This window comes from Streptomyces dysideae (assembly GCF_001514305.1).
Taxonomy (GTDB): Bacteria; Actinomycetota; Actinomycetes; order Streptomycetales; family Streptomycetaceae; genus Streptomyces; species Streptomyces dysideae.
Genome location: NZ_KQ949089.1, coordinates 114,318 through 169,986 on the forward strand (window position 1 = coordinate 114,318; position 55,669 = coordinate 169,986).

At 66.1% G+C, this 55,669-nt stretch carries 53 protein-coding genes, 1 tRNA gene and 5 pseudogenes (1 of these 59 running past the window's edge); 29 read left to right on the forward strand and 30 right to left on the reverse strand.

The annotated features are described in order from the left end of the window. The 4 genes from AQJ91_RS49865 to AQJ91_RS23415 form a co-directional block, all read right to left on the reverse strand. A protein-coding gene (locus tag AQJ91_RS49865; RefSeq protein ID WP_159054633.1) for a diadenylate cyclase crosses the window boundary here: on the reverse strand, window positions 1-806 show its start. Its footprint begins 943 nt before the window's first position; 806 of the gene's 1,749 nt are visible here — the first part of the coding sequence; the start codon lies at window positions 804-806; the stop codon falls past the left edge of the window. A gap of 10 nt (window positions 807-816) precedes the next feature. Continuing rightward, complete coding sequence (locus AQJ91_RS49870) at window positions 817-1,485, reverse strand: Cap15 family cyclic dinucleotide receptor domain-containing protein (protein WP_234382827.1); 669 nt, start codon at window positions 1,483-1,485, stop codon at window positions 817-819. Beyond that, window positions 1,461-2,372: a nucleotidyltransferase domain-containing protein gene (locus AQJ91_RS23410; RefSeq protein ID WP_067025136.1), complete on the reverse strand. Its 912-nt coding sequence runs from the start codon at window positions 2,370-2,372 to the stop codon at window positions 1,461-1,463. Before AQJ91_RS23410 ends, AQJ91_RS49870 begins: the two co-directional genes overlap by 25 nt. A gap of 180 nt (window positions 2,373-2,552) precedes the next feature. Further along, on the reverse strand, window positions 2,553-3,671 hold the full coding sequence (locus AQJ91_RS23415) for a Cas5 family CRISPR-associated protein (protein WP_067025139.1): 1,119 nt from the start codon (window positions 3,669-3,671) through the stop codon (window positions 2,553-2,555). Window positions 3,672-3,969: 298 nt separating this feature from the next. Here AQJ91_RS23415 and AQJ91_RS23420 point away from each other — a divergent pair, with 298 nt between their 5' ends. After that, complete coding sequence (locus tag AQJ91_RS23420) at window positions 3,970-4,230, forward strand: helix-turn-helix domain-containing protein (protein ID WP_067025141.1); 261 nt, start codon at window positions 3,970-3,972, stop codon at window positions 4,228-4,230. A gap of 7 nt (window positions 4,231-4,237) precedes the next feature. After that, entirely contained in the window at window positions 4,238-5,857 is a 1,620-nt protein-coding gene (locus tag AQJ91_RS23425; RefSeq protein ID WP_067025144.1) for a hypothetical protein, read from the forward strand. A gap of 48 nt (window positions 5,858-5,905) precedes the next feature. Here the strand turns inward: AQJ91_RS23425 and AQJ91_RS23430 are convergent, their stop codons facing one another. After that, the gene (locus AQJ91_RS23430; protein WP_159054634.1) at window positions 5,906-7,072 is read right to left on the reverse strand and encodes a class I SAM-dependent methyltransferase; all 1,167 of its coding nucleotides are present in this window, start codon (window positions 7,070-7,072) and stop codon (window positions 5,906-5,908) included. A gap of 723 nt (window positions 7,073-7,795) precedes the next feature. Between AQJ91_RS23430 and AQJ91_RS53720 the strand changes: the two genes are divergently transcribed. The 3 genes from AQJ91_RS53720 (at window position 7,796) to AQJ91_RS23440 (ending at window position 10,120) form a co-directional block, all read left to right on the forward strand. Continuing rightward, a complete protein-coding gene (locus tag AQJ91_RS53720; RefSeq protein ID WP_159054635.1) occupies window positions 7,796-8,068 on the forward strand; it encodes a hypothetical protein in 273 nt (90 codons plus the stop codon). A 441-nt stretch (window positions 8,069-8,509) separates the two neighbouring features. Then, the gene (locus AQJ91_RS23435; RefSeq protein ID WP_234382830.1) at window positions 8,510-9,403 is read left to right on the forward strand and encodes an alpha/beta hydrolase; all 894 of its coding nucleotides are present in this window, start codon (window positions 8,510-8,512) and stop codon (window positions 9,401-9,403) included. 21 nt (window positions 9,404-9,424) lie between these two features. Then, window positions 9,425-10,120: a hypothetical protein gene (locus AQJ91_RS23440; protein ID WP_159054636.1), complete on the forward strand. Its 696-nt coding sequence runs from the start codon at window positions 9,425-9,427 to the stop codon at window positions 10,118-10,120. 14 nt (window positions 10,121-10,134) lie between these two features. On the opposite strand, the gene AQJ91_RS23445 is transcribed toward AQJ91_RS23440, so the two are convergent. After that, window positions 10,135-11,589, reverse strand: a complete 1,455-nt coding sequence (locus AQJ91_RS23445; RefSeq protein ID WP_067025152.1) for a helix-turn-helix domain-containing protein — start codon at window positions 11,587-11,589, stop codon at window positions 10,135-10,137. A 347-nt stretch (window positions 11,590-11,936) separates the two neighbouring features. On the opposite strand from AQJ91_RS23445, the gene AQJ91_RS23450 reads away from it, so the two are divergent. The 3 genes from AQJ91_RS23450 (at window position 11,937) to AQJ91_RS23460 (ending at window position 13,110) form a co-directional block, all read left to right on the forward strand. Beyond that, the gene (locus tag AQJ91_RS23450; RefSeq protein WP_067025155.1) at window positions 11,937-12,302 is read left to right on the forward strand and encodes a hypothetical protein; all 366 of its coding nucleotides are present in this window, start codon (window positions 11,937-11,939) and stop codon (window positions 12,300-12,302) included. Beyond that, the gene (locus AQJ91_RS23455) at window positions 12,292-12,705 is read left to right on the forward strand and encodes an ATP-binding protein (protein WP_067025158.1); all 414 of its coding nucleotides are present in this window, start codon (window positions 12,292-12,294) and stop codon (window positions 12,703-12,705) included. Before AQJ91_RS23450 ends, AQJ91_RS23455 begins: the two co-directional genes overlap by 11 nt. A 63-nt stretch (window positions 12,706-12,768) precedes the next feature. After that, complete coding sequence (locus AQJ91_RS23460) at window positions 12,769-13,110, forward strand: hypothetical protein (RefSeq protein ID WP_067025160.1); 342 nt, start codon at window positions 12,769-12,771, stop codon at window positions 13,108-13,110. A 635-nt stretch (window positions 13,111-13,745) separates the two neighbouring features. On the opposite strand, the gene AQJ91_RS53725 is transcribed toward AQJ91_RS23460, so the two are convergent. After that, window positions 13,746-14,684 (reverse strand): hypothetical protein, encoded by a 939-nt coding sequence (locus AQJ91_RS53725; RefSeq protein ID WP_159054637.1) that lies wholly within the window; start codon window positions 14,682-14,684, stop codon window positions 13,746-13,748. A 202-nt stretch (window positions 14,685-14,886) separates the two neighbouring features. Between AQJ91_RS53725 and AQJ91_RS23470 the strand changes: the two genes are divergently transcribed. From AQJ91_RS23470 to AQJ91_RS23505, 9 genes are all read left to right on the forward strand, one after another. Next, the gene (locus AQJ91_RS23470; RefSeq protein ID WP_067025166.1) at window positions 14,887-15,180 is read left to right on the forward strand and encodes a hypothetical protein; all 294 of its coding nucleotides are present in this window, start codon (window positions 14,887-14,889) and stop codon (window positions 15,178-15,180) included. Window position 15,181: 1 nt separating this feature from the next. Beyond that, on the forward strand, window positions 15,182-15,370 hold the full coding sequence (locus AQJ91_RS23475; protein WP_067025169.1) for a hypothetical protein: 189 nt from the start codon (window positions 15,182-15,184) through the stop codon (window positions 15,368-15,370). After that, complete coding sequence (locus tag AQJ91_RS53730) at window positions 15,367-15,522, forward strand: hypothetical protein (RefSeq protein WP_159054639.1); 156 nt, start codon at window positions 15,367-15,369, stop codon at window positions 15,520-15,522. The genes AQJ91_RS23475 and AQJ91_RS53730 overlap by 4 nt, the downstream gene beginning before the upstream one ends. Continuing rightward, window positions 15,519-15,746 (forward strand): hypothetical protein, encoded by a 228-nt coding sequence (locus AQJ91_RS23480; RefSeq protein WP_067025172.1) that lies wholly within the window; start codon window positions 15,519-15,521, stop codon window positions 15,744-15,746. The genes AQJ91_RS53730 and AQJ91_RS23480 overlap by 4 nt, the downstream gene beginning before the upstream one ends. Window positions 15,747-16,156: 410 nt before the next feature. Beyond that, on the forward strand, window positions 16,157-16,762 hold the full coding sequence (locus AQJ91_RS49875; RefSeq protein ID WP_079085144.1) for an MT-A70 family methyltransferase: 606 nt from the start codon (window positions 16,157-16,159) through the stop codon (window positions 16,760-16,762). After that, complete coding sequence (locus tag AQJ91_RS53735) at window positions 16,759-16,929, forward strand: hypothetical protein (RefSeq protein ID WP_159054640.1); 171 nt, start codon at window positions 16,759-16,761, stop codon at window positions 16,927-16,929. The genes AQJ91_RS49875 and AQJ91_RS53735 overlap by 4 nt, the downstream gene beginning before the upstream one ends. Then, window positions 16,926-19,115, forward strand: coding sequence for a type IV secretory system conjugative DNA transfer family protein (locus tag AQJ91_RS23495; protein WP_234382839.1), 2,190 nt, complete (start codon window positions 16,926-16,928; stop codon window positions 19,113-19,115). The genes AQJ91_RS53735 and AQJ91_RS23495 overlap by 4 nt, the downstream gene beginning before the upstream one ends. 300 nt (window positions 19,116-19,415) lie before the next feature. After that, window positions 19,416-20,288 carry a replication-relaxation family protein gene (locus AQJ91_RS23500; protein WP_079085145.1) on the forward strand — a complete coding sequence of 291 codons (873 nt, stop codon included), beginning with the start codon at window positions 19,416-19,418 and terminating at the stop codon, window positions 20,286-20,288. A gap of 104 nt (window positions 20,289-20,392) precedes the next feature. Then, the gene (locus AQJ91_RS23505) at window positions 20,393-22,228 is read left to right on the forward strand and encodes a recombinase family protein (RefSeq protein ID WP_159054641.1); all 1,836 of its coding nucleotides are present in this window, start codon (window positions 20,393-20,395) and stop codon (window positions 22,226-22,228) included. A gap of 153 nt (window positions 22,229-22,381) precedes the next feature. On the opposite strand, the gene AQJ91_RS23510 is transcribed toward AQJ91_RS23505, so the two are convergent. The 4 genes from AQJ91_RS23510 to AQJ91_RS53740 all read right to left on the reverse strand — a co-directional run bounded on the left by AQJ91_RS23510 (window position 22,382) and on the right by AQJ91_RS53740 (window position 24,358). Next, complete coding sequence (locus tag AQJ91_RS23510; RefSeq protein ID WP_067025187.1) at window positions 22,382-22,828, reverse strand: hypothetical protein; 447 nt, start codon at window positions 22,826-22,828, stop codon at window positions 22,382-22,384. Beyond that, a complete protein-coding gene (locus AQJ91_RS23515; RefSeq protein WP_067025190.1) occupies window positions 22,825-23,091 on the reverse strand; it encodes a hypothetical protein in 267 nt (88 codons plus the stop codon). Before AQJ91_RS23515 ends, AQJ91_RS23510 begins: the two co-directional genes overlap by 4 nt. 213 nt (window positions 23,092-23,304) lie before the next feature. Continuing rightward, a tRNA-Arg gene (locus AQJ91_RS23520) sits at window positions 23,305-23,380 on the reverse strand. A gap of 297 nt (window positions 23,381-23,677) precedes the next feature. Next, entirely contained in the window at window positions 23,678-24,358 is a 681-nt protein-coding gene (locus AQJ91_RS53740; RefSeq protein ID WP_159054642.1) for a hypothetical protein, read from the reverse strand. A gap of 183 nt (window positions 24,359-24,541) precedes the next feature. On the opposite strand from AQJ91_RS53740, the gene AQJ91_RS23535 reads away from it, so the two are divergent. Both AQJ91_RS23535 and AQJ91_RS23540 read left to right on the forward strand, forming a co-directional pair. Continuing rightward, entirely contained in the window at window positions 24,542-25,678 is a 1,137-nt protein-coding gene (locus tag AQJ91_RS23535; protein WP_067025199.1) for an ATP-binding protein, read from the forward strand. A 75-nt stretch (window positions 25,679-25,753) separates the two neighbouring features. Then, window positions 25,754-26,638: a helix-turn-helix transcriptional regulator gene (locus AQJ91_RS23540; protein ID WP_067025203.1), complete on the forward strand. Its 885-nt coding sequence runs from the start codon at window positions 25,754-25,756 to the stop codon at window positions 26,636-26,638. Between the two features lie 248 nt (window positions 26,639-26,886). Here the strand turns inward: AQJ91_RS23540 and AQJ91_RS23545 are convergent, their stop codons facing one another. The 9 genes from AQJ91_RS23545 to AQJ91_RS23585 form a co-directional block, all read right to left on the reverse strand. Beyond that, on the reverse strand, window positions 26,887-27,963 hold the full coding sequence (locus tag AQJ91_RS23545; RefSeq protein ID WP_067025207.1) for an MSMEG_0565 family glycosyltransferase: 1,077 nt from the start codon (window positions 27,961-27,963) through the stop codon (window positions 26,887-26,889). Between the two features lie 19 nt (window positions 27,964-27,982). Beyond that, the gene (locus AQJ91_RS23550) at window positions 27,983-28,819 is read right to left on the reverse strand and encodes a carbon-nitrogen hydrolase family protein (protein WP_067025210.1); all 837 of its coding nucleotides are present in this window, start codon (window positions 28,817-28,819) and stop codon (window positions 27,983-27,985) included. Beyond that, complete coding sequence (locus AQJ91_RS23555) at window positions 28,816-29,667, reverse strand: carbon-nitrogen hydrolase family protein (RefSeq protein ID WP_067025213.1); 852 nt, start codon at window positions 29,665-29,667, stop codon at window positions 28,816-28,818. Before AQJ91_RS23555 ends, AQJ91_RS23550 begins: the two co-directional genes overlap by 4 nt. Further along, entirely contained in the window at window positions 29,664-31,109 is a 1,446-nt protein-coding gene (locus AQJ91_RS23560; RefSeq protein ID WP_067025216.1) for an MSMEG_0567/sll0787 family protein, read from the reverse strand. Before AQJ91_RS23560 ends, AQJ91_RS23555 begins: the two co-directional genes overlap by 4 nt. Window positions 31,110-31,111: 2 nt before the next feature. Next, window positions 31,112-32,203 carry an MSMEG_0568 family radical SAM protein gene (locus AQJ91_RS23565; protein ID WP_234382841.1) on the reverse strand — a complete coding sequence of 364 codons (1,092 nt, stop codon included), beginning with the start codon at window positions 32,201-32,203 and terminating at the stop codon, window positions 31,112-31,114. A 34-nt stretch (window positions 32,204-32,237) separates the two neighbouring features. Continuing rightward, window positions 32,238-32,768, reverse strand: a complete 531-nt coding sequence (locus tag AQJ91_RS23570; protein WP_067025220.1) for an MSMEG_0572/Sll0783 family nitrogen starvation response protein — start codon at window positions 32,766-32,768, stop codon at window positions 32,238-32,240. A 65-nt stretch (window positions 32,769-32,833) separates the two neighbouring features. Further along, window positions 32,834-33,649, reverse strand: coding sequence for an amidohydrolase family protein (locus tag AQJ91_RS23575; RefSeq protein ID WP_067025223.1), 816 nt, complete (start codon window positions 33,647-33,649; stop codon window positions 32,834-32,836). Window positions 33,650-33,663: 14 nt separating this feature from the next. After that, entirely contained in the window at window positions 33,664-34,962 is a 1,299-nt protein-coding gene (locus AQJ91_RS23580; protein WP_067025226.1) for an MSMEG_0569 family flavin-dependent oxidoreductase, read from the reverse strand. Window positions 34,963-35,009: 47 nt separating this feature from the next. Next, the gene (locus tag AQJ91_RS23585; protein WP_067025397.1) at window positions 35,010-35,315 is read right to left on the reverse strand and encodes an MSMEG_0570 family nitrogen starvation response protein; all 306 of its coding nucleotides are present in this window, start codon (window positions 35,313-35,315) and stop codon (window positions 35,010-35,012) included. 228 nt (window positions 35,316-35,543) lie between these two features. On the opposite strand from AQJ91_RS23585, the gene AQJ91_RS23590 reads away from it, so the two are divergent. From AQJ91_RS23590 to AQJ91_RS23600, 3 genes and pseudogenes are all read left to right on the forward strand, one after another. Further along, window positions 35,544-35,894 carry a sensor histidine kinase gene (locus tag AQJ91_RS23590; protein ID WP_067025228.1) on the forward strand — a complete coding sequence of 117 codons (351 nt, stop codon included), beginning with the start codon at window positions 35,544-35,546 and terminating at the stop codon, window positions 35,892-35,894. A gap of 404 nt (window positions 35,895-36,298) precedes the next feature. Then, window positions 36,299-38,593 (forward strand): annotated as a pseudogene (locus AQJ91_RS23595) (family 43 glycosylhydrolase); the annotation flags it as partial. 291 nt (window positions 38,594-38,884) lie between these two features. Further along, window positions 38,885-40,315 carry a glycoside hydrolase family 43 protein gene (locus tag AQJ91_RS23600; RefSeq protein ID WP_067025235.1) on the forward strand — a complete coding sequence of 477 codons (1,431 nt, stop codon included), beginning with the start codon at window positions 38,885-38,887 and terminating at the stop codon, window positions 40,313-40,315. Here AQJ91_RS23600 and AQJ91_RS55920 read toward each other — a convergent pair. Then, window positions 40,237-40,821 carry an isocitrate/isopropylmalate family dehydrogenase gene (locus AQJ91_RS55920; protein ID WP_067025238.1) on the reverse strand — a complete coding sequence of 195 codons (585 nt, stop codon included), beginning with the start codon at window positions 40,819-40,821 and terminating at the stop codon, window positions 40,237-40,239. The two genes, AQJ91_RS23600 and AQJ91_RS55920, sit on opposite strands and share 79 nt — an antisense overlap. 204 nt (window positions 40,822-41,025) lie before the next feature. Here AQJ91_RS55920 and AQJ91_RS23610 point away from each other — a divergent pair, with 204 nt between their 5' ends. Together AQJ91_RS23610 and AQJ91_RS23615 are read left to right on the forward strand one after the other, a co-directional pair. Beyond that, complete coding sequence (locus AQJ91_RS23610; protein WP_407696900.1) at window positions 41,026-42,027, forward strand: amidohydrolase family protein; 1,002 nt, start codon at window positions 41,026-41,028, stop codon at window positions 42,025-42,027. Window positions 42,028-42,568: 541 nt separating this feature from the next. Further along, complete coding sequence (locus AQJ91_RS23615; protein WP_079085150.1) at window positions 42,569-43,480, forward strand: aldo/keto reductase; 912 nt, start codon at window positions 42,569-42,571, stop codon at window positions 43,478-43,480. Between the two features lie 57 nt (window positions 43,481-43,537). Here the strand turns inward: AQJ91_RS23615 and AQJ91_RS57410 are convergent. The 3 pseudogenes from AQJ91_RS57410 to AQJ91_RS58340 all read right to left on the reverse strand — a co-directional run. Next, window positions 43,538-44,332: pseudogene (locus tag AQJ91_RS57410) on the reverse strand (ATP-binding cassette domain-containing protein); the annotation flags it as partial. After that, window positions 44,318-44,590 (reverse strand): annotated as a pseudogene (locus tag AQJ91_RS57415) (ATP-binding cassette domain-containing protein); the annotation flags it as partial. The pseudogenes AQJ91_RS57415 and AQJ91_RS57410, both read right to left, overlap by 15 nt. A 25-nt stretch (window positions 44,591-44,615) precedes the next feature. Continuing rightward, window positions 44,616-44,819: pseudogene (locus AQJ91_RS58340) on the reverse strand (ATP-binding cassette domain-containing protein); the annotation flags it as partial. Between AQJ91_RS58340 and AQJ91_RS55940 the strand changes: the two are divergent. Further along, window positions 44,775-44,927, forward strand: a complete 153-nt coding sequence (locus AQJ91_RS55940) for a hypothetical protein (RefSeq protein WP_234382844.1) — start codon at window positions 44,775-44,777, stop codon at window positions 44,925-44,927. The pseudogene AQJ91_RS58340 and the gene AQJ91_RS55940 overlap by 45 nt on opposite strands. Here AQJ91_RS55940 and AQJ91_RS23625 read toward each other — a convergent pair. The 4 genes and pseudogenes from AQJ91_RS23625 to AQJ91_RS23640 all read right to left on the reverse strand — a co-directional run bounded on the left by AQJ91_RS23625 (window position 44,914) and on the right by AQJ91_RS23640 (window position 49,592). Further along, on the reverse strand, window positions 44,914-45,330 hold the full coding sequence (locus AQJ91_RS23625) for an ABC transporter permease subunit (protein WP_199848008.1): 417 nt from the start codon (window positions 45,328-45,330) through the stop codon (window positions 44,914-44,916). The two genes, AQJ91_RS55940 and AQJ91_RS23625, sit on opposite strands and share 14 nt — an antisense overlap. Before the next feature lie 430 nt (window positions 45,331-45,760). Beyond that, window positions 45,761-46,023, reverse strand: a pseudogene (locus AQJ91_RS23630) (EamA family transporter); the annotation flags it as partial. Between the two features lie 47 nt (window positions 46,024-46,070). Then, window positions 46,071-47,750: an IclR family transcriptional regulator domain-containing protein gene (locus AQJ91_RS23635; RefSeq protein ID WP_067025244.1), complete on the reverse strand. Its 1,680-nt coding sequence runs from the start codon at window positions 47,748-47,750 to the stop codon at window positions 46,071-46,073. A 555-nt stretch (window positions 47,751-48,305) separates the two neighbouring features. Further along, entirely contained in the window at window positions 48,306-49,592 is a 1,287-nt protein-coding gene (locus AQJ91_RS23640; RefSeq protein ID WP_199848009.1) for a M6 family metalloprotease domain-containing protein, read from the reverse strand. A gap of 269 nt (window positions 49,593-49,861) precedes the next feature. Here AQJ91_RS23640 and AQJ91_RS23645 point away from each other — a divergent pair, with 269 nt between their 5' ends. Together AQJ91_RS23645 and AQJ91_RS23650 are read left to right on the forward strand one after the other, a co-directional pair. Continuing rightward, window positions 49,862-50,506, forward strand: coding sequence for a TetR/AcrR family transcriptional regulator (locus AQJ91_RS23645; protein WP_199848015.1), 645 nt, complete (start codon window positions 49,862-49,864; stop codon window positions 50,504-50,506). Window positions 50,507-50,604: 98 nt separating this feature from the next. After that, window positions 50,605-52,128, forward strand: a complete 1,524-nt coding sequence (locus AQJ91_RS23650) for an MFS transporter (protein WP_067025402.1) — start codon at window positions 50,605-50,607, stop codon at window positions 52,126-52,128. Window positions 52,129-52,226: 98 nt separating this feature from the next. On the opposite strand, the gene AQJ91_RS23655 is transcribed toward AQJ91_RS23650, so the two are convergent. Continuing rightward, a complete protein-coding gene (locus AQJ91_RS23655) occupies window positions 52,227-52,736 on the reverse strand; it encodes a MarR family winged helix-turn-helix transcriptional regulator (RefSeq protein ID WP_067025253.1) in 510 nt (169 codons plus the stop codon). Window positions 52,737-52,845: 109 nt separating this feature from the next. Between AQJ91_RS23655 and AQJ91_RS23660 the strand changes: the two genes are divergently transcribed. After that, complete coding sequence (locus AQJ91_RS23660) at window positions 52,846-53,637, forward strand: dioxygenase family protein (RefSeq protein ID WP_067025255.1); 792 nt, start codon at window positions 52,846-52,848, stop codon at window positions 53,635-53,637. Window positions 53,638-53,659: 22 nt separating this feature from the next. Here the strand turns inward: AQJ91_RS23660 and AQJ91_RS23665 are convergent, their stop codons facing one another. Next, complete coding sequence (locus tag AQJ91_RS23665; protein ID WP_067025258.1) at window positions 53,660-54,178, reverse strand: GNAT family N-acetyltransferase; 519 nt, start codon at window positions 54,176-54,178, stop codon at window positions 53,660-53,662. Window positions 54,179-54,347: 169 nt separating this feature from the next. Here AQJ91_RS23665 and AQJ91_RS23670 point away from each other — a divergent pair, with 169 nt between their 5' ends. Continuing rightward, the gene (locus AQJ91_RS23670) at window positions 54,348-55,355 is read left to right on the forward strand and encodes a sigma-70 family RNA polymerase sigma factor (RefSeq protein ID WP_067025262.1); all 1,008 of its coding nucleotides are present in this window, start codon (window positions 54,348-54,350) and stop codon (window positions 55,353-55,355) included. The last annotated feature ends 314 nt before the right edge of the window (window positions 55,356-55,669 follow it).

The window sequence follows — 55,669 nt, forward strand, 5'->3', positions numbered from 1 at the left end:
CTAGCCAACTTCACACTCACATCAATGGCCGGATTATCCGCTTTGGCCAAAACCAAGCGTCCGGCACCTTCACGTCCCTCGTACGGCAGTGCCGAAAGCTGGTTCATAAGCAAGTGAAGGTCACTCGCGAACCAATAGTTGATGCAGTACATCATCGTGCGCAACATATGTTCTGTGGCTGTTCGCACAATCTCACCCGTGCTCGCGCCCAAAACGTTAAGCCCAGAACCGGCCTCTGGTAGATACAAGGCTTTCTCTGCTCGCCCGAGAATCTCCCAGATAACTGCATGAACGAGCGACTGAAGCACGGGCATTCGATCACTCATAGTCGTGACAATCTGCGGTACGCGAGCAACCGTCTGCTTGTCAGTGCTGATAATGACGTGCACGTCATAGTCACCAACTCGCACAGAGTTACTAGCGAAAAAGATTCGATCCGATTGCCCATCCAATGACCCGAGCGTTTCTTCAATTGCCTCTGCGCGCATTCGGTTCATTAGAGACTCCTGGCGGAGTCGGCGAACCCTCGGATGGCTATGCAGAACGCTACTCTCGGGGTTATTTCTATATTTCTCAATTGCGAGTCGCCGCACGCCAGAGAGATCCTCCGATTTGTATAAACCCTCTCCCTGCTCCACGCAGATCGGAAATATATGTCCGTCGGTAACCTCGAAGCCGACGAGGATGCAGCGAGCATCTGCCTTGAACTCGATTTCCTTGAACGCACGCTCCACTTCAAATTCGACCGAAAAACGAAAATTATGTTGGAAGCCCCACATAAATTGTTCAATGATGCGCTCGCTCACGGTCCCTCCCTTATTTTTCACCCACGAACGGGCTCGCATGGTTGAAGCCGTCCGCAGCGAGAGCAGAATCAGCACTGCTGTAACGGACAGACGACCACTCAGGAAAACGCAACTCGCCATCCGTGCGCCGATCGGTGAAGTACGCTCCTTCGAGGCCTTCGCCGGGCTGTGACCCTATATACACCTCTGCCGCTCCCTTGTGTCGCTCACTGCGGTCACGAACCCCGGGGCGTGGCGTATTGACGTATTGCCAACTCAGCCGCCATCGGCCGTCAGGATCAGGGATGAGCTTGGCGTGCTCCGAGATTGACTTCGATTCTCCCGTAAATAGGGTAACAGTCCACTTAGACGCTGACTGTGAAACGTAAATGACCGTAGGAATTGGTGGCACATTCGAACCATCTGGGCGGACATAGGAAGAAACGAGTTCGCCACGCCACGTCCCGGCGATCAGCGGTACGCCCGTGAAGTATCTAACCGGTTTCCACTTCCAGATAAAGCGTTCCCAGAGAGCGAATACCAGGGCCGCAACTGTTCCAGCGATCGAATAGATGCGCAACGGCGTTTGAGAGAAGCCCTGGCCGGCGAGTAGTGCGAGCGCCAAGCCTACGAGCGCAGCAATACCGATTCCAACACGGATTTTGAGGCCTTCCATCAGCTCAGCCCCAGGTTCTGCCACGCTTTCAGCGCGAGTTCGTGAGCTTCTTCCATAGACCACTTCTGCCCAGGGCCGAACAGCGGCTTGATGCCATTCGGCTCGTTCCAGTCCTTAGCGGAGCCACCGGGTTTAGTCTGATTCCAGATGTAGGTAATGACCGCCGCGATGTCATCAGTCAACGGTGTAAGTCCACCGTGGTTAAAGCGGCCATCCGGCACGCGATACACGAGGCACTCCATGAAGTAGCTCGGCAGAGCCTCAATCTTGCCCGCGGCAACCAGGTCATTCTCAACACGCTTCAAAATGCGCACCATGCGCTTGTAGCGTCGGCCAGTGCCGCGTTCATTCTTCTCCACTCCGTTGTCGTACTGCTGCTCGGGGTAGTTCACTACCCAGTCGCCGTTCGTTCGTCGCGTTGTGGTGCCCTCGAAGTATCGAACTTCACCCATGGTGTCGTAGTAATATTTCCGGTGCTGGAATGAAGGCACAACGTCAGCCTTGACCCGACCGCCATTCTCAGCAATCTCGATAGCGGTAGAGCCTGACGTATCGCAGTCACTGCCATACGCGTGCTTCATAGCTTTCTCAAGCTCCGAGCGAAAGGCAGCCCCCTCGTATCGCCTGCCCGTCAAGGGACGCCGGACGATCTTTTCTTCTTGACGCAACGCATCGTCGTTGAAGTAGTTGAACCCCTTGTGGATTACAGCGATATCAACGTCGCTGTCAGCGCGGACGTTGGTGTTGTTCTTGTACGACCCCTTCGGCAACAACCTGATGCCTATGCCGTCGAAGCCACTCCAGCTTTCGACGGCCTTGCGCACCATGCGCTCAGCTCTGTCTTGCTTGTCTTGTTCGGTATCACTGGACGGCGCCGTGTAGCGCGTCAGCTTGTCTTCCAGTGCTGTCATAAATACTCCCCGTTCTTACTTTTGCTGTACGGCCTGAGCTACCTCATACGTCTCAGCCCCGTGATCTTCTTACCCGGTACGTCGACCTACGCTAGCCGGTGGCACTGACAATCACTCACGCTCCGTCAGGAGCAGGGCAGACAAAGGGAGTAGACCACCCTCACTCCTGACCGTTTGTGATCACTTCTGTCGACCGGTGACCGTCTGTATCTCCCGCTCCAACGCCCACACGAACGCCACGCCGCCCTTGGGGAACGTCCAGCCCTCGTAGGCAACTTCGACGCTCGGTGACGGGTCCGACGCACCAAGTTCGGTGTACCGCGGCTGACGTGGACCAGAGAGGTAGTCGATAACGTTCACGCGGCGGATACCGCAATCGCCGTACCAAAGTTCAGCCCTGAAGTCCTTGGTGGGTTGGGCGAGATCGAGGTGCAGGACGTGTCCGTGCTGCTGCACCAGCACGCGGTAGGTGTACGAGACGGTGACCGCTTCGTCGGTCTTCATGTCGCCGCCGAGGCTCACGGTGAAGACCTGGCCCTCCTTGCGGACGCTGCGCCGGATCTTCTGCGGCTTGCCGTTGACGGCAACCTCCACCAGCTCGAAGACCTCGGGTGACGTAGCGTCGAGTCCCTCTACAGGCGGGAAGTACCACTCCGCTGCGGAAGTTGGATCGGTCAGCAGCTCCCGGTACGCGTCCAAGTCGGAGACGCAGGAGAAGCGAAGCACGGGGCTTGACGGCACGAAGCGGTACTCCCACCGGACGGTGGCGACGAACATCGCGCCTCGGCCTTCCGCCGGCCCCTTGGTCCAGGGCGCGAGCGCTACCGCAGCGTGGGCGTCTTCCCAGCGCTGCCGCGCTCCGATGATCTGCTCTCGGAGGTCTTGGTAGGCGTCCGCGGCCAGCTCCTTGTCACCGAGCCGGATGGACAGGCAGTTCTCGACGATGCGGTCCAAGGTCTCCTCGGAAGCCACGTTGGTCAGGGCCTCCGGCGCGAAGGCGAAGCCGTCGACTACGGCGTCCCGGATGGCTGGTGCTTCTTCGGAGAGGACCTTGCGGAGACGCTGGTTGGCTCGGACTTCGGCGTCGGCCTGGTCGATGTACTCGAAGAAGATCGCGATGAGGCCGGTGGTGAAGAGGGCCGAGCCGACTTCCATTACGGGCAGTGCGTCAAACCAGGCGCCGGCGGGGCTGCCGCTCGCCCAGTGGGCGAGGAGCATCAGGGCGACACCAACCACCGTGACGACGGTGGCGAGCAAGGCAAGTTTGGTCTGGTAGAGGCGCTCTAACGGGCTCGACATATACAAGATCAATTGTAGCAAAAGCCCAGGTCAGAGCCAATGCCGGGCATAGGAAGACCCCGGGCCGCAGTGGTTACGACTCGGGGTCTTCTTCAGGCGCGAGAGCGCGCGGGCGCTTCTAGCGGACCGCGCCGCCACTGCCGCCGCTGCCGTTGACGAACAGCATGACCATCACCTCCTCCGTATGCCGGGGGCTGCCTACGAGAGGCAGCATAGGATACATGGTCATGGGATGCAGGGTGTTGGGACGCATCGTCTCTGGATCTTGAGGCTTGGGACATATGTAGTTGGGCGTGTTATGGCAAAACAGCCCATCTCAGACGCTGCCCAGACCTTTGGGGCGCGGGTACGCGCCCGCAGGAACGAGCTCGGCAAGAGCCAGGAACGCCTTGCCGACGACAGTGGTATGCACTGGACGTTCATTGGGCAGGTCGAACGAGGCCAGCGCAACGTGAGCCTGCACAACATCCTGAAGTTGGCTGAGGCGCTGGGAGTTGATCCGGCGGAGCTGGTGCGGGGGTTGAGGGCTCCGGGCGACGCCCGTAGTGATGAGAGCTGAGGGTGCCATGAAGAACAGGGTCGACTGGACCGATGAGCGGCTCGGCTCCAACGTCTATGAAGACATGGTTTCCGTCCTCATCAGCCGTCTCCACCCGCAAGCACAGCGCATTGACGGGGCTGGTGGCGATGACGGCCGTGACGTCCAGCTTCCTCTGCCCACTGGCTTGGAGATCTTCCAACTGAAGAGGTTCACCGGACGCCTCGACGAGAGATCTGGCAGAAGAAGGCAGGTCGAAAAATCCCTTAAGAAGGCTGCCAAGCACGACCCAGCAGCCTGGTACCTGGTCGTTCCTATCAACCACACGGATGGCGAACTCAAGTGGTTTAGTGATTTGACGGCCGAGTATCCCTTCCCGTGCGTGTGGCGGGGGAAGGATTGGCTCGACGACCAGATGGCCTCGCATCCTGAACTCCCTCGGTACTATCTTGAAGACAGCAATTCCGAGATCGTCAGAATGATGCGGGAGATCAATCAAGAGCAAGCTGCTCTGGCTCGGGGTGTACCAGATCTTGTAAAGCGTGTGCGCACGCTCAAAGACCGCCTCAACACCCTCGACCCGCATTACGGGTTCAGCTTCAGCATCCAACCTGGTGGCGCTATCAACGTCACAGCCCACCCCCGATACCCTGGCGCCGAGAAAGACCGCCCCATCATGATTGGTGGGGCCTTCCGCTTCCCAGACACCGAACATGGCAAGAGAGTAGCCAACGCTCTCCAGGACAGTTTCAACTACGGAACACCAACCGTCGTACCGAGCGAGTTCGTAAAAAGTCTATCGATCGATGCGCCTGCCAATTTTGGCGGCGTCTTCGAAGGTGGGGAACTCAAGGTAGGCGGCGCGATCGACAACACGCCTCTTGCCGACGCCAGGTTCGCTCTCCGAATCAAGGATGCGCAGGGAACTGTCAAGGCTCACCTGCCTCTCACAGCAACAGAACGCACGTCCGGGCAGCGCGGAATTGAGCTGAAGCTGGTGGATCTCGTGGGGACCATCAGCGTTACAGCCCGCTTCGACATGCAGACTCACCGCGTCAAAATCAACTACGCCTTTCACCAACCTGAGAACATTCTCCCTGGAACGCTTCTTCAAGCCGTCCGCTTCATGGCAGAGATGGGCGAAGGTCGTTCGGTGACCATGGTACTGAATGGGACCGAAATCGGCCCGCCTATCGACATGTCCGCTTCGTATCCGGATGCCGGCGAGTTGGCCAAGCTGCTCCGTGTATTGGATGACATCCAGCGAATCAGCGGTGTGTACTTCGTTGTTCCTCGTTCCCTCTCTGACGGGGAAATCGAATCCATCACAGAGGTTCATCGCTATCTGACCAGTCAGTCAGTCGTTTCTCAGTGGAACCGTCTCAGCTTCACAGCCACGAAGGCATGGCTTGGCACACCCGAAGCCCAGCAGCTCAAGGAAGGCTCAGTTTCTGACTTCACCACAGGGCAAGATCTACTGCTTCGACTTGGCGAAGACATTTTCAACCTCGGGCGCATCCAGATGACCTGTGCGTCCGCTAAGATCGCCTTCGTAACCGAGCTCCCTGATAGCGCGGATTCAAAAGCGGAAGTTGAAGTGACTCTTGTCCCGGGGGATGACTCCTCGATCTCGGTTTCCGTGGTCTAGCAGCCCTTACTCAGTCCCGAATCGGTTTCGGTTCATCCGCAATGAGCGTCAGTCGCGATTTACCTCGGCGACAGCGAGCAGATATTCACGGTTTGGTGTTTGCGATGCATGGAGAACGTAGAAGTCGTTGCGGTTCAGCTGATCTGTGACGTCCTGAGCGCTTAGCTGCAAGCCACGCCAGACCAAAATTGACTCACCTTTATCCAACGCTACTGGCCACTCGCCATCGTCAAAATCAAAGCGGATATTGATCGACTTCTTCAACCGGATGCGCTCGTAGCGCTGATGCTTTAGTTGGTCGTAGCCCATCTCTACTTGATAGAGCGAGGGATCTATATTCAGGAGGTCTATAACTGCACCGTGTATCGGCGGAAGCACCTCATCACCCGGATCAACCTTGAAATCAAAGTACCGCCGTGTTCCTTCACTATCCAGCTTCATCGTGTACACCATGAAGTCATTGAAGCTCATGCTCTCGTGGATGACCCTGAGGGCACTATCTGGCGAGCGCATGTTGCCTAATGTGCCGCCGAGCAAGAGGACGAGGTTCGCCGTCTCGGCAGAGTCCTTCTTGATGTAGTCCTCGGCCAAGAGATTACCGAAGCCCTCACGGTTGATATCGATCTCGTAGTCTTCGAAGTCCACACGGCCGCCGAACCACTCTTTAATGTTGTCCCGAGCAATCCTTAGCATCTCCGGACTGATATCGACTGCGATGTAGCGCCCGAGCTTTCCTTGCTCAAGAAGGTTCCCTAAGAGCTCCTTCACCGGCCAGGCGTTACCTACACCGACATCTATTATGTTGACCTTCTTGAACCGGCGCAGCAGTCCATCGAGGTAGCCTTGACTCATGCCCAGAAGTTCTATCGTGCTGTTCTCAAGGTTCGGCGCATCCTCCTCTATCAAGCGTTGAGCGTATTCGTCCCAGTGGTCGGCTCCATTACTGAAATAATTGTACTGACGTGGGATCTCGTGATGCATGACCAGGTTGGTCACTATGTCGTAAACCTGAGCCTGATTGAATATGCCGTAGAACTCAGGCTTAGGCTCTAACGACTCTACGGCGTGACGGGGCCTAAACTTCTTACCATTTGCTACCAGCTGCTTGATAGTCTCAATGTTTCTAGCTGTGTTTGAAACGTACGACCTATCGCCCTGGCGGTAGAGATCTAAATCCAACTTACCTTCTTTTGCGGATTCGATCCAGTTATGCACCGTCCTAACAGACACATGATATGTGTAAGCGATGTCAGAATTTTTAAAATAGAGCATGTATCGAGTCCAGTCCTCTTATTAAATTGTGGTTGACATGTTTCAACATTGAGCGCTAACATATTAATTGGACAGCTGATCCAATCGTCGGAAGATTCACGACCAATATCTTCAGTTACTTACCGTAACATTTCTCGTGATTTTCCTCAAGCTTAAGCCTTTCTTGAAAGAGGAAGGGAACGTTGCCGAACCTCGGCAACGCCGCCAAACTCTGTCTGGCTCCACTCGGAAAGCAATTCTTTCACCTTGCGCCGAGTTAGATGCGGGACCCCAGAACACCAAGTTGGCCCTATTTACTTGCGTAATACACCTGTGGCTGGCTTCATAAGTCATGCCTCGGGTTAGGAAGGATGCCATGCAGACAGTAAACTTGAAAGACCGATTTGGTCGAAATGAGCGAAGGATTCAGCAGAAGACCATAGCTCTTGATCCGGGTGCGGGTCGCTCCGTAAGCCTCGGCATTTGGGACGTCGATGAATCGGAGCCAGACTACGAGCTAGATATACCTCCAGACATGGAGGATCAGATTGGGATCTCTTACAACCATTTAGACATCCCCGACGAGCCTCGTTACATGTTGCTCATACAGTTCCAGAACTTTGGGAGCAAGCGATGTGAAATAACATTGCGCCGGACAGAATTAGGCCTCAAGGGCGAGGAACAGTAATGGCGATTACTCAACTACCGAAAGAGTCTCTAGTCAGGGGGCAGCAGATCTCTTGTGTCATATGTTCAACCGCACTCTCTCTCGATAAGGCGACCGCCGGATTGCAAGATGAGACCGGCTTACAAGCATTTGCCTGCAATGAACATCTGAAGGAGAGCGATAGCCTGATCCTGGGATGGGCAGAGTACATCGTTCGTTGCGAACACAAAATGATTGCTCGTCAGTTTGAGGAGGAGTATGGGGAGGGAGCTAATGCCTTCAATTTACGTTGAAGTACGCTCTCTTACGCAGGGAGCGACTCTATCCAAGGACTTAGCGCATCACCTCTTCACTCGCGTCTTGATACCTGGGCCGGTCATTGTTCTTACGGCTAATCCCATAGCATTCCACTCGGCCGCCGTTAAACAGTGGCGAAGAGTCATGCGGAGGGTTGAGCGAACCAGGGCGAGCACTCTGGACCACGAGCGTCTCATGGCTACTACGCGCCTGTATCGACACATGCAACAACTTCGGTTCAGTAGTAAGCCTCCAACAGTGCCAACAGCCCAAGGAGTCTTCATACTCACGATTGATGAGATCAGTACTAGCATGTCGCAAAACTGCCACACTGCTTATGTCACGGTGGATATCTGCGAGGTTCAGATGGCCAAACTTGAGGCAGCAATGCCAAAAGGCTCCCTCGTAGTTCAATACAAAACACCGGAGTAACGCCCGTGGCAACGCCCTTGGGCCTCTATCCGCTCCATGTTCTCGTCACTACGCTTGCCCTCATGCCAACTACAAACGTGAGCGTCCGCACCCTCGACGGTCTTCACCTGGCGGGCACGCTGGTGACGCCGGAGCAGCCAGCCACACACGCCGTTCTGCTCGTCCACGGCGGAGGCGTCACCCGCGAAGAGGGCGGTTTCTTCACGCGGTTGGCGACAGGGCTGGCAGAGGCCGGTGTGGCCTCCCTGCGCTTCGACCTCCGCGGCCACGGACAGAGCGAGGGTCGTCAGGAAGACCTCACGCTCTCCAGCATCCTCAACGACATCCGGGTCATGCTGGCCTACGTCCGAGAGGCAACCGGAGCCGCGGAGGTCACGCTTCTTGGAGCCAGCTTCGGCGGTGGGATCTGTGCCTACTACGCCGCCCAGCGTCCGGACGACGTTCAGCGGCTGGTGCTCTTCAACCCCCAGCTCGACTACAAGAAGCGCACCATCGACAGCCGGCCCTTCTGGGAGAACGACTACCTCCAGGAGGAGGCGGCACAGCAGTTGGCGTCAGAGGGCTTCCTCCAGTTCACGCCGACCCTCAAGCACGGGCGGCCCATCTTCAACGAGGTGTTCTGGCTTCGTCCCCATGAAGCCCTCGGCGACGTCAAGGCTCCGACCCTCATCGTGCACGGCACTGGGGACACCTTGGTGCCGTTCGAGTCGTCCAAGTTGGCCGTCTCCCAGTTCCGGGCCCCGTGCCAACTGGTCGCGATCGAGGGCGCACAGCACGGCTTCGCTGTCCACGACGACCCGCAGTACCGGGAAGCCCAAAGCCAGGAGTGGCAGGCGTTCGTGATTCGGACGGTGGCGGATTGGGTGACGCGGGATGCTAACGGGGTGGGATCTGTCTGACCCTCCTGGGATCATCAGGGCATGAAACCAGACACACTTGCCGCATTCGCTGCTGCGGGTGCGGCTATAGCCGCAGCCATCGTCTCTCTCGTCTCAACCTTCTACACCGGCAGGGCGGCCAACGCCGCCAAGGCCCAAACGGAGATCCAGAAGGAACAGACGAGGCTCCAGCGGCAGGCGGCTGATGCGGCGGTGGCTCAAACCGAGCTCCAGCGCAAGATCGCGGAGGAATCTGCCCAGCCCTACATCTGGGTGGACGTACGCGCCGATGAAGCACAGGGAACAGTCTTCAACTTGATCCTCGGCAACTCCGGGCCGACCTTTGCGCACAACATCCGCGCCACCATCGAACCGCCACTTCCGAGTGATCCCTCCTCGAAGGGAGATGCGGCCCAGCGTCGCCTTCGCAACGGCATCAAGTCACTCGGCCCCGGTCATAAGCTCGTCTGGTTCATCGGCATCGGCCACCAGATGGTCAAGGATGATATCCCCCAACTCCACACCATTACCGTGGAAGCGGAGGGTCCACACGGTCCGATTCCACAGATGACCTACGAGATCGACCTCTCCGACTTCCGGGAGACCCGTGACGCTCCCGAGGGCAACTTTCATTACGTCCGCAAGGCAATCGAGAAGATCGAGAAGAAGCTCCCGAAACCAGGCAGCCCGGTGCGCGTGATCGTCGAGAACCAGGACAGGCAGTCGCCGGAAGGCTAACGTCCCCGTACACCTCACGAAGCTCGCAGAGCCTCGCGGAAGTCTCGTACCGCTGGCCGGCCACTCCAGCGGTCAAGGGTGTGCAGCACCTCGGAGAGGACACGCAGGGTCCGCTCCGACTTCATCACGTGGGCTACCTCGGCGGATGCCCGGCCCAGCTGGGCGGCTTCGTCGGGTTCCCCGCAGAGCGCCACGGCAGCAGCGCGCCGCGCCGTGAAGAACCCCGTGTCGCGGCGCGACAGCGTCCCGGCCGAGATCGCCTCCCCGAACAGTTCCACCGCCATGCTCGGCTTCCCGGCCTCGGTGTAGGTAACAGCGTTGCGGACTAGCAGCGTGTCCTCGGTGAAGTACGCCCCCAGCGGGTTGGGGTCGTCACCGGGCACGTTGGTAAGGAGGCTGTGCGCTTCGTCGAGCTTCCCCTTGACGGCGTCCAGCGGTTCGCCGGTCATGGCCAGACCGAGGGCCTCTTGCTGGGTGACCTCAGCCTGAGCCCGAGCGGGCAACTGCCACCGCTCGTGACGAGCTGCTTGGGCCAAGGTGAGCACCCGCAACGCGTCGCGGTCGTCGTACGCCACTTGGGACTTCTTGAGCAGGACGTAGCCCTGCATGGCGGCGTCGTCGGCTTCTTGAGCCCACTCCATGGCGCGGTCGTACCAGAAGCCGGCCTGTCCGGGCTGGCGGATGTCGCGGTACAGCCACCCAGCGAATTCCGCGCCGTCGGCCCCGACCGACAGCAGCTCGCGGCGGGCCTTGGGCTTGACGTTCCTCGCATGCTGCTCAATCGCTCCGAGCAACCCAAGGACGACCGGCAGCGTCTTCTTGGGGCCGCGGGCTCCGTCGTCGCGCTTGGCGTGGTCGAGCTGCGTGCGGAAGTAGTCGATAACCGGACCGCCTTGGTAGCGGCGGGAATCTTCCAACGCGCTTGCGACGCGCTGGAGTTCCTCCAGGCCCAGACCAGGCAAGGCAGCAGCGGCAATGCCGCTGAGGAGGGTTCTACGGTGGAGCGGACTCATGGCCTCGTGCTCTGTGCTCGTGACGTCGCTGTCGGCTGGGATTGCCGTTCGCCTGCCGAGGCCGCTGGTCGCCAGTGCGGAGGCGTCGATGGGTACGAGGACGGTCTGTCCGGCGACCACGACGGGAAGCAGCGTCGAGCCCTGGGTCTGGGATGACTGCTCTGGCTTCTGGTGATCGCTCTCGTCCCGCGGCTTGGCGGGAGCGGTGACCTGGCTTTCGCTACCTCGGAGCTTGAACCACAGTAAGTCGGCCGGGATCTTCAGGCTATGCGCCCATTGCATGAGCTTGGACAGGTCCTGCGGGGCCGATCCGTTCTCGATGCGCGAGAGCTGCGCCTGGGTCAGGCCGAGCCAGTTGGCGACGGCTCCTTGCGACAGGGCCCGTCCGTGGTGCGGATGGGTACGGTAGGCGTAGAGCACCTGGCCGAAGTGCCAGCTCTCCAGAGCCTCGCGCATCCGGGGGTGCTGCCAGAAATCGGCAGGCAGATCGGGCGGTTGCCCTGCTGAACTTCGCTCCTGGCGGGTACATGCCCCGCAGCTATCTCCGGCATTGTCCCTGGCCAGGCGGGTACCGCACTGGCAGTAGCGGGCTGGTTGCTGTGGTGCCATGCCGCCGGTACTCCCGCCCTGTTGCCCCTGGCCTCTTGCCCCCTCCAGCGTATTGCCATACGGGGCCCGCAAAGGGCAATACGCCAGAGGTATACCCCTTATACGTGGCCGTAGTTGGCCTGCCTACCGGCGGCAAGCAAGCTCGGGTACCCCCATTTGCCCCCGCCCGACACGGGGCAAGGAACCGAGGCACCATGGCCACACCGCCCCGACTTGCTTACGGCTATCTCCGAGTGCTGCCCGGCATGGGCATACAAGACGTGCTGCGCGTACAGCGCGACCTCGTGGTGTTCGCCGAGGAGAACGGCCTCGTCCTGGCGGACGTGTTCGTCGAGGCCAAGTGGCAACAGCTCAAGGCGTGGCAGGAAGTTGTAACGCACTGCCATACGAAGAACGTTGCCAACGTCGTCATGCCCTCGCCGCAGCACCTCCACCAGATCCCGGTGCTGGCGGGGATCATGAGGGACGAGGTAGAGCGGGAGATCGGCGGAACGCTCTGGTTGGTCGAGCCGCTCGGACAGAACGCTCCTGCCGGGCAGGAGGCGGGCCGTGATCGCTGAACACCTCGTCAGCCGGCTGGAGCTGGCCGCACAGCTCGACGCTTCCCCATGGGCCAGGCGTCACACGAGGGATGTCCTCGGTGCGTGGGGCCTGGTAGTTGAACGGATCGACACGGTCGAGCTGTGCGTGTCGGAGCTGGTGACCAACGCCGTACGCGTCAATGAGGAAAATCCGGGCGTCTCGGTGTCACGCATCGCGCTGACGCTGCGCTACTTGCCCGGCGAGCTGGTGGTCGAGGTGGCAGATGGCTTCCACCGACCGCCAGTCCGCAGAACGAACGTCAGCCCCCAAGCCGAGAACGGCCGGGGGCTGTTCATCGTGGAGGCCCTCGCCAAGGAGTGGGGATATTTCCAACCTCCTACCGGCGGCAAGGTCGTGTGGTGCGTCATATCGCTGGCGTAGCGCATGTTTTCACCGAGCCCACAGCGGGTGATCCAACTTCCTTGTTACCCCTGGAGTTTCCCCATGCCTTCCTCGGAGAAAGAACCCGCCTACGGCTACCTGCGCCTCATTGACGTGCCAGACGACGAGGTCGAGGTGCTGGAGAAGCAGCTTCGCGAGTACGCGCACGCACACAACTTGAGGCTGCTGGACATTCACCACGACCGTGGCCGAGGGCTGAGCGTCGGGCAGGTGGTCGCCATGCTCCAGCGAGGTGGCATCCAGCATCTCGTTGTTCCGTCGCTGGAGCATGTCAGCTCGCATCCCATTGTGCGGATGGTGTTCTGTGAGGCTGTCTACCTGGATGCGGGGGCGGAGGTGCATGAGGTGTTGGGGGAGCAAGATCAATCGGAACATTCAGACTAAACAGCTCAGACTTATTCATCACTTCTGACTCGCATAGCCCTGAAAGTGCTCTAGTTTCAGGGTCGAACGAGCTTTAGGAGTTGACCTTTCAACTAAAATGTTCTATAAGTATAGATAATTATGAAAATGCCACGAAATGTTGAGACTGAAGGGAGTAATCCGCAAGGGCTCCTTCTGCACGGCAGTGTAGAGGCGATGCACGCCATGACGCCAGATCGCATTGAGATGCTCCGTGAAATGGTCGGTGGCCTCGGCCTAACACTTACCGTTCAGTACGAGGAGCCATCGCAGAACGCCGAAGAGGGACCCCAACAAGTTCTTGCCAGCAAAGAGGACCTCTTGTGCTTTGCCGAAGAGGCTGGCTTCACGCAACGTGCCGCCACAATGGCATGGACGATGTTATTCAAGTCAAGTGGGGGCGACCACCCCCGTGTAGATCCCTCACTGCCTCCGGTTATGGTCACACCCAAAGGCAGCCGGGAGGCATACGCAGACATGTGGGCCGTTAGAGAGCGGCTTAAGGCTGATGACCGCACAGCTGATGCTTGGCCTTATACGGGAATGTATGCCAGCAATGCCAAAATCCTGACAGCCTTCACGGAGCGGCTTTTAGGGCCTGATCCCGATACGAGTGACTAATTGCATGTGGGGATCTTTTTGACATTGTCGTCTCGCCAAAAATTCTTGGCTCGCGCGTACCACTTGTCATTCCATGGGTCGCTTGCAATCCGATACCAGAGATCTTCCTGGGAACGATCGCCATCTGCACTAACTGTGAGAATGCACGAGACGCGAACTGGTAGACCTGCGATGATTCTTTCACCTTCTTTTGACGGATGTCTGGGGTCATCAAATACAGCGCTTCCAGATTCTCCAGCAAGCTCCGTGTAGGTCCCGTCCGCGTGAGGACCGTTACTAATGCCCTGAGCGCCCTCGTGCCTTATATAGCCAACAATTGAACTGTAATAAACGATCGAAGATATGAAGCCGATTACGATGACGATCGTAATCCCCCCGCAGCCTTTCTTCCTCCTATTGCGGCGCTTGCGGCGCGCAGCCGAAAGTTCATACCTGGTAGGTGAACCCTCTGGCGGGTAGCCCTGCTGCGAATCTCCGTCAGAACAGTCATCTTGCCTGGCAGAGTTCTGCACATTCCAGGTGTCGAGAAAGTCAGAGAAGGTGCCGAATGCTGGCTTCTGGTAGTTCTCTCGAAAAGTAGTCTCAGAAACTCCTGCGCGCTCGCGAGCTTCTTTTAGCAAGACGCCCGGCCTCCTCTTGTGGCCTTTTTTACCGAAGAAGAGTTCTTGCACGACGGACGCCTTGAGTTTCTCTCCTTTCTTCTCAAACTCTTTCAGGGCTTCAGCGATGAGTCGTTCCAGAATCTCCGGTCGCGACCGGCCATTCATGCCAGCCTTGTCCCCGTAAATATTCGCCAGGGCAGTCAATTCGGCTAGCTTCAGCGGCAACTGATTATGTGTCTTTGTGTCTACGCTCGAGACTCCGCGTTGCCGCAGTTCCATCAGCTCTTGCTCAATACGGACTGCCCGCGGCGTCCGCTCACGCTCTCCTGACATGGGCTCAGTCTGCCAGCTCGTTCGCGCTCACGACGTCTTGATCACGAACTCCTTGATCGTCTTCGCATCTTCGCTGGTCTTCGAGCTATTCGCTGAGTTTCGCGGGCTTTCAGGTGTGGTCTTCGCGCTCGTCCTCTCGGAGTGTCAGTGCCGTCCGCCGCTCCACCAGGGAGTGGCAGCAGCATGAGAGAGGACAGCGACCGTGAGGTTTTCACAATCGGTCGGGCTGTACGGAGGCCGTGGCATCAGCCCGGCGGGCCGTACCGACCGCACCATTCAGGGTGTCGAGCACGTCACCTACGTGAACCGTGCCGTCATGCACGCCAAGGCCGTCACCGCCGAGCACGCGATCGGAGAGGTCTCGTACCTGCACGCCATCGGCGCGCAGTACAAGGCCGCCAATCCGGATGCTGCGGCAGCCATCGACCTCATCATCGGGACGACGGTTACGGGCATTGCCCGTTCGGTCTCGATCTTCAATGCGGAGATCGACTGACATGCGACTCGTGCTCGACCTGCTGGGCATGTTCGCCGGCATCTTTGCCGGACGCGCTTGGCAGTACTACCGCGACGTTCCGCAGATGCGGGTGAGCCGTCGCATACATGCGGCCCGCGAGGACATCGCAAGTCAGGTTCACCGCGCCGAGGAACAAATGCGCCGCACCGCCTACCGGGGGCGCATGTGAGCGGTCTGGAAACCCTGGCGGTCGTCGGAGCCGCATACCTCCTCGGCCACATCCGGCAGTGGCAGAAGAACCGCGACGCCATCAAGACGGCCGAGGCTCTCAAGCGCATCACCGACGCCATGCGCAATCAAGGGAAAGGAAACAAGGAGTGACCACCACTTCCCACACAGCGGTTGCCGTACCGCTGGAACTGCTCAAGTCCAAGACCATCACGGTGCTCGTGGACTCGTTCCAGGCGGCCTTCATGGCCACCTTCGACGAAGAGCGTGACCGCAAGCAGGCCGCCAAGCTCCGGCTGCTGGCCGAGCTGAATCGGGTCGACGCCTTGGGGATCGCCACCAGCTCGACGGCCCACGAGGAGTACCGGCCCGCATGATTCCCGGGCCAAGGTGGGAGACACGAGCGCTTCGTGCGCTCGTTCTTCTCCTGCTCTCTGCGTACTGCATTCGGTGGGCGTACGAGTTGGTACGCCCGGTCGTGCCGTTCCTGATCGCCGCGGCCGTCGTGGCTGCGGTGGTCGGTATTGCCAGGCTGGTGTATCGGCGGCGGTACTGGTAATGGGCGGCCTGATCACAGTCGCCGTGTACAAAACTACAACAACCTTCTCGTCTCCCAAATCCCGCACAAAAAGAGCCCATTAACAGGCTCAGCCGATCGTTAATTCGCTCGAACCTTCGGGCGAAAATTCGAGCGAATTAACGATTTTCAAGATCATCGCCATGTTCTAAATGTATACATAGCTCTGGGGCAACCTGCCAGCCGGAGCGAAAAAAGAAAGGAGAGCATGTGGAAGAAGAATCAACGCTGCGGAAGGCCCCCACCCGCTTCCGCACCATCCTGGCGGACCCGCCATGGGATCACCAGCAGTCCGGGAAAAAGGGAGCAGAGCGTCATTATCCGCTCATGAGCCTTGAGCGGATAAAAAGGCTCCCGGTCGGTGACCTCGCCGAGGACGATGCGCACCTTTATCTGTGGTGCACAAATTCCTCACTTCGGGATGGCTACGACGTAGCGGAAGCCTGGGGATTCCAAGCGCGTTCGGTGCTTACCTGGGTGAAGTTTCGTCTCGGTTTGGGCGCATATCTGCGCAACTCTACCGAGCACGTCCTGTTCTGTACACGGGGCGCGGCGCCAGTGAAGTTTCGGAGCCAGCCGACCTGGATCTGTGCGCCGGTAGCTGAGCACTCCAGGAAGCCCGACGAGCAGTACGCCCTCATTGAGCGATTGTCGGATGGTCCGTATTTGGAGCTCTTTGCCCGCCGCAGACCACCGAGCAATCGGGGGTGGTCGATTTGGGGCAACGAGGTCGATTCAGACATCGTGATTCCCGGCTTCCCCGTGCCGAGCGACCGGCCACGAGGAGACGCTCCGGACACCAGGAGGGAGGCATGACGCGGCGCAGACGCAGCCCTCGGCCGGAACGCCGGTTCTTCGTCGAGGGCGTCCGGCGCGAAACACCGGACATCCGCAAGCTCGGTAAGGCCCTGCTGGCGGTAGTCCTCGCTGAACAGCAGCGCACCGCAGATGCCGCCAATCCCGAGGAAGGTGCCCGCGAATGACGGCTGCCTCAGGTAACGGACTGCTGTTTGCTCGGCTGCACCTGCCCCGCCCGCTCGATGCCGATGCGGCGCTCGCCTTGGTGGGCCGGCTGGCGGCAGATCGTCAGGTCGCGCCGCTGGTATGGGAGCTGCGGGCCGAAGGTGGTCATGTGCGCTACCTGCTCGGTGGCCGTCCAGTAGACATAGCGCGGCTTGGTCGGCTGCTTGGGCACTTCCTGCCGGGCAGCTTCCTGGACGACTCGCCCGAGCACCGTCCGGCGCGCCCTCAGATGCGGTCGGCAGGTCGGTTGCGAGTTCGGCCCACGTACCTTCCGCTCAACATGGATGCTCCGGAAGCTACTTCCCGGGCGGTGCTCTCGGCCCTGGCCGTACCGCTGTCGGAGGACGAGGCGCTCGTCGTCCAGGTCGTGCTTGGGCCCCGCATCCTGCCCAGTGTGTTGCCCGCAGAGGTTCCCGACCCTAGTCTGCCGCTCGGCCGAGTACTGCTGACCGGCAGTCGCCCGGCGGGGACGGAGCTTCGTACCCGGCTCAAGAAGCGCGTGGAACACCCCGGCTTTATGGCCACGATCCGCGTCGGGGCGGCAGCCACCACGCGTCAGCGGCGAGCCAACCTACTCCTCGGCGTCTTGTCCGGCCTGACGGTCGCCCAGGGGCCGGGCACACGGATACGGCTGGTTCACGACAGTGCAGCTCGGATTAACGAGGCACGTCGGCCGTGGCTGTGGCCGCTCAAGCTGTCCGTGCCCGAGATCGCCGGACTCCTGAGTTGGCCCTTGGGTGACGAGGAGTTGCCCGGACTGCCGCCGTTGCATCCGAAGCCCCTGCGCGCCTCGGCACGAGTCCACCAGGGCGAACGGGTCTTCGCCCGTAGCGCAGCGCCCGGCGACGACAGGGTGGTAGGCATCGCGCCCGCTGACCAAACGTTCCACGGGGTCGCCTACGGGCCGAGCGGCTCCGGGAAGACAAATGTACTGCTTCGCCTTATTTTGGCGGACATTGCGGCGGGCCGTCCGGTAGTCGTCCTAGATCCAAAACGGCAGCTCATTGACGACATCTTGGCGCGTGTACCTGCGGACCAGGTAGAGAGAATCGTCGAGCTGAACGCCGCCGACGCTTCGCCAACCGGGTTCAATCCGCTGGACATTGGCCACCGAGACCCGGATGTGGTCGTTGACGGCATCCTGGCCGTCTTCGCGGCTGTGTTCAGCGACGGCTACGGTCCTCGTACGGCGGACATCTTCAGCTCCGGCTTGCGCACACTGGCCCGCGGCAGCCTTCCGAACGCCCCGGCCACCTTGACGGACCTGCCCCGGTTGTTCACCGACCCGGCCTTCCGTCGCCCGTATGTCGGCCGCATCCAGAACGACTTGGCGCTGGCTGGGTTCTGGTCGGCTTGGGAGGAGCAAGGCCCTGCCGCCCAAGCGGCTGTCCTGGCCGCGCCCATGAACAAACTACGACAATTCCTGCTGCGGCCGGCGGTGGTGCGGATGCTGGATCAGCGAGCCGGGAAGTTCCGGCTTCGGGACGTCTTCCGAACAAGCAGGGTCGTACTCGTAGGGCTCAACGAGGGCCTCGTCGGGCCTGGGGTGGCCTCGCTTTTGGGGAGCCTGATCATTGCCGAGTGCTGGCAGGCCGTGCAGGAGCGGGCCAGCGAGGCGAACGCACACCTGCGGCCAGGCACGGTGTACGTGGATGAAGCACCGCGGTTCGTTCACCTGTCGACCTCGCTCGCAGATGCCTTGGCCATTTCGCGGAGTTTGTCCGTAGGGTGGTTTTTGGCAGCGCAGTTCCGCAGCCAGTTCCCGTCAGAGCTGCGTACAGCGGTGGATATCAACGCGCGGAGCAAGATCGTCTTTGCGACCGAAGCCGATGATGCTCGCGACCTGGCGACCAAGCTGGCCCCAGAGCTGGAGCCGCAGGACTTCATGAGCCTGCCAAGATTCCATGCATACGCGAATCTTGTGGCGAATGGTGCGCCTTCCGGCTGGGGACTGGTGCGCACCCTCCCGCCGCCACCGGCCATCTCCGACGCCGAAGCAGTTCGCACGATAGCCCGCACCAATTACGCGCCCCTACAAACCGCTCCAGTGCCCACGGCAGCCAATAGCAGCAAACCGCCGGAAGTGCCCGGCACAGCTCCGCAGCAATTCGGCTACAAACGCCGGAGCCGATCTGACACCTCGTGAACTAGCCAGGCTCGCAAGGGGAATCGCGATGCACTGCCCATGCTGTCATCGCCCCTCTGTCCGCTCCTCTATCCACGTTGGAGTAGACAGCCGCATTCGCCCAGCTCCGCGCCTGTTCACCTGCACGCGCGGGAGGGGACTGAGTGCATCTCCAGCAGTCCAAACCGCAGCTCCCGACCCGCCCGTGCGCGGCCCGTGAAGCGCAGGTGCCCCCAAACAGATTCCACGCTGAAGTATCCACCGGCAGCACCCCGAGTGCCGCCACGTGGAAAATGCAAGTTTCAAAAGAAGGGAGAAAGAATGAAGTACAACGATATAGCGAGTTTGATCGAATCACTCTCCGAGCGCGATCTAGCTATCCTTGAATCATTGCGCATACACCGCGCACTGACCACCATCCTTATCCGACGGCTGCACTTCCCGATTGGCGGCGAGCCACGGGAAGCGGGCAGCGGCAAGAGCCATGCAACGGAAATGGCCGCCGCAGTTGCCACCATCCGCGTTCTGACCCGGATGGAATCCCGTCGCCTGATCACCAGGCTGCACCGCCGTATTGGCGGTGTGCGGGCTGGGAGTTCCGGGATCACCTGGCAGCTTGGTGCAAGCGGTGAGCGCTTACTGCGTGCCCGGCACGGCGACGCCGCCCGACGCCGCTACAGTGAGCCGTCTCCGAGCTTCATCGCCCACACGCTCGCTAGCGCTGACCTCGCCATCCGCCTCTATGAGCTGGCCCGCCGGGGCGCGGTCGAGCTGCTACGACTGGAAGCCGAACCGGAGTGCTGGCGCACGTTCCTGTCCGCGCACGGCGCACGAGCCTGGCTCAAGCCCGACCTGTTCGCCATTACGGCCGGCGGAGACTACGAGCACCACTGGTTCATTGAGGCCGACAACGCCACCGAACACGCGCCGGTCATCGTTCGCAAGGCTCTCCAATACCAGCAGTACGCCGCGACTGGCATCCATCAGCAGGAACACGGACTGTTTCCGGCTGTGGTCTGGGTCGTTCCCGACGCCAAACGGCGAACCGCCATCCGGGCAGCGCTGTTCACTGAACCACGGCTCCGTGAACAGGTGGCCGCCGGGGTGTTCCGGGTGGTGACGACCGGAGAATTCCCTTCCCTGATAGCCGGTGGTTTCGGCGAGCCGGAGGAAATCCCCGGAAACTCGCCGTAAACCCCCGGCGCACCCTGGTAGTAACCCCGGAATTACGCTTAGTAATTACCCAATTCGGAGGTAGAATGGGACTACCCCAAAAGGCAAACGCAAGGAGGAAATGCGTGAAAGAAGAAAAAGGAAAACCGGCACAAGTTTCGGCTGAAGCATTGGCCGTGACGTACCTGCGCGTCAGCACCAAGGAGCAGGCCCAGAAAGGCGGACAGGCGGAAGGGTTCTCCATCCCGGCGCAACGTGAGGCACTGCACCGGAAGGCGGAATCGCTCGATGCGGTCATCGTCGCCGAGTTCGTGGACGCCGGGGAGTCGGCCAAGTCTGCTGACCGCCCCGACCTGAAGCGGATGCTCTCCTACCTGGCGACGCACCGTGTCGACTACGTGCTCGTGCACAAGGTTGACCGGCTGGCACGCAACCGAGTGGATGACATCGAGATCACCATGGCCATCAAGAAGGCCGGGGCGACGTTGGTGTCGGCCACCGAGAACATCGACGAGACACCCTCGGGCATGTTGCTGCACGGCATCATGTCCTCGATCGCGGAGTTCTACTCGCGCAATCTAGCGACCGAAGTGCACAAGGGCATGTCGCAGAAAGCCATCGCGGGCGGAACGCCTGGCCGGGTGCCGCTCGGCTACCGCAACGTCGGACGCACCACGGACGAGGGTCGGGAGGAACGCACTGTCGAGATCGACCCCGAGCGTGCCGACCTGATCGCCTGGGCATACGCCGCCTACGCCACCGGTGAATGGACACTGCGCTCCATGGCCGACGAACTGGAGCTGCGCGGCCTGACCACCAGGAAGACGCCGAAACTCGCCGCCCGGCCGGTCAAGCCGAACGTCCTGCACGCCATCCTGACGAACCCCTACTACAAGGGTGAGGTCATCTACCGGGGCGTGTCGCATCCCGGTAGGCACCAGCCGCTCACCGACCCCGTGACCTGGGAAAAAGTACAGGATGTTTTCGCCAGCCACTTGGTCGGCGAGAAGCAGCGCGAACACCCGCACTACCTCAAGTCGAGCGTGTTCTGCGGTACCTGCGGCAGCCGCCTGATCATCACCAACGCCAAGAACCGGCACGGGACCGTCTACCCATACTTCGTGTGCCTGGGACGACATCAGAAGACCACCGCCTGCACGCGCAAGGCCATGCTCACCTCCAAGGTGGAGAAGTTGGTCGAGGAGCACTGGGCGACCGTCCAGCTCGAACCCGCCCTGCGCGCGACACTGGAGCGCACACTGCGGGAAGTGCTGGTCGAACACCACAAGCAGGACGAGGAGGAGCGCCGCCTCCTAACGAACGAACACGCCCGGCTGACCGCCCAGCGTCAGAAGCTTGTCGAGGCCATCTACAGCGGTGCGATGCCAATGGACATGATCGCCAGCGAACAGCAGCGCATCGGGAGACGCTTGACCGCCGTCCAGGAACGCCTGGAGGCCGTCACGGCTGTATCCGACAAGCTGGAAGCGAACCTGACCGCAGCGCTTGACCTGGCTGGTGACTGCCAGGCCGCTTACCGGAGGGCAGAGCCCGCAGTCAGGCGGATGTTCAACCAGGCGTTTTTCACCCGCCTGCTGATCGATGAAGACGACGGCGTCCACAGCCACCACACCAAACCGTTCGATATTCTGCTCGCACCCGAAGTGCTTGATGCCGGACGAGCCATCCAGGTAGACCGGGAGACGGGGCTCGCCATCATGGCCGACGCGCTTAGCAACGCGGACGACAGTGACATCACCCCAACCAACCAGAAGACCCCCAGGTCGCTACGCGCCACTGGGGGTCTATCCGGGGAACCCTTGGCCCCCGTTTACGGGGGTGAGGGTTCGAAAACAACTACTTTGGTGCGCCCGGCAGGATTCGAACCTGCGACACCCGCTTTAGGAGTTTTCCCTGGACGAGGCGCTGACCTGCGGAGATGCGGGCCACGGGGCGTCTGACCAAGGGAAACACTCCTCCGTAGTTCTCACGTGTTCACGGTGCTTCCCGTTCCCATGTGTGCTGAATACGTGCCGGTGGATGCTGTCCGACGTGGGCATGGGGTGCTCGGGGGAGCCGGCGAGTGGTTGGAGTGAGGCGCGGGCGGCGTTTCGTCAGACCTTCTCGACTCGCACGGAGTGTCCCGCGAGGAGTTGATTCATGTCGTCGGTGTCGGAGGTGAAGACGGTTGCCTGAGCTCCCTGCATGGCTTCCCGCCCGGCCACAGCCGCCAGAATGGCGTCGATGGCGTACTTGTGCCCATGCAGGCCGGCTGCCTTCAGCATGTCGCGCGCCATGGCGATCACCTGATCGTCCGTGTGCACGATGCGGATCCGGGACAGCGTCCAGTTCCACAGTGCCTGCCTCGACGTTTCGCGAGGGTCCCATGCTTCCAAGGTCGTGAGTGCCGAGGTGACGATCGGGATGTCGAGCCGCGGAGCCGTCTTGATCAGCGCAGCCATCTCCCGATCGCCCTGAACCGCCTTGGAAAGGGCCTCGGAGTCGAACACGAAGACGCGTTGTCGCGGCCGGTGCAGTTTCGCTCGGGCGGTGCGGCTCACGCGGCCTCGTCCGGACGCGAGCGCTGCTCGTCATGCCAGCCGTCGATGGCGGCGATGCGGTCCAGCGCTGCTTGCTGCTCGTCGTCCGTCACGGTGCCGTGCTCTTCTTCGAGGCGCTCGGCCAATTCGCGCAATCGGTCCATGGCGTCCTGATGAGCGGCGGCGGCCGCGATGTAGCCGGACACCCCGCGCGCGTCGACGCGCTCCTTGATCGATTCCACAAGCTCTTCCGGCACGGTGATGGTGATCTTCCGAGTTGCCATACTTCAAGTATGCCAGGTTCTGTCCGGCGCGGCCTGGCCTCCTCGGGGTCCTCACCTGCTCGGGCCGTCCTCCCGGCGGACACGGCGCGGGTCTGCGAGAGGCGCGTCTCGGGTGCGCGTGGGGATGTGGACTCCTTGCGGACTCCAGGCGTGAGGAAGGCCCCCCGTTCGAATGGAACGAGGGGCCTGGAACTCTCTTACCTGCGGTGCAGGTGGTGCCCCCGGCAGGATTCGAACCTGCGACACCCGCTTTAGGAGAGCGGTGCTCTATCCCCTGAGCTACGAAGGCGGGGCTTGTGCGAAACCTTGCGCGGAACTCGGTGTACGGGTCACGGCCAGGTCTCTCGGTCAAGCCCTGAGCGGCCTGGGGCAGGCTGCTGAGGCGAAGAGGCGAGCGGAGCCCGCGTGACACGCCACAGCGCCCGCCAGGGCGCTCGATCCACAGGGTACCGGATCGGCGCTCGGACGGGCGCTGGTGTTTCGGAGCAAGGCGGAGTGGGTGGTCAGGCCGTGCGGCTGAACATGGGGGCTCCTTCCTCGTGCAGTGCGCGGCTGGTCGAGTTCTGGGAGAGGACGAAACCGAGGGTCAGGAGTTGCTGGGCTTCGACTCCGTAGGAGATGAGGCGTCCGTTCCACAGAGAGGCGTCGAGTTGCGAGTGGCCCGACTCGGCGTCGCTTCTGTAGGGGTAGACGAGCTGATGAGTGCGGGTGAGTTCCGGTATCTGCTGGAGGTGCTCGGCACGATGGAAGCCGCGTTCCTCGTCACTTTGACCGGGTGGCCGTTCGCCTTTTCGGCTTGTCGTCCCGACGGCGGCTCTGTGCTCGTGGAGGCCGTGGCGGCAGGGAATGGCCAGAAGGTGTACCAGCGGAACGTCTGGATTCCGCGTCGCTCCAGTCGTTTGATCGATACGGGGACGAGTTCCGCGGTGCCGTCCGCGTAGTGGACTTTCTCCGCGATGCGCCCGTCGGCTGCCCATAATTCGTGGATGCAACGACCGGGACGCAGTGATTCATAGAAATGCGGTTCGTTCCCTTTGTGCTGTTTGTTTACGATGAGGCCGCCGTACCGGGCGATGGCGTCCCGGTGTACGCCGCGGAATGCGCCGTCGTAGAGGACTCCCATGCAGCCAGGAGCCGCGGACATGATGTCGATGACGCCCTCGACGGCGACGGCGGCCTCTCCGCCCGGGTGAAGGTGGGGTACGTAGCGCGAGTCCAGAAATACTCGGGACAGGTAGTTCTCGTCTTTACGGGCGGAGAAGAACACATATTTCGGGCCGTACACCTCGGTGCCGACCAGCAGGGCCGGTCGACGTCTGACCGGTAACCCATGATTTCCCTGTAATGCTGGAGCGGCTCTAGATCAAGACGTTCCATTTATGGGGGCGGCGTGGAGACGGCTCCGTCGGGTGACGAGCACATACACCGCCGGCGGCGCCGCTCTGTCCTATTGGGACGGCACGCCGAAAGCCAGGCGCTCGACCGGCTCGTCGAGGCCGTCCACGCCGGCCGGAGTCAGTCGCTGGTCCTTCGTGGTGAGGCGGGGGTCGGCAAGTCCGCGCTGCTGAAGTACCTGCTGGACAGGGCTGCCGACTGCCGCGTGGTGTCCGCAACGGGTGTCCAGGCCGAGATGGAGCTTCCGTTCGCAGCGCTCCATCAGCTCCTGGCACCGATGCCAGACCTTCTGGACAGCCTGCCGGGTCCGCAGCGCGACGCCCTTCGGATCGTGTTCGGGATCCTTGACGGGCCCGCACCGGATCGCTTCCTCCTCGGTCTGGCCGTGCTCGGCCTGCTCTCGGCGGCCGCCGAGAGCAGGCCGCTCGTGTGCGCACCCGACGCCGCGCTGTCGCTGCTGGCCGCGGCGCTGGCCGGCCCGCTTGACGAGCTGCAACGTGCCCGCGCGTCCTTGCTGCGTGCCGAGATCGCGTTCACCACGCATCGTGGCAATCTCGCTCCGCCGATGCTGCTCGAGGTTGCCAGGCAACTTGAGCCGCTGGACGTCTCACTGGCGCGCGAAACGTATCTGCAGGCGTTGTCCGCGGCGATGTTCGCCGGCCGCCTGGCGGTCGAGGGCGGTGGTCTCCTGGAGATCGCGGCAGCCGCTCGCGCGGCGCCGGTCACGCCGGTCGCCCCGCGCGCCGCCGACCTGCTTCTCGACGCCCTGGCCGTGCTCCTGACGGACGACGCACCGACAGCGGCGCCGGCCATGCGGCGGGCCCTGCGCGCCTTCACCGAGGACGACATTTCCCCTGCGGAGGAACTGCGCTGGCTGTGGCTCGCCTTCATCATCGCCGTGGCGTTGTGGGACGACAGGTCCTGTCGTGTGCTGGCGGACCGCCATGTCCGTCTCGCCCGTGACGCCGGCGCGCTCGCCGCACTGCCTCTGGGCCTGAGTTCGCGCATCATCGTGCACCTCTTCCGGTCGCGTCCCGCGTCGTGGTGTAGGGGATCAAGCGTTGGGCGTTCCAGTACGAGGCTCCAGGTGATCTTCGCCGAGCCAGCGGTCCACGAGGTGTCCTGCTGGGGCGAGTTGAGCGACCGGTCGTGCGGAGCCACCGCCGCCGACCTGCGGATTCCGGCGACTTGATCGGCTACACCACCCGGCGGGACGCCATCCCTCTTCCAGGGCGAACTGCCCGAAGCGGCGTCGCTGAGCGAAGAGGTGCGCACGATCGTCACGGCGACCGGTTTTCAGATCACCAACTATGGCGCGCTCGCACTCGCCGCGTGGCAGGGACGCCAGGCCGAGGTCGACCGACTGGTGCGCGCCACCACGAGCGAGGCGGTGTCGCGGGGCGAGGGAGTGGGGCTGACGGTCTCGGACTGGGCCAGTGCGGTGCTCTGCAACGGCCTTGGCCGGTATGAGGACGCCCGAGCCGCCGCCGAACGAGTCGTCTCCGACCCGCCGGCTCCGGGCGTCGCAGTGCACTGGGGGCCGGCCGAAATGGTCGAAGCGGCAGTCCGGAGCGGCGACGGCGAGAGCGCCTCCCGAGCACTCGAGCGGCTGGTGCGGACGACTCAGGCGAACCCTACCGACTGGGCCCTTGGGACAGAGGCCCGCTCGCGGGCTCTCCTCAGCCAGGGCAGGGACGCCGAGAGCCTCTACCGGGAGGCGATCGAGAGACTCGGACGGACCCTGTGCCGAGCCGATCTCGGGCGGGCGCATCTCGTCTACGGCGAATGGCTGCGCCGCGAGCGGCGCCGGATCGACGCGCGCGAGCAACTGCGCACCGCCCACGACCTGTTCGTGGCCGCAGGTATGGAGGCGTTCGCCGAGCGCGCGGCGCGCGAGCTGAGGGCCACCGGGGAGACCGCTCGGAAGCGGAGCGCTGAGAGCAGCGGCGACGACCTGACCCCTCGGGAGGCGCAGATAGCGCGGCTCGCGAGCGAGGGCCTGACCAATCCCGAGATCGGCAGTCGGCTCTTCGTGAGCCCGCGTACCGTCGAATACCACCTGCACAAGGTCTTCGCCAAGACAGGAGTCACGTCGCGCGGTGCGCTGGCCACCTTCCTGTACGGCGGTGGCAGGAAGTTGGAGTCCAAGTAAGTCGGAGTCCAAGTAAGTCGGAGTCCAAGTGAGTCCGCGAACGCGGCATCCGCCGCCACCGCGTCCAGCTGAACGCGCGCCCTCTTGGTCGCTCGGCCGTCACTTTCCACCGCCCACCGCCGTGTCTCCCGGACCGCGTCGGACGTTCCGCACATCGTGCGGCGCGTCAGCAGACCAGCGCAACGGCGCATCTCTCCCCCCGGCACACATCTCGCGTTCCGCGCACGAGGCGTTGGCCGTCTGACCGTTCAGCGCAGCGTGCGGTAGAAGTTCAGGTGGCGCCGGGCCGCGGCGTCCCAGGTGTGACGGGCGGCGAGCTCTCGGCCCGCCTTGCGGCGTACGGGGTCGCCGTTCGCGAGCGCCGCGCCGAGCTCGTCGGCCAGGTCCTGCGGGGTGTCGGCGAAGCGGGCGGAAGCGCCGAACACCTCACGCAGGACGGGCAGGTCGCGGACGACCAGGGGAACCCCGGCGGCGAGGGCCTCCATCGCGGCCAGGCCGAAGCCTTCCTTGACGGAGGGGAACGCGAAGGCGTCCGCGGTGGCGACGAGCGGCGGGAGATCGTCCTCGGGGACCTGGCCCAGGACGAACGGTTCGACGCCGAGTTCGATGGCGCGCTCCTCCCAGCGGGCGCGGTAGTCGCGGTAGTCGAAGAGGGTCTCGCCGCCCGCGATCACCAGCCGCACGTCCGGGTGGTCGGCACGCAGGAGCGCGTACGCCTCCAGGAGGTCCAGGGAGCCCTTGCGGGGTTCGATACCGCCGACGGTGAGGACGTAGCGGCCGAGGCGGGTTCGCCAGGCCTCGCGGGCGGCCGGGTCGGTGACGGCGAAGCGGTCGTACGCCACGCCGTTGGGTATGACCTCCGCCTTCAGGCCCCAGCCCTGCGCGAGTTCGCCGGCGACCGAGCGCGATACGCAGATGTGGGCGTAGGGCTCGACGACGGCGCGCTCGTGGCAGGCCGCCAGCTCGGGCGTGGTGAAGTGGTCGAGGTGGTGGACGGTGCGGACGCAGCGGCCGGCCGCGTTGGCGCTGATGCAGTCCTGGGCGTGGACGACGTCGTACGGGGTGGGGTCGAAGGCGTCGTGGAGGGCGGCGATGGAGCGCAGGATGCGTTCTCCGACGGTCTCCGCCGCGGGTCCGTCGGGGAACGGCACGATCCGTACACGCACATCCGGGTCGACCGCACGGAAGAAGCCGTCGTCGCCGCCCCGCCCCAGCGACCAGACCGTGACGTCCTGCCCGGTGGCGGCCAGCGCCTCGGCGAGGGCGAGGGTGTGGACGACGCCACCACGGGGCTTGGTGGAGTAGCTCAGCAGGGCGATCTTCACGAAGGGTTCTCCCGGTACGTCATGAGGGGTTCTCCCGGTAGGCCGCCGGGCGGCGCTCGTCGAGATGGCGCAGGATTCGGCGGGCGCGGTCGATGTCCTCGGACACGTCCACCTCCGCGACGGCGAGGCCGGCCTTGGCCCAGGTGCGGGCGAGGATGTCGCCGCCGGGTCCGACGACCTTGGACTGGCCGAGGAAGCGCATACCGCCCATGGCGCCGGTCTGGTTGGAGGAGGCGAGGACGACCTGGTTCTCGGCGGCGCGTGCCTGGTCGTACAGGTCGAAGAGCTTGGCCTGGCGGTCCTGGGCCATGCGCGGGGCGCGGTTGGTGATGCTGGTGGGCCAGGCCGAGAGGCAGGCGAGGATCTCGGCGCCGTCCAGGGCGAGGGAGCGGGCGGACTCGGGGAAGGTCTTGTCGTAGTCGATGAGCATGCCGATGCGGCCGACGGGTGTGTCGAAGGCGTCGAAGCGGTCGCCGGGGGTGTACGCGGCGGTTTCCCCGGCGGGGAGGTGGACCTTGCGGTGGCGGCCGAGGATCCCGTCGCCGCTGACGCAGACGGCCGCGTTGTAGCGCTCGTCGCCACCGTCCTCGCAGTAGCCGACGCAGACCACCATCTCGGCGGCCAGCCGGGCGACCTCGAGGATCAGCGGGTCGTCGGGCTTGAGGGCCGGGGGAAGCGCTTCCGGGTCGGGGTGGCGCAGATCGGCGAGATAGCCGCCGAGGGCCGCGTCGGGGAGCACGAGCAGCCCGGCGCCCGACTTGCGGGCGTCATCGATGAGTTTGGCGATGCGGGCCAGGTCGAACTCCAGGTCGCGGCCGAAGTGGGCGGCGGCGGCCGCGATCCGGATCGTGCTCATGCGCTGACTGCTCCTGCGTACGTGTAGGTTTCCGGGCGCCGGTCGCGCAGGTGGCCCATGGCGCGGCGGGCGGTCTCCAGGGCCTGGGCGACGTCGAGTTCGGCAACCGCCAGGCCCGCGCCGACACCGGTGTCCGCGAGTATGTCACCGCCGGGGTCGACGACCTTGGCGCTGCCGACGAAGCGTAGCGACCCGAACGTACCCGCCTGGTTGGCGGAGACCCACACGATCTGGTTCTCCAGCGCGCGGGCCCGGTCGAACAGGTCGAAGCGCCGCTTCCAGCGGTCACCCGCGAGATCGGTGGTGGCGTTGGTCCGCGCGCCCGGCCAGGCCGAGACGACCACGCCGATCTCGGCACCGTCCAGCGCGAGGGCGCGCGCCGACTCCGGGAACGCCTTGTCGTAGCAGATCATCATGCCGATCCGGCCGACCGGTGTCTCGAAGGCGTGGAAGCCGTCGCCGGAGGCGTAGCTGGCGTCCTCGCTGAGCGGCTGGTGAACCTTGCGGTGGTTGCCGAGAACGCCGTCACCGTTGACGCACACGACGCTGTTGTAGCGCCGTCCGTCCGTGCCGGCCTCGCAGTAACCGGCGACGACGGTCATCTCGCCCGCCAGCGCGGCCAGCCGGCGGATCTCGGGGCCGTCGAGGGCGAGCGCGGGCGGACCCGCGTCGAGGTCCGTGTCATTGTCGAGGCTGAGCAGATAGCCGCCGAGACAGGCTTCGGGCAGGGCGAGCAGGCGTACGCCGTCGGCCCGGGCCTCCTTGATCAGCCGCTCGGCGATCGCGAAGTCCTCTTCGAGGTCGCGGCCGAACTCGGCGGCGACGGCGGCCATGCGCAGGGTGGTCATGCGGTCCCCATTCCGGTCACGGTGGACGCGACCGCGTCTGTGATCTCTCCGTCGGGCCAGCACAGCCCGACGCCTTGTCCTTCGGTCAGCTCCCCGCACACGGCCCCCGTGGCGGGCCCGGCGGGCAGCGGTACGGAGCCCGGCTCGTCGGCCGTCAGCATCGCGAAGCCGGGGAAGCAGGTGAGCCAGTCACCCATGGGCACGGCCCTCGGGCGCGGTACGGCGGCCACGTCGAGGACGGCGCGGCAACCGCTCGCCTCGGCGAGCATGCCGAGCGTGCCGGCGATCCCGGCCATCGACACGTCCTTCGCGGCGGCGGGCCGGGCGGCGGCCACCGCGCCGGTCAGGGCGCGCAGTTCGTCCGTACGGCGATGGGTGGACGAGTCCCACTGACGGCCCCGGTAGCCGGTGCGCCAGCCGCCGCCGAGGTCGGCGGTGAGCCGCACCGAGTGACCGGGCCGTCCGCCGCCCCCGGGCACCGGATGGTTCGTGCGGCCCAGCGCGGTCACGGACAGCGCCGCGGGTACGCCGAGTTGAGTGTGCCCGCCCAGGACCGGCACACCGTACGCTCGTGCCGCCCGGCCGAGCCCGTCGAGGACCCGCGCGGCATGCGCCGCGTCCTTGGCACCGACGGCATCGAGCAGGCCGATCGGTGAAGCGCCCATCGCGGCAAGGTCGTTGATGTTGACGAGGACCGAGCACCAGCCCGCCCAGCCCGGATCGCGTTCGACCATCGACGGCACGATCGCGTCGCACGCGGCGATCACATCGGTGCCCGGGACGGGGGCGCCGTCGTCGCCGACGAACCCGGCGCCGCCGAGGGCAGCCGGTCCGTGGAGGGCCGCGAGGAGCGGCCCGAGTGCGGACTTGGCAGCCGCTGCCTGTGCCGCGATCCGGCCGATCGGCCAGCGCATCAGCATGTGCGGCGCGTCCGCGACCTCGATCTCGCGTACGGAGCGCCAGCCGAGCCGCTTGAAGAGGACCTCGTTACGGGCCTGGACGGTCGCGTCGAAGCGCAGGACCCCTTCGGCCTCCGCACGGGCGCAGGCCGCGCGGACCAGTGCCGCGCCGATGCCGTACGGGCCGCGGGCCCGGCGGGCCACGACGAGGCGGCCGCCCTGCCACCAGCCGATGTCGGGACCGTCGTCGACCGGTCCGAGGCGTACGCCGCCCACCACGGTGCCGTCCTGGTCCTTGGCGACCAGGACGAGGGTGCGGGGGTCGGTGTCCCGGTCGTCCAGGTCATGGCTGGTGAAGAGCCCCTGCTCGTGGACGAAGGCCTCCCGGCGCAGGCGCCGGTAGTCGGACAACTCGGCTGCTGAACATGCCTGTTCGATGTGGAAGAGGGGCTGTCGCGCCAGGGTGCTGCGGTCTCCGAGAAGCGCCAGGACGTCGACCGGACGGTCGGCCGCCGGCGGTGCGCTGGATCCGTCGAGGTACATCGTCACCCGCCTGCCATTTTGAGCACGCTGCACGCCCCGCAGGCCGCGCAACCGGCCTTCTGGTCGGCGCCGCTCATCCCGGCCGCGCGCAGTTTCGCGGCGACGCCTTCGGTGACGTACCTCAGCAGTTCCGCGCTCGGGGCCTCGATTCCGTCGCGGGCGGCGAGCGTGCCACGCATCGGCCGGAACGGGACGACGAACGGGTACACCCCTCGGTCGATCAACTTCCCGGCCCCCGCGACGAGCTCGTCCGGGTCCTCGCCGAGCCCGACGAGCAGGTACGTGGAGACCCGGTTGGGCCCGAAGACCCGTACCGCCTCGTCCCACGCGGCCTCGTACTCGGCCATCGGGACGGTCGACTTGCCGGGCATCCAGCGCCGCCGCACCTCGTCGTCGAGGGACTCGACATGGATACCGATGGCGGTGGCACCGGCTTCGTGCAACTCACGTATCCACGCGAGGTTCCCGGGCGGCTCGCACTGCACCTGAATGGGCAGTCCGGGCACCGCTTCGAGGACGGCGCGCACCGACCGGACGAGATTGCGGGCACCCCGGTCCGGGCCGGTGGTCGTGCCCGTGGTCATCACCATCTGCTGCACGCCGTCCAGCCGGACCGCCGCCTCGGCGACTTCGGCGAGCTGCGCCGGGGTCTTGGCGGCGACGGTGGCGCCCGAGCGCAGGGACTCCTCGATGGTGCAGAAGCGGCAGCGGTCGGCCTCGGCGTAGCGGATGCAGGTCTGGACGACGGTGGTGGCCAGGACGTCGGAGCCGTGCAGCCGGGCGATCTGCTCGTACCGGGTGCCGTCGGCCGTCGTCAGGTCGTAGAACCTGGGCCGTCGTACGGGGATGAGGGAGAGCCCGGTGTCGGTGAGGGCTCCGGTCTCGTCGCCGAGCCAGACCTTGCCGTCGCGGACTGTGTAGGGGCTGTCGGGGTTGCGGGGGAGTGCGGCGTTGGCGCCGTCGACGAGGACGTGTCCGTCGTCGCTGGGGCCCGCGCCGTCCGGCCGTTCGACCTCAACGTCCTGACGGATGCCGCGCAGGGCGAGTTCGGCGCGGGTCGTGATCCGCACGTCCACCGCCGTACGCTCTGTCACTGTCGGCTCGGTGCCAACGCTCACGGCGTGCCCCTTACAGCTGGTAGGTGGAGTTGATGATGGCGCCCTTGCGCGCGTAGTGGATCAGCGCGTCCTGGACGTCGAGGGGGTGGGTGGGGATGACGCCCTCGATGAGGTCCTCCTCGCGGGCACCGTGCAGGGACAGTCCGAAGCGGCAGCAGTAGACCTTGCCGCCCTCGGCGATGAACGTCTTGAGCTGGTTGTTGATGTTGTGCTCGCCGGGGAAGGCCGAGTTGCCGACGGTCGGGAAGCCGCGCGTGGCAAGACAGTTGAGGGAGCCGGGGCCGTAGAAGTAGATGGCGGTCTCGAAGCCCTTGCGCAGGGCCCGGGTGGCCTGGAGCACGGCGACGAAGGAGACCGAGGACTCGTGGGCGAGGCCGTGGACCAGGGTGAAGTACGTTTCGCCGTTCTCGGCCTGGTAGTCGGGGAAGACCTTGGTGGAACCGTAGATGCTGGAGCCCTCGGGCAGGGAGGGGTGCTGGATCTCGTTGAGGGACTTCTGCTCGACCTCGGTGAGCTCGGCGGTGGAGGTGGTTTCGGACATGGCTGTCTCCTTGCTTGGTACTTGATTCTTGGTACTTGCTTGGTGGGGAAACGGGGTGGGGCCGGTCAGTCGTAGAGCGTGGCGAAGGTGTCCCTGAAGACGAGTTCGCCGAGTTCGCCGCCGCCGGCCGCTTCGGCGAGGCGGGCGTACTCGCCCGTGAAGTCGCCCCACGGCTGGTCGCTGGCGAAGAGCACCCGGTCGTGGCCGATGCCGCGGCGCTCGATCTCCCGGGCCAGCCAGCGCGGCGTGAAGCCGATGGCCCAGGAGAGGTCGGTGTAGACGCGCTTGCCGGACTCGATCCAGTCGAAGAAGCGAGAGCCGACGAGCTTGATGTGACCGCTCATCCCGCCGCCGAAGTGCACGAGGTGGACGGGGACTTGGTCGGCGTACCAGTCGACGAGGTGGCCGACCTCGTCGATGTCGGACGCGGCACCCGGGGAGGTGTGGACATGGACGACCAGCCCGTGCTCCTGTGCCGTCCGGAAGATCCGGTCCAGTTGCGGGCGGCAGGCCGGGTCCGTGGGGCGGCCGCCGAGCAGGAAGCTGAGCTTCAGGGCTCGTACGCCGTCCTCTCCCGCCAGGGCGAGGGCCTGCTCGGTGCGTTCGGCGTCCTCGGGGCGAGGGGATACCCACAGTCCGGCCCGGATGCGGTCGTCGCTCTGGGCCGCCTCGATCGCCAGCTCGTTGAAGGAGAAGGCGACGGCGGAGTCGGGGACGCCGTAGTTGGGGATGACGAGGGCGCGTTCGGTGCCCTCGTCGTCGAGGTCGGCGACGAGCTGCTTGACGGTGGCGCGGGCGGTGGTGTCCGGGTTGACGGGCGGCCCGCCGTAGAACGGGTAGGCGGGCAGGACGCCGATGTGGCGGTGTGCGTCGTAGACCATGACTGTGGTTCCTGTCAGCCCAGGGGAAGGGCGGAGGCGACGGAGGCCGGCGCTCCGGTGAGGGCGCCGCACACGTCGGCGAGGCGGCGGCTGGTGTCGATGTGGTCGGCGAGGAACTCGGCGTCCCGGCCCACCGCTTCGAAGCGGCCGGAGCCCCATGAGTACTGCCAGGGCAGACCCAGGAAGTACAGGCCGGGTGTGCTCGTCGCGCCGCGCCAGTGCATGGGGTAGCCGCGGCCGTCGAAGACGGGTATCTCGATCCACCGGTGATCGCGAGTGAAGCCCGTGGCCCAGACGACGGAGGTGACACCCGCCTCGGCCAGATCGAGTTCGGGCACGTGCCCGGAGGGCTCCCACACCGGCACGTACCGTGGCTCGACGGGGGCCTCGATCGCCTGCGCCGTGATGTGGGCGTCGATGGCGTCCTTGATGCCCTCGGCCACCGCGTCCGCCCGGTCCAGGTTGACCTTCAGGTCGTCCGCGAACCCCAGCCCCGCACCGTCGATCCCGGTCAGCCGCCCGTACAGGCGCATGCCGTCCCGGGCGAAGGCCCGCAGGTCGATGTCGCGCCCGCCGTCGCGCCCGGTGACGTAGTGGTTGACCCGCATCCGGACTGCACTGGCGTCGTCGAACTCGTCGATGTTCTTCGCGTAGTGGCCCATGTCGTCGAGCCAGGCCACACAGTCCCGGCCGCGGTAGAAGCGGGCGACACGGGGCGCACTGCCGACGGCCAGGTGGACCTGCCGTCCGGCCAGATGCAGATCTTCGGCGATCTGGCAGCCGGACTGACCGGTACCGACGACCAGGACGCCGCCCTCGGGGAGCTGGTCCGCGTTGCGGTAGCGGGAGGAGTGGATCTGCTCGACGTGGGAGGGCAGCCGCTCGGCCATCCGCGGGATGGACGGGGCGTGGTACGGGCCGGTGGCCACCACCACCTGTTCGGCGGTGAACTCCCCTTCCGTGGTGACTACTTCGAAGTGGCCGTCGGCGGCGCGTCGCAGCCCGGTCACCGATACGCCCTCCACCAGCGGCGGCCGGAAGAAGGCCACGTAGTCCTGGAGATACTGAATGATCTCGTCCCGGACCATGAACCCGTCCGGATCGTCCCCCCGGTAGGGGAAGCCCGGCAGTTTGCACTGCCAGTTCGGGGTGACCAGGCAGAAGGAGTCCCAGCGGCGCTCGCGCCACTCGTGGCCGACCCGGTTCGCCTCGACCACGACGTGGTCGATACCTCGTTGCCGCAGGTGGTAGCTGACCGACAGACCGGCCTGTCCGCCGCCGATCACGGCCACCGGGATGGGGGTACCTCCCATGTCCTTCAGGCTGTGGGGCAGAGCTCCGGCCGGCCTTACCGTGGGGCTCATCGCCTGCTCCCGTCTGCGTTGACCAGGGACTCGACGGTGACCTTGGCCCCGTCGGCGGCCGCATACACGACGGCGGTCCGCTCGATCTGGGCGAGCTGGTCGGAGGCGCCGGTGCAGTAGAAGCCGAACTTCTCCTTCACCCGCTCACCGGCGATACCGAGCGCTGTGCGGCTGCGCTCCACGAAGTCGGTGAGCTCGTACTCGCGGCCGGCCACGAGGTAGTCCTCGACTACCGTGGAGGGGGAGTAGCAGCGCTGGGTCACACCATCGGGCCAGCGCACATGGAAATAGATCTCAGGCATGAAGTCCTCCATGCGAGGCGCCGAGGCCTTGACACCTCGCCGCTGCTTGTGAGGACAACTTCAGCCAGGAGCAATTACCGAACCAAGTCATCCGGAATAAGGCGGAGTTACATGCTCCTCACGTCAAGTGATGAGTCGTGTACGCGGTGTTGCCTCTGAGGTCGGGCGACACGGGGCGCACTGCCGACGGCCAGGTGGACCTGCCGCCCGGCCAGAGGTAAGGGGGCCGTGAGCAACCTGCTGGAGAACGCCGCCAAGTTCGACGGTGACGGCGACGAACCCATCGACGTACACATCCGTCGAGGCACGATCACCGTTTCCGACCGGGGGCCGGGCATCGACGCGGCGGACGCGGAGCGGGTGTTCGACCGTTTCTACCGGGCCGACATCGCCCACGGCCTGCCCGGGTCCGGGCTCGGCCTGGCCATCGTCCGTGACGTGGCGGAGGCGCACGGCGGGACCGTCTTCGCGAGAACACGGTCGGGAGGCGGCGCCACGGTCGGGTTCACCGTGTCCCCCTCCCGGCTCCTGCCGGCCCCAGAAGCAGACCTCGTCACCCCGCAGGACACGCGCGGCTGACATCCGAGCGTCCCGCGGGGCGCACGATCACGGTCGCGTTCTCCAACACCCTTGGATCGGCGACGGGTTCGCGGAACGCCGGACAGGCCGGACAGGCCGGACAGGCCGGACAGGCCGGACAGGCGGAGCTGACGGACGAACCCCGCGTTCACCGAGGGCTCCGACACCGATGACGCGAGAACGGGCGAACCGGCTGCCGAGCCGGAAGGAAACCGTTCGGCCTGTCGGACGTCGTTCGAAAAGTATTGACGTTGATCGTGCCGCAATTCACACTCACCAACGCGATGCCAGACGGGCGGAACGCCGGCACCTCAGCCGAGGCCTCGCGCCCCCACCTCCGGCATGTCTTCTTCAGGGGATGTGAACCCATGTACAGCGTGAGACCTCAGGGCCGCCGAAGATTCGGATTCTGGCCGGGCGCTCTGGTCGCCGCGGCCGCCGCCTCGCTCCTGGTGGGCGTCGTCGGCCCGGCGGCTCCCGCCCAGGCGGCGGAGATCACCGACGGCCTGGCTCTCTGGTACAAGCTCGACGCCACGTCGGGCACCGTGGCAGTGGACGCCTCGGGCAACGGCCGGAACGGCACCGTCAACGGCACCGCGGGCTGGTCGGGTGCCGGGGAAGGGCTCTCGTTCAACGGCTCCGACACCTACATCAAGGTGCCGGACAACATCATGAGCGGCATGAACTCGATCACCGTCTCGATGGACGTGCAGATCGACGCCGCCCAGGCCACGCCGTACTTCCTCTACGGCTTCGGCAACACCTCCAACGGCAGTGGCAACGGGTACCTGTTCACCACCGGCAACTCCTTCCGGACCGCCATCGCCTCCGGGGACTACAACACCGAGCAGAACACCGGGGCCTCCGGCGCGCTGCAGCGCTCGGTCTGGAAGCACGTCACCTACACCCAGACCGGCAACACGGGCGTCCTCTACAGGGACGGCGTGGAGGTGGCCCGCAACACGTCGGTCACCACCACCCCCGGTTCCATCGGATCCGGCACCACCACGGCCAACCACATCGGCAAGTCGGTCTTCACCAGTGACAAGCTCTTCAAGGGCAAGATCCGCGACTTCCGGGTCTACAGCCGCGCACTGGCGCCCAGCGAGGTTCTCGACCTCAGCGGGAACACCACGGGCATCGCCACGGCCACGCACTCCGCGCTGAAGGTCGACGCCATCATCGACGACGCGGGCAGCAAGATCACTCTCCCGCTGGCCGAGGGCACCGACCTCACCGAGCTCGCCCCGCAGTTCACCCTCGCCAGCGGCGCGTCCGTCAGCCCGGCCTCCGGCACCCCGCGCGACTTCACCGCACCCGTGACGTACGAGGTGACCGGCGCGGACGGTGCGAAGCGCACCTGGACGGTCGAGGCGCTGGTCATGAAGAGCCCCGTCCTGCCGGGTCTCAACGCCGACCCGAACATCATCAGGTTCGGCGACACCTACTACATCTACCCGACCACCGACGGCTTCGCGGGCTGGAGCGGCACCAAGTTCAAGGCGTACTCCTCCAAAGACCTGGTCCACTGGCAGGACCACGGCGTCATCCTCGACCTGGGACCGGACGTCTCCTGGGCCGACAGCAGGGCCTGGGCGCCGGCGATCGAGGCGAAGAACGGCAAGTACTACTTCTACTTCTGCGCCGACGCCAACATAGGTGTCGCGGTCTCCGCCTCGCCGACCGGCCCGTTCACGGACGCCCTGGGCAAGCCGCTGCTGAAGGCCGGTGACTACACGGGCCAGATGATCGACCCGGCGGTCTTCACCGACGACGACGGCCAGTCGTACCTCTACTGGGGCAACGGCCGCGCCTACGTCGTCCCGCTCAACGACGACATGGTCTCCTTCGACGCCTCCAAGGTCACCGACATCACCCCCAGCGGCTACAGAGAGGGCGCCTTCGTCGTCAAGCGCAACGGCACCTACTACTTCATGTGGTCGGAGAACGACACGCGTGACGAGAACTACCGGGTCGCCTACGCCACCGGCTCCTCGCCCACCGGCCCCTGGACCAAGCGAAGCGTCATCCTGGAGAAGGACCTCGCCCTCGGCATCAAGGGGCCCGGCCACCACTCCGTGGTGCAGGTGCCGAACACCGACGACTGGTACATCGTCTACCACCGCTTCGCCATCCCCGGCGGTGACGGCACCCACCGCGAAACCACCATCGACAAGCTGGAGTTCGACTCAGGCGGTCTGATCAAGAAGGTAGTCCCCACCCTGAGCAGCATCGACCCGGTCTCCGGCGGCACCGCCCTGCCGACGAACACCACCCGCTCGCTTCAGTCGGTCAACTTCACCGGCCGCTACGCCGCCGTCCGCTCCGACAGCCTCGGGTACCTCGACCCGGTGACCTCCTCCAGCACCACGGCGGTCAAGCAGAGCGCCACCTTCACCGTCGTGCCCGGCCTGGCCGACTCCAAGTGCTACTCGTTCCGTGACTCCTCCGGCCGCTACCTGCGCCACAAGGACTACCGGGTCCGCTTCGACGCGAGCAACAGCACGACGCTCTTCAACAAGGACGCCACCTACTGCGCCCGGCCGGGTTCGGCCACCGGCTCGATCAGCCTGGAGTCCTACAACTACCCCGGCCGCTACCTCCGCCACTACAACTACGAGCTGCGCGTCGACGCCTACCAGGACAACGCCACCTTCCGCGCCGACAGTTCCTTCAGGGCGGTCAGCCCCTGGGCCTGAGCGCATCCCCTCGCTCGCCAGGCCACCCGCACGGCTCTGCTGTGCGGGTGGCCAAGGGAGCCGACAGCCGGGCCGCCGGGCAGGTCATGGTTCGCAAGCGTCCCAGCCACCCTCGAACAGCACCGGCCACCTGCTGGGCATCGACCCGCTGGCACCCGATTCCCCGGCTCGCTGACCGGCAGGGCGCGAAGTCCCGCAGTACACGGTGCCGCCTCGGAGCGGCGACCGATCTTGACCCCCACCCCCCACTCCCACCCAACCGTGGCACCCGCAGAAAGGCAGCAAACGCATATGTCTGTGCTTGTCTCCCGGCTGGCGGCGATATTGGTCGCCGTCGCCTTGCTCTTCACAGGCCAAGCCCTGACCACACCGGACCGGGCGGCCGCCGCTGACCCGGGCTACCTGATGACGCACTTCATCGGGGAGGGGTCGACCAATCAGCAGATCTACTTCTCGCACAGCACGGACGGGCTGAACTGGTCCGACCTCAACGGCGGCGGGATGGCCCTGCGTTCCACGGTCGGTACGCGCGGGGTGCGTGACCCCGCCCTGGTGCGTTCCCCGGGCGGTGACAAGTACTGGATCATCGCGACCGACCTGTGCATCGGCTGCGGGCAGACGTGGAGCCAGTCCATCAACGACGGCAGCCGCAATCTTGTGGTGTGGGAGTCGACGGACCTGGTCACCTGGTCGCAGCCGTGGCTGCTCAACGTCGCCGGCGCGATCCCCGACGGGCGCAACGCGTGGGCGCCGGAGGCGATCTGGAACCCGGCCACCAACGACTACGTCCTGTACTGGGCGACGAACAAGCCCCTCAATGGCGCAACGAAGCACCGCATCTACTACGCCCGTACCAGCGACTTCCGCTCCATCACCACCCCGCAGATCTACATCGAGCGCCCCGGCACCCAGGAAATCATCGACACCCAGATCGTCGAGATGCCGTCCGGCGTCGGCGACTACCGCTACGTACGGGCCTCCGGTGACGGCCAGATCACACTCGAAGGCAGCAACTCGATCCTCGGCACCTGGACCAACCTCGGCAACCTCTCCGGCATCGGCCTGACCGGCTCCGACGTCGAGGGCCCGATGTGGATGAAGTTCCGCGACCGCAACGAGTGGACCCTCTACCTCGACCAGTACGCCACGAGCCGCGGCTACATGCCGGTCACGACGACCAACCCGTCCAGCTCCGGCACCTACCAGCTCCCGGCGTCGGGAAGCTACAGCCTGGGCGGCACCAAGAAGCGTCACGGCTCGATCCTGAACCTGACGGCCGCCGAGGAGACCCGCGTGCTCGCCCGCTGGGCGAACACCCCCATCAACCGGCTCCAGTCGTACAACTTCCAGGACCGGTACGTGCGGCACGCCGCCTTCGACGTGCGCATCGACCAGAACATCACCGGCCCGGACGCCCAGTTCCGGCTGAGGCCCGGCCTGGCGGGATCCGACACCGTCTCCTTCGAGTCGGTGAACTACCCCGGGTACTTCCTGCGGCACGCAGGATTCGATTTCCAGCTGGTCTACAACGACGGCACCACCCAGTTCGCCGCGGACGCCACGTTCCGTCAGGTGGCCGGGCTCGCCGACTCGACATGGTCCTCGTTCCAGTCGTACAACTACCCCGACCGGTACATCCGGCACTACGCGTACGAACTGAAGCTCGACCGGATCACCACCACGACGGCGCGCAGTGACGCCACCTTCAAGGTGACGAGCTGACCTGACCGGGATGCCGGCGCCCTCAGGCGACCTTCCGCCTGCCATCCGCCCTCGGGCGGGGGTGCCGGCATCCCCCCGGGGACTACCGATGATCCGCTCGCCCAGGGTGACCACGGGGCGCTCGCCGGGCTGCCCAGGGTGTGCCAGGTCATGACGTCGGGCAGGCAGTCGGTGGCCTTGCAGCAGGTGAGGAAGCCGTTGTAGGGGACGAAGACGATCCGGTCCTTGAAGGGGCTGGCCATCGCCTGCTCGACCTGGGTCTTCATGGCTGCCTGGTAGGCGGCGTAGCGGGCCTTGGTGACCTCCTCGGTGGAGGCGGTACCGCGGACGTCGCGGGTCAGGGTGCCGATCCCGGTGTTCGCCTCGATCGCCTTGCGCAGGCGGGTGGCCTGGTTGGCCAGTCCGAAGTGTGTCCGCATCAGCGCCTTGCTGCCGACCGCGCCGATCGGGTTGGCCAGGCCATGCCCGGCCATGCCCGGGGCGGAGCCGTGCACCGGCTCGAACATGTTCGGAAAGCGGCGTTCCGGGTCGAGTGCCGGGACCCGTTCCGCCCCGGGACACGGATGCGCACGTTGCAGTCGGCCTTGTTTCTGACGCCCGGTCCACACAGTCGGAGGGCCAGGTGATCGATTCCTCCCGGATCCCTTGCGCCAAGGAGTAGACCCGCCACCCCAGCAGGATCGATCGTGGGCGACGTGAACGATCATCGCATGGCACCTGTCGATCCTGCCGGTTCCGCCGAACCCACCCCCGCCCCCGGCCCTCTGTGCTGTGCCGGGTCGCCAGGGCCGAGCGCAGCCACGGGGTCGCGAGGGGCCGTGCGTGACGTGCCTCTGGGTGAGGAGGCCGGTGAGGTCCGCCGCTTCTGGGGTCGGCTCGGTCTTCCCGGGCTGGTCGACGTCCACACGCACTTCATGCCCGAGCGCGTCCTGCGCAAGGTCTGGGACTACTTCGACGCGCTCGGACCGCTGACCGGTGGGCTCGAGTGGCCGATCACCTACCGGAAGGAGGAGGCGGAACGGACGGCCCTGCTCCGGGAGTTCGGCGTACGGGCCTTCACCGCGCTGCTCTACCCGCACAAGCCGGGCATGGCCCGGTGGCTCAACGGCTGGGCGGCCGACTTCGCCCGCCGTACCCCCGACTGTCTGCACACCGCCACCCTCTACCCAGAGCCGGGCGTCGAGGAATACGTCCGGGAGGCCGTCGAGGCGGGCGCGCGCGTCTTCAAGGCGCATGTGCAGGTGGGGGCGTACGACCCGGCCGACGAACTCCTCCAGCAGGCATGGGGGTTGCTGGCCGAGGCCCGGATACCCATAGTGATCCACTGCGGCTCCGGGCCGGCGTCCGGCAAGCACACCGGCCCCGAGCCGATCGCGCAGTTGCTGGCGCGGCACCCCCGGCTGCGGCTGGTCGTCGCGCATCTGGGGATGCCCGAGTGCGAGGAGTTCCTCGGCCTCGCCGAGCGGTACCAGGAGGTGCGGCTGGACACGACGATGGCGTTCACCGACTTCACCGAGGGGTTCATGCCGTTCCCCCGCCGGGCCCTGCCGCGGCTGGCCGGACTGGGCGACCGCATCCTGCTCGGCTCCGACTTCCCCAACATCCCCTATCCCTACGTGCACCAGCTCCACGCCCTGGAGCGGCTGGGGCTCGGAGAGGAGTGGCTGCGGGCGGTGTGCCACGACAACGCGGCTGGGCTGTTCGGACTGTGAACCTCGTCTTCGTCGTGGGTTCCTCCGGAGTCCTCCTACGGACCCTGGACCACCGCCGCCGCGTCGCGGTCACCGAGACACAGCGGGCCGAACGCCTCGCCACCACGGAACCCGATCGTCCGGGCGGCATCCTGAACGACGTCGAACGCGCCGCGGTGGCACACCGTGGACGCCGCCGAGGCCGCGCGGCGGCGGCTTCGGCCTGGTCGGCCTCACCGAACGGGTCACCGCGCTCGGCGGCAAGCTGCGCACGGGACCCCGCTCCGACCGCCGGAGCTGGGAAGTCGTGGCGATCCTGCCGGCGGAGAGGGGGCGTCGTGACCGCCTCGGTGCGCTCGGCCCCACGCCGTGGAGAGCAGGAGTGCGGCCGCCGGCGCCCTGGAGGCGACCAGCGGCCACTGCGAGCGAAAGTTTCAGTGATCCTCCGCAGGTGGTGACCGAATGCCACCGTCTGTACGGTCGTGCGGGCAAGTCGTGGCATTGAGGGGCACGCGCAGAGCGGCCCTCGCCGTGGACCGTCAGCAAGGGGTCTGAACAGCACATGCGTTATCGGGAACTCGGCCGTACCGGGCTGACCGTGTCCGAGATCGGCTACGGCGCCTGGGGGCTTGGCCAGGGCGCCTGGGTTGGCGCCGACGACGACTCCGGCGTCCGTGCCCTGCACCGTGCCCTCGGCCTGGGCGTCAACTTCATCGACACCGCCAGGGCGTACGACCGCAGCGAGCGCGTCGTCGGCCGTGCGCTGAGGGAACTCCCGGGCGGCGGTGACGGCGTGTACGTGGCGACGAAGGTCGGGCCGAAGGTCCCGGTCTCTCTGGCGCCCAGCGGGCTCGACCCCATGGAGGCGTTCCCTGGCGCGCACCTCCGCGAGAGCCTGGAGACCAGCCTTCGCGAGCTCGGTCGCGACCACGTCGACCTCCTTCAGCTGCACACCTGGGAGGACGCGTGGACCGGCCGGGGCGACTGGCTGGAGACGGCGGACGCCCTCAAACAGGAGGGGAAGATCAGGTTCTTCGGGATCTCCGTCAAGGACCACCAGCCCGAGAACGTGCTCAAAGTGCTGCGCACCGGGGTGCTGGACGCGGTCCAGGTCATCTACAACATCTTCGAGCAGGCCCCGTCGGACTACCTGCTGCCGGCCTGCGAGGAGTACGGCGTGGGGGTGATCGGGCGGGTCGTACTCGACGAGGGGGCGCTGACGGGCTCCATCCGTACGGGTGTCACCTTCCCCGAGGGCGACTGGCGTAACTGGTACTTCAGGGACGACCGGCCCGCCCAGGTCGAGAAGCGCGTGGACGCCCTCCTCGCCGGCCTGGGGGTCGGCGTCGACGAGCTCGCGTCCACCGCACTGCGGTTCGCGCTCGCCGGGCGGGCGGTCTCCACGGTCATCGTCGGGATGCGGTCACTGGCGAACGTGGAACGCAATGCCGCGGTCGCGGAGGCACGCCGCTGACTGACGAGGAACTCGCGCTGCTGGCCAGGCACAGATGGCAGAAGAACTTCTACAGCTGATCCGTTCTGTGCCGTTGGCGGTTGCCGCTCCGGAGGCGTCCAGGCAGAGGCCGGAGAGGTTGTTGGTGATGGTGCCGTCGGAGTTGACGGTCCACTTCTGGTTGGTGCCGCCTGTGCAGTCCCAGATGACGACCTTGGTGCCGTTCGTGGTGCCGTTGTTGTCGGCGTCGAGACACTTGTTGCCGTAGACGACGAGTTCACCGCGCGAGGTCTGCTGGAAGGTCTGGTTGCGTCCGCCTGAGCAGTCCCAGATCTGTGCCTGGGTGGCGTTGACGTAGGTGGCCTTGGGCCGCAGATACGTGCCCATCCGCAGGTTCTCCTCGACGGTGAGCGCGGGGAACACGTTCTGCAGCTGCGGTACGTATCCGACGCCCCGGCGGACCTGCTCGTGCGCGGGCCGGTTCGTCACGTCCGCCCCGTGCAGCCGCACGGTCCCGGTGCGCACCGGCAGCAGGCCGAACACCGCCTTGATCAGCGTCGACTTGCCGACTCCGTTGGGACCGATCACACCGACCAGCTCACCGGGCCGCACCTCGACGCTGCAGCCGCGCAGCACATCGACTCCGGGCAGGTAGCCGGCGACGATCCCGTCGGCCACCAGCACCGGCCCCTCGGCCACCAGGCGGCCGCCGGCCATGACGGCCACCCAGTCGCTGATGCCCATCACCACATCCATGTCGTGCTCGACGAAGCACACGGTCAGTCCGCCGTCCCGCAGTTCGGTGATGTGCCCGAGCAGCGTCTGGGTGAGCGCCGGGTTCACCCCGGCCATCGGTTCGTCGAGCAGCACCATGGTCGGCCGGACCATCAACGCGCGGGCCAGCTCCAGCAGTTTGCGCTGCCCGCCGGAGAGCGTGCCGGCGTAGTCGTGGCGCAGCTGCCCCAGCCGGAACCGGTCGAGCAGTTCCTCGGCCCGGCTCTCGATCTCCCGCTCCTGTCGGCGCCACAGCGGCGGCAGCAGGGCGGGCAGCAGCCGCTCGCCGACCTGGCCGGTCGCCGCGAGCTTCATGTTCTCCAGCACGGTGAGCCGGTCCAGCGTCCGGGTGAGCTGGAAGGTGCGGACCCAGTCCGCGCCGCGCCACCTCGTACGCCGGCCTGCCGCTGATCGGCTGCCCGTCGAACGTCCAGCGGCCGCCGTCGGCCCGGTCGAACCCGCTCACCACGTTGAACAGTGTCGTCTTCCCGGCGCCGTTGGGCCCGATGAGCGCGGTGATGACGCCGCGCTGGAACTCCAGATGCTCGATGTCGACGGCGACGAGACCGCCGAAGGTACGGCTCACCCCGTCCAGGACGAGCAGCGGCTCCGGCTTGCTCACCCCGAGCTCGGGAGCGGCTCCGGCGAGCGGGTGGCCGGCTGCCGTGGTGCCTGCGGCGTCAGCGGACACTGAGCACCATCTCCTTCCGGCTTCCCAGGATGCCCTGCGGCCGGAACACGACCAGCAGGATCAGGGCGAGGCCGACCAGCGCGAAGCGCACGGCCCCGACCTCCGCCTGACTGATCAGCTCCGGCGACACATGGTCCGCGTCGATGGCCTGCCGCAGCGCGCTGTCGAGGAAGGTCGGCAGGAACCAGAACAGCACCGAGCCGACGACCGGGCCCAGGATCCGCCCGACGCCGCCCAGCACGAGCCGGGTATAGAGGAAGAACGTGACGGCCGGATCGAAGCTGTCCGGGTTCACCGACTGCACCTGGATCGGCTGCAGCATGCCGGCGACACCACCGATCACGCCGCCCAGGACGAGGCTCTGCATATGGCGCCCCTGCGGCCAGGCGTCGTGGGTGTGCGGCACGACGTTGGTGGAGGGAGCGCGGAGGACTGGCCGCGCCTTGCGTGGGCCGCGCCGCCGCGGCCGGACACGGGCGGGTGGGGGCGGGCCGGTCGCCTCGCGAGGTACGCCGACCCGGCGGCCTTCGGGCGGTGGCGGTGACGGTGATACGCCCGCGCCGCGCAGGGGCGTGCGGGCATCGGCGTCGGCGCGCTGGGCGGACGCGGAGCCCGCGGTCGGCACCGCGAACTGGCCGTGCTGGTCGGGGGCCGCCGAGGTGCGGTCGGCTGACGGAGAGGAACCCGGCGACGAAGCCGGCCGGCACCAGACCGCTGACGGTGCGCCAGGCACCGCTCGGGTCGTCCCCCAGCCGACGGGCCGCAGTCAGGGTCGTCGGCCGACGCGCGTAACGGCCCACGATCCAGCCGCAAGCCGTCAGCCGACCCCCCCCCCGTCAGCCCCGCCGCGCAACAATGCTCAACGAGTTCGCGGCAACGGTGGCTCCGATGCTCGCCCACTCCGTCCAGGCCAGATTCCGGCCGGGGATGATCCAGCCGACGACGGCGGCGAGGACGGGGTTGACGCTCATGAAGAGGCCGAAGGCCTGGGCCGGAATGCGGCGCAGGGTGAACAGGTCCGCGAGGTACGGCACCGCGAGGCGAGCACACCGGCGGCAACGGCGCGACCGACGGCCCCCGCAGTGGGCGGTTGCCGGAGGACCCGGGGGCAACTGACCGGCCGGTGGGCCGTATCAGGCCAACCCGTCAGGTCAACGGCACCCGCCTGAACCGCCCCGCCACCCGCAGATCGGCCTCGATCCGCCCGGCCGCGGCGATCAGCTCGGGAAGGACGTCCCGTTCGCATTCCTGGACCGTCCGGCGGGCCGCGTGCATCGCGACGTTCACCGCGGCGACCGCCCGGCCCGTCCGGTCCCGCACCGGCACCGCGACCGACCGCAGCCCCTCCTCCAACTCCTCGTCGACCAGGGCGTACCCGCGCTCACGGACCTCCGCCAGCACGCCCGCGAGGACGGCGCGGTCGGTGACCGTACGTGGAGTCAGCGGGCGCAGCTCCCCGAACTCCCGCTCGTCCTCCGGGAGATCCGCCAGCAGCACCCGCCCCAGGGACGTCGCATACGCCGGGAGCCGCGTGCCGACCGTGATGTTGACGCTCATCACACGGCTCGTGGCGACGCGGGCCGTGTACTGGACCTCCTCGCCGGCCCCGGTGAGCACCGCCAGCGACGACGACTCGTGGATCCGGCCGGAGAGGTCCGCCAGGTGCGGAGTGGCGATCTGGGGGAGGGACGTACGGGACAGAGGCGGGAAGCCGAGCGACAGCATCCGCGGGGTCAGCACGAAGCCGCGGTTCCCGGACGAGGCAACCAGACCCAGGTGCTCGTACGTGATCAGCGCCCGCCGTGCCGTCGCCCGCGCCAGGCCCGTCGCGCGAGCGACATCCGTGAGTGTCAGCTCGGTGCGCCCCTCACCGAAGGCCGTCAGCACGGCCAGTCCGCGCGCCAGCGACTCGACGAACTCTCGCCCCAGCTCCTGCTTCGACGCCCCCGTCCAGGTCGCCAGCCCCGAGGGCGGAGCCGCCCCGGGCTCCGCCTCCGGCGCCTCGCGCAGCTCGCGCTCCATGTCCGCGACCGCCGTCCGCAGCCGGGGGAGCAGGGTGTCCCGCAGGCCGGCCGCGGTGTGCCGGCTGGTATGGCTGACGACGCTCGCGACGCAGGCGATCCGTCCGGTACGGGCATCCCGTACCGGCACGGACACGGCGACCAGCCCCGGCTCGATCAACTGGTCGTCCAGCGCCCACCCGTCCCCCCGCGCCCGTACGGCCCGCAGCTCGAAGTCCGCGTCGGGGTCGGCGTCGGCGTCAAGGTGTTCGCGCGGCGGTACGGCCGGAAAACCCCGGTCCTCCGGATCCGCCGCCCGGCGCGAACGCCAGCCCGCCCACTCCTGCTCCGTCCACTCGGTGGCGAACAGCGCGCCCGGCGCGGTGCGTTCGGCCGGGAGCAGGTCGCCGATGCGGAAGCTGAGGGACATCGCGCGGCGGCGGGTGGCCTGGTGGATGAAGCGGACGCCGTCGCGGTCGCCGACCGCCAGCGACACCGACTCGTCCAGTTCGTCGGCGAGGGCGTCAGCGCGGGCGTCGAGCAGGGCGGGCAGGCGCAGGGCCGCCAGGTAGGCATTGCCGAGTTCCATCAGCCGGGGGGCGAGGACCACGTCGCGGCCGTCGAGACGGACGTAGCCCATGCGCGCGAGGGTGGAGGCGATCCGGTCCACCGTGGAACGGGCGAGCCCGGTGGCCCGCTCCAGCGCGCTCGGGCTCAGCACCCCGCCGGCCTCCGTCAGCCGCCACAGCACCGCGACACCCCGGATCAACGGCGTGACCGCCTCCTCCGGAACTGCGGCGGCGTCCATCGTGCTCTTCGCTGGCATCGGCTCTCCGGTACGGCGTTCGCGGGCAGGCCTACCGTAATCCGCGAACCACACGAGCACGGCGCGCGGACGACCGTATACGTGCCACCACGCCACCGCACCGCGCGCCCGCGCACGCCTGGCGCCGAGTCACTCGCACCCGGTATTCCCCGGACAGGCCAGCGCCCGTCACCGCTGTGCGGGTGCTGCGGCTGGGGCCGCGGAAGTCTTCGCCGGGGCGGGCAAAGGCGCCACCAGGCAAGCCCAAACCGAACCGCGCGGGCACGGCGCGCGCCCGTCGCGGCGCCCGCAGCACGCCGCGTGCGTCCAGCGCCGCGCCACCCGCACCGCGCCGCGTGCGCATACAGCGCACCACCTGCACCGCGCCGCGTCCAGCGCCGCGCCACCCGCACCGTGCCGCGTGCGCCCAGTACCCCGCTCCCCGCACGTCCAGCGCCGCGCCACCCGCACCGTGCCGCGTGCGCATACAGCGCACCACCTGCACCGCGCCGCGCCCAGCAGTGCACCCTGCTCACCCACCGCGTCCGCCCAGCACCACCCCACCGCCCCGCCCCACTACCGCCGCGAAACCAGCACCCGATACTCCCCAGAGGCCCCCGCCCCCGCCCCTGCCACCGCGATCCGGATCCCCCGCTTGGGATCCCGGAAGTCCTCGCCGGGCTTGAACGGGGCGTCGGAGAGTTCCGCGTGGACGTTGGGGCTGCGAGTGCAGCCGCCGCTGTCCTGGTGGGAGTCGTAGACCCGTATCGGGCCCATGCCGGTGTCGATGTCCGCGTCGACCCTGTAGATCAGTACGCCCGGCCGGCACACGGTCTCGTCGTTGCCCGCGCGGGTGCGCAGTTCGACGGCGTAGCCGGTCTTCGGGCTGACCGGCACGAACACCAGCTTCGGTCCGCCCGCGCGGGCCAGCGGTGTCAGTGTGTACTCGGTCGTACCGGGCGCGGTCGCGCAGCCGACCTGGGTCGCGTCCAGCCAGCCCAGTTTCCACTTGTGCCAGCCGAGCAGGTCGTTGTTGGCGCCCCAGTCCTCGCTCATGATGTCCCAGTGGCCGACCGCGCCCCCGCCTTCCTGGGTGTAGAGGTCGGGCAGGCCGAAGACGTGGCCGTTCTCGTGGGGGAGGACCCGGTAGCCGGTGCGGTCGTAGGAGCCGGAGCCGTCGTCCTGGCGGGAGTAGACGAACGAGGCGTTGGCGACGGGGACGCCGTCCGCGACCGGCGCCTCCGTGTTGCCCGCGAAAGTCACCGACAGGACCGTGTCCAGGGCGGAGGGGCCGGCGTTGGGCGTCATCAGCACGTTCAGGAAGTCGTACCTCCGGAAGTCCACCCGGGGATCGGCCGCCGCCACGATGTCCTGGACCAGGTCCCGATAGCCGGGGTCGAAGGGCGCGCCGCGCTCCGTGCCGTACGCCCGGAACGGCTTCGGCATCCGCAGCCAGCCGTTGACCGGCGTCTCGGCGCGGTAGTCGAGGCGGCCGTAGGAGCTGGTGCGGAACCACTCCCGGGTCTGCGGGAAGAACTCCCGGAAGCGGTCGAGCGCGCTGCCCGGACCCGGCGCGTCGGAGAAGTCGATCATCAGGGTGAGGGCGCGGACGGTGCCGGTGGAACGGGAGTAGCCGGCGGGGGTGGGGACGCCCTCCGACATCTGGACGTCGGTGCGGCCGCTGATCATGCAGGGGGCGAGGGCCGCGGAGCGGGCCGGCGGGATGGGTCCCGCCCCGGTCGCCGTCGTGGTGCCCGTCGTGAGGTGCCCGGAGTCGGCCGAGGTGCTGACCGCCAGGGTCAGCACGGTCACGGAGGCGAGGGCGGCCACACGGCGCGGGCGTATCCGACGGCTCGACTGCATGCAGGGGGCCCTTCGTCCACGGCAGCCGCCGGTCAGCGCGCTGCACCCTTGCGATCACCCTGTGTCGGGCGATGCGCGCACGCGCGCTGGAGGAGACCGAACGTGGGTTTCCCGGCGGTAGCGGATGTGACTCAGGTCACTTGAGATCTCCTCGAGGATGGGAAATAACCGGGGACGCTCTCCCCGTTTAGACCTGTGTCCACCGCGAAACGGGGAGAGATTCCCCGGATCGCGAACCACCGGCTCCGAGGAGTTACGCCGTGCAGACCGTGACGTCTCCCCACTCCGGGCAGCGCAAGACGCCCCGGCCGCGTGCCGACGCCCTGCGCAACCGGGAGCGGATCGTCACCGCCGCCCGGGAGATGTTCAACGAGTTCGGCCCGGACGTGCCGCTCGACGAGATCGCCCGCCGGGCCTGCGTCGGCAACGCCACGGTGTACCGCAACTTCCCGGACCGCGACGCCCTCGTCCGCGAGGTCGTCTGCTCGGTCATCGACCGTACCTCGGAGGCGGCCGAACAGGCGCTCGCCGAGACAGGGGACACCTTCGAGGCGCTGGAGCGCTTCGTGCACACCTCCGCCGACGAGCGGATCCACGCGCTCTGCCCGATGGTCCAGAGCACTTTCGACAAGCACCACCCCGATCTGGCGGCCGCGCGCGAACGGTTCGAGCGGCTCGTCGACCAGCTCATCGACCGGGCGAAGGCGGCCGGTCAGCTCCGCGCGGACGTGGGTGTCGGCGATCTGATGACCGCCGTGGTCCAGTTGTCCCGGCCCCCGGCCGGCACCGGCTGCCACACCCTCGACCGCTTCGTCCACCGCACCCTGCAGCTGTTCCTGGACGGACTGCGGGCCCCGGCCCGTTCTGCCCTGCCGGGCAGGGCCGTGACCATGGAGGACCTCCGCCAGTCCTGATCGATTAGTTCAGAGCTCCACAGCAGTCGTTTCACGCACGTTCTCACGCACGTCCTCACGCACCTTTTCCGTCACGAAGTCCCGAAGTGGGTACCTCCATGTCTGAAACAACCTCAAAGGCTCTCGGCGTAGCCGATAGCAACCGCTGGAAGGCGCTCGTCTTCATCGCGCTCGCCCAGCTGATGGTCGTGCTCGACGCCACCATCGTGAACATCGCCCTGCCCTCCGCCCAGCAGGACCTGGGCATCTCGGACGGCAACCGGCAGTGGGTCGTCACGGCCTACGCGCTCGCGTTCGGCGGTCTGCTCCTGTTCGGCGGCCGGATCGCCGACCTGTGGGGCCGCAAGCGCACCTTCGTCCTCGGCCTGGCCGGCTTCGCTGCCGCCTCCGCGCTGGGTGGCGCGGCCACCAACGAGGCCATGATGTTCGGCTCCCGCGCCCTGCAGGGCGTCTTCGGCGCCCTCCTCGCTCCGGCCGCGCTCTCCCTGCTCGCCGTGATGTTCACGGACGCCAAGGAGCGCGCCAAGGCGTTCGGCATCTACGGCGCGATCGCCGGTGGCGGCGGCGCCGTCGGCCTGATCCTCGGCGGCTTCCTCACCGAGTACCTGAACTGGCGCTGGACGTTCTTCGTCAACATCCCGTTCGCGGTGGTCGCCGCGGCCGGCGCCTACTTCGTCATCCGTGAGCCCGAGGGCGGCCGCAACCGCTCGCCGCTCGACATCCCCGGCGTGATCCTGTCCACCCTCGGCCTGGTCGCGCTGGTCTACGGCTTCACCCGCGCCGAGTCCGAGGGCTGGAGCGACTCCGTGACCGTCGGCATGTTCGTCGCGTCGGCCGTACTGCTGGCCGCGTTCGTGGCCGTCGAGGCGAAGGTCAAGGCCCCGCTGCTGCCGCTGCGTGTGATCACCGAGCGCAACCGCGGCGGGATCTACCTCTCCCTGGGCCTCGCGATCATCGCGATGTTCGGCCTGTTCCTCTTCCTGACCTACTACCTGCAGATCGTGAAGGGCTACTCGCCGGTCAAGACCGGTTTCGCGTTCCTGCCGATGATCGTCGGCATGATCACGGGCTCCACCCAGATCGGTACCCGCCTGATGACCCGGGTCGCGCCGCGCCTGCTCATGGGCCCCGGCTTCCTGGTCGCCGCGCTCGGCATGCTGCTGCTGACCCGGCTGGAGATCGGCTCCTCGTACGCCGCCCTGCTGCTCCCGGCCATGCTGCTGCTCGGCCTCGGCATGGGTACGGCGTTCATGCCGGCCATGTCCCTGGCCACCCTGGGCGTCGAGCCGCGGGACTCCGGTGTCGCCTCCGCGATGGTCAACACCTCGCAGCAGGTGGGCGGCGCGATCGGCACGGCCCTGCTGAACACGATCGCCGCGTCCGCGACCACGTCGTACCTCGCGGACCACATCGGCTCCGCCACCAGCCGCTCCCAGCAGCAGCTGGTCCAGCTGGAGGCCATGGTGGAGGGCTACACCAGCGCCATCTGGTTCGCCGTCGGCATCCTGGTCGTCGCCGCGGCCATCGCCCTGACCTTCGTCAACGCCGACCGCCCGAACATGGCGTCCGGTGCGGCCGAGGGCGCCGAGGAGGAGGTGCCGGTACCGGTCGCCGTCCACTGACGACGACCTCCGGTCGTACCCCCTTCGGAACCCCTCGTACGTACGGGGATGGGGACGCTCCGTACGTACGAACCCCCAGGACCTGCCCTGACTCCCGCTCAGCGGAGCCAGGGCAGGTCCGCACCCGCCTCGTTCGGCTGCAGGCCCTCGGCGATGATCTGCATCGCTTCGCCGAGGGCTTTCTGCTGTTCGGGGGTGAGCCGGTCGAACACCGCGTTCCGTACGGCCGTGACATGGCCCGGTGCGGCCCGCCGCAGCACCTCTGTGCCCTGCTCCGTCAGCACCGCGAACTGTCCCCGCTTGTCGTCGGGGCAGTCCTCGCGCCGCACCCAGCTGTTCTTCTCCAGGCGGGCGATCGCGTGCGACAGCCGGGAGCGGGTGATCTTCGCGTGCATCGCCAGTTCGGTCATCCGCAGCCGTCGCTGCGGGGACTCGGAGAGCCTGACGAGCAGGCCGTAGTAGACGTGCGGCATGCCCGCGTCGCGCTGGAGCTGGCGGTCCATGTGGTCTTCGAGAAGCGTGGCGGCGTGCACGTACGAACGCCAGACGCGCTGTTCCTCTTCGGTGAGCCAGCGTGGCTCTTCTTCGGATGTGGATGCCCTGTTCATGTATCCCACTCTACGAGAGGCTCATTGAAAATTAAACCAAACTGACTTAAGCTGTGTGGCGATAGCTTGAGGTTTCAAGCGCGTGTCACTTCCGGAGGGAGCCGTCGCCATGTCCGCCGCGATCGAGGAGCGCATGCCGGCGCTCTACCTCAGCCATGGCGCACCGCCCCTGGCGGACGATCCGGTCTGGCCCGGTGAGCTCGCCGCCTGGTCCGCCGGCCTGCCCCGCCCCAAGGCGATCCTCATGGTCTCCGCCCACTGGGAGGAGGCTCCCCTTGCCCTCGGTGCCACGGAAGCCGTTCCTCTCGTCTATGACTTCTGGGGATTCCCCGAGCACTACTATCAGGTAACTTACGGTGCTCCGGGAGCTCCTGGACTCGCCGAGTCCGTACGGAAACTGCTGCGCGCCCCGGGTACCCCGGTCCAGGACATCCCGGACCGCGGTCTCGACCACGGCGTCTATGTCCCGCTTGTGGAGATGTTCCCCGAAGCCGACATCCCGGTCCTGCAGGTCTCCATGCCGACCCTCGATCCGGTGAAGCTGATGGAGATCGGCCGCAGACTGGCGCCGCTGCGCGACGAGGGGGTGCTGATCGTCGGCTCCGGCTTCTTCACCCACAACCTGGCCGCCCTGCGGCACACCGGCCCGGGCGTGCCCACCTGGTCGTCCGAGTTCGACGACTGGGGGCGGCGCGCACTGGAGGCCCGTGACTGGGACGGCCTGCTCGACTTCCTCAACAAGGCCCCCGCCGGTCACTACGCCCACCCGCGCACCGAACACTTCGCCCCCCTGTTCGTCGCCATGGGCGCGGCCGAGGTGTCCGGCGAGCTGGACGCGCAGAAGTCGGTGATCGACGGGTTCTGGATGGGAATGGCGAAGCGGTCGGTGCAGTTCGGCTGAAGAGGCGGTCGCTACGGCGTCGCTACAGGTCCTTCTCGTACCAGGCGACGTCCCAGTAGCGGCCGAACTTGCGGCCCACCTCGCGGTACGTGCCGACGTACTGGAATCCGAACTGCTCGTGCAGCCGCGCGGACGCCTCGTTGGGCGGGACTATGCCGGCGTAGGCGCGGTGCACGTCCTCGTCGGTCAGGGCCTCGAAGAGGGCCTTGTAGAGGAGCGTGCCGACGCCACGGCCACGCGCGCGTGGGGCGAGGTAGACGGAGGTCTCCACGGAGGTCCCGTAGGCCGGCTTCGGCCGGAAGGGGCTGGATGTGGCGTAGCCCAGAATCTCCTGTGTGTCCGTCTCCATGGCAACCATCAGCCGGTGCGGTCCGTCTTCAGGGTGGGAGAGCAGCCAAGGACGGCGCTCTCTCGGAGTGAAGACAGCGGTGTCGAAAGTGATGGGCGTCTCACGTACATAGTGGTTGTAGATGTCGGTGAGGGCCACGAGGTCACCCTCGACTCCCGGCCTGACCTGGATCTCTGTACGTTCCGGCGACATCAAGCCTCCTCATGTGGCCGCACAGGGTACTGCATGATCAGAAAAATAGGGGGGCGGGTTGGGAATTCTGTCCTGATTCCAGTCGTTGTTTCCATCAGATGCGGGGCACCCGAGGAAAGTGCCAAGCGTCCCGGATCACCTGCCAGCCCACCATTGCAAGGGAGCACGCATGGCAACCCGTGCCGTCGCCCGTCGTCAGTCCGCCACCGGCGAGACGGCCGACGCGGCAAGCAGTGTTCGCGCTGTTCGCGCCCATGCAGGCGAGATCGCCGATCGCGACCTGGTCGGCATGTATCTCGACGAGATCGCGCGCACACCGCTGCTCGACGCCGCCAAGGAGGTCGAGCTGTCCCAGATCATCGAGGCGGGTGTCTTCGCACAGCGGGTCCTCGAAGGGTTCGAGGAATCCAAGACCGGCGCCACCCGCGAGGAGCTGGAGGCGCTCGTCGCCGAGGGGGAGCGCGCCAAGGATGTCTTCATCCGCTCCAACCTCCGCCTGGTCGTCGCTGTCGCCCGCCGCTACCCGCGCAGTGGCCTGCCCCTGCTCGATCTGATCCAGGAGGGCAATGCCGGCCTGGTGCGCGCGGTGGAGAAGTTCGACTACCGCAAGGGCTTCAAGTTCTCGACGTACGCCACCTGGTGGATCCGCCAGGCGATCACCCGCTCGATAGCGGACCAGTCGCGCACCATCCGCCTGCCCGTCCACCTGGTGGAGGAGCTGGGCCGGATCCGGCGCGTGCAGCGCGAGTTCAACCGTGAGCACGGCCGGGACCCGGAGCCCGCCGAGATCGCCGCCGAGCTCGGCTCGACGCCGGAGCGCGTCGCGGACGTCCTGGACTGGGCCCGCGACCCGGTCTCGCTGAACATGTCGGTGGACGACGAGGGCGAGACCCAGTTCGGCGACCTGCTGGAGGACACGTCCGCGATCTCGCCCGAGCAGTCCGTGCTGACCCTGCTGCGCAGCGAGGAACTGGACGACCTGATCGGCCGCCTCGACCAGCGCACGGCCTCCATCATCAAGATGCGCTATGGCATCGAGGACGGCCGCGAGCGCACGCTGACCGAGGTCGGCAAGGAGCACGGTCTGACCCGCGAGCGCATCCGCCAGATCGAGAAGCACGCGCTGCTCGAGCTGAAGAAGCTGGCCCGGGACACCGGGTTCGACGCGGCGGCGTAAGGACGGGGGCGATGCAGGGGGTGCGCTGATTCGCGAATCCGCCTGGGCCGTACGGTGGCCGGGTGAGCGCCGGGCGGCGTACGACCGGCGCCCGCCGCGTACGCCGGGTGGCGGAAGACCGCGCAAACATGGCTGTGTAACGCTGCTTCAACCTACGAGGGTCAGGGAACAAGACTTCAGGGCACGGGAGTTCGGGTTGCGGGAGATCGGTGCCGGGCCGGGCTCGCGGGACCCGCGAAACCCCTCGAGGCTGCTTCGACGCTTCCTGAACCCGCTTGAACTGCCCTGACCCTCAGACCCTCACTGACTTCGAC

Coding starts and splice junctions, on each gene's coding strand:
- AQJ91_RS23650 (WP_067025402.1), top strand. CDS start 50,605: ATGTCTGAAACAACCTCAAAGGCTCTCGGCGTAGCCGATAGCAACCGC.
- AQJ91_RS23660 (WP_067025255.1), top strand. CDS start 52,846: ATGTCCGCCGCGATCGAGGAGCGCATGCCGGCGCTCTACCTCAGCCAT.
- AQJ91_RS53720 (WP_159054635.1), top strand. CDS start 7,796: ATGGCGATTACTCAACTACCGAAAGAGTCTCTAGTCAGGGGGCAGCAG.
- AQJ91_RS23555 (WP_067025213.1), bottom strand. CDS start 29,667: ATGACCACCCTGCGCATGGCCGCCGTCGCCGCCGAGTTCGGCCGCGAC.
- AQJ91_RS23445 (WP_067025152.1), bottom strand. CDS start 11,589: ATGCGCGAGGCTCTGGAGAGCTGGCACTTCGGCCAGGTGCTCTACGCC.
- AQJ91_RS23450 (WP_067025155.1), top strand. CDS start 11,937: ATGGCCACACCGCCCCGACTTGCTTACGGCTATCTCCGAGTGCTGCCC.
- AQJ91_RS23670 (WP_067025262.1), top strand. CDS start 54,348: ATGGCAACCCGTGCCGTCGCCCGTCGTCAGTCCGCCACCGGCGAGACG.
- AQJ91_RS23635 (WP_067025244.1), bottom strand. CDS start 47,750: ATGCCAGCGAAGAGCACGATGGACGCCGCCGCAGTTCCGGAGGAGGCG.
- AQJ91_RS23440 (WP_159054636.1), top strand. CDS start 9,425: ATGAAACCAGACACACTTGCCGCATTCGCTGCTGCGGGTGCGGCTATA.
- AQJ91_RS23655 (WP_067025253.1), bottom strand. CDS start 52,736: ATGAACAGGGCATCCACATCCGAAGAAGAGCCACGCTGGCTCACCGAA.
- AQJ91_RS23580 (WP_067025226.1), bottom strand. CDS start 34,962: ATGGGAGGTACCCCCATCCCGGTGGCCGTGATCGGCGGCGGACAGGCC.
- AQJ91_RS23420 (WP_067025141.1), top strand. CDS start 3,970: ATGGCAAAACAGCCCATCTCAGACGCTGCCCAGACCTTTGGGGCGCGG.
- AQJ91_RS23560 (WP_067025216.1), bottom strand. CDS start 31,109: ATGTACCTCGACGGATCCAGCGCACCGCCGGCGGCCGACCGTCCGGTC.
- AQJ91_RS23500 (WP_079085145.1), top strand. CDS start 19,416: ATGAAGTACAACGATATAGCGAGTTTGATCGAATCACTCTCCGAGCGC.
- AQJ91_RS55940 (WP_234382844.1), top strand. CDS start 44,775: ATGCTCGATGTCGACGGCGACGAGACCGCCGAAGGTACGGCTCACCCC.
- AQJ91_RS23610 (WP_407696900.1), top strand. CDS start 41,026: ATGGCACCTGTCGATCCTGCCGGTTCCGCCGAACCCACCCCCGCCCCC.
- AQJ91_RS23515 (WP_067025190.1), bottom strand. CDS start 23,091: ATGGCAACTCGGAAGATCACCATCACCGTGCCGGAAGAGCTTGTGGAA.
- AQJ91_RS23415 (WP_067025139.1), bottom strand. CDS start 3,671: ATGTCGAGCCCGTTAGAGCGCCTCTACCAGACCAAACTTGCCTTGCTC.
- AQJ91_RS23460 (WP_067025160.1), top strand. CDS start 12,769: ATGCCTTCCTCGGAGAAAGAACCCGCCTACGGCTACCTGCGCCTCATT.
- AQJ91_RS23615 (WP_079085150.1), top strand. CDS start 42,569: ATGCGTTATCGGGAACTCGGCCGTACCGGGCTGACCGTGTCCGAGATC.
- AQJ91_RS23575 (WP_067025223.1), bottom strand. CDS start 33,649: ATGGTCTACGACGCACACCGCCACATCGGCGTCCTGCCCGCCTACCCG.
- AQJ91_RS23495 (WP_234382839.1), top strand. CDS start 16,926: ATGACGGCTGCCTCAGGTAACGGACTGCTGTTTGCTCGGCTGCACCTG.
- AQJ91_RS23640 (WP_199848009.1), bottom strand. CDS start 49,592: ATGCAGTCGAGCCGTCGGATACGCCCGCGCCGTGTGGCCGCCCTCGCC.
- AQJ91_RS53735 (WP_159054640.1), top strand. CDS start 16,759: ATGACGCGGCGCAGACGCAGCCCTCGGCCGGAACGCCGGTTCTTCGTC.
- AQJ91_RS23600 (WP_067025235.1), top strand. CDS start 38,885: ATGTCTGTGCTTGTCTCCCGGCTGGCGGCGATATTGGTCGCCGTCGCC.
- AQJ91_RS23585 (WP_067025397.1), bottom strand. CDS start 35,315: ATGCCTGAGATCTATTTCCATGTGCGCTGGCCCGATGGTGTGACCCAG.
- AQJ91_RS23550 (WP_067025210.1), bottom strand. CDS start 28,819: ATGAGCACGATCCGGATCGCGGCCGCCGCCGCCCACTTCGGCCGCGAC.
- AQJ91_RS23475 (WP_067025169.1), top strand. CDS start 15,182: ATGCGACTCGTGCTCGACCTGCTGGGCATGTTCGCCGGCATCTTTGCC.
- AQJ91_RS23425 (WP_067025144.1), top strand. CDS start 4,238: ATGAAGAACAGGGTCGACTGGACCGATGAGCGGCTCGGCTCCAACGTC.
- AQJ91_RS23665 (WP_067025258.1), bottom strand. CDS start 54,178: ATGTCGCCGGAACGTACAGAGATCCAGGTCAGGCCGGGAGTCGAGGGT.
- AQJ91_RS53725 (WP_159054637.1), bottom strand. CDS start 14,684: ATGTCAGGAGAGCGTGAGCGGACGCCGCGGGCAGTCCGTATTGAGCAA.
- AQJ91_RS23570 (WP_067025220.1), bottom strand. CDS start 32,768: ATGTCCGAAACCACCTCCACCGCCGAGCTCACCGAGGTCGAGCAGAAG.
- AQJ91_RS23410 (WP_067025136.1), bottom strand. CDS start 2,372: ATGACAGCACTGGAAGACAAGCTGACGCGCTACACGGCGCCGTCCAGT.
- AQJ91_RS55920 (WP_067025238.1), bottom strand. CDS start 40,821: ATGTTCGAGCCGGTGCACGGCTCCGCCCCGGGCATGGCCGGGCATGGC.